This is a genomic window from Ruegeria sp. ABD4_443, assembly GCF_056160865.1.
Genome location: NZ_JBSWYA010000002.1, coordinates 56,386 through 114,056, shown reverse-complemented (window position 1 = coordinate 114,056; position 57,671 = coordinate 56,386). Strand labels below are relative to the sequence as shown.

Below are 57,671 nucleotides of genomic sequence, written 5' to 3'. Positions count from 1 at the left end.
CGTCTTGCACATCCTGCGGCCAGCTTGTGTCCAGCGTGTTCATCGCGCTGAGCATCCGCGCCGAGGTGGCGGGAATGAACGGCGCGCTGAGAACCGCGTAGAGGCGGATCAGGTTCAGCCCCATGCGCACCTGTGCCGCGGCCTGGTCGGGGTCTTCCTTGAAGGTCGACCAGGGTGCGGCCGCTTGCAGGTACTCGTTGCCTGCAACCCAGATTGCCCGCAGCTCTTGCGCCGATTTGCGGACTTCCATCGCTTCCATATGGCCTTCATAGGCGCGGATGCGGCGGGTCAGATCGTCGATCAGGGCCTTTTCCCGCTCACCAAAGGCGCCGCCCTGGGGTACCGCTTCGCCGAATTTCGAGCGGCAGAACTTGGTGATGCGGCTGACGAAATTGCCCAGTACATCAGCCAGATCCTTGTTCACCGATTGCTGGAAGTTTTCCCAGGTAAACTCGCTGTCGCTGCTTTCGGGCGCATGGCTCAGCAGCCACCAGCGCCAATAATCGGCGGGCAGAATCTCAAGCGCCTGATCCATGAATACGCCGCGCCCCTGGCTGGTCGAAAACTGGCCGCCGTCATAGTTCAGGTAGTTGAAGGATTTCAGGTGGTCGACCATCTTCCACGGCTCGCCTGATCCCAGAATGGTGGCCGGGAAGGAAAGCGTGTGGAAGGGGACGTTGTCCTTGCCCATGAACTGAACATAGCGCACGTCATCGGCACCCTTGTCGGTGCGCCACCAGCGCTCCCATTCCGCATCGGGTTGGCCTGTGGCATCCGCCCATTCCTTTGCGCAGGCGATGTATTCGATCGGCGCATCGAACCAGACGTAAAAGACCTTACCTTCCATCCCCGGCCAGTCCTGATCGCCCTTCTTGACCGGAACGCCCCAGTCCAGATCGCGGGTAATGCCGCGATCCTGAAGGCCGTCGCCGTCATGCAGCCATTTCTTGGCGATGGATGTCGTCAGGATCGGCCAGTCTGTCTTGCTGTCGATCCAGGCATCCAGTTGATCCTTCATCGCCGACTGGCGCAGGTAAAGGTGCTTGGTCTCGCGCACCTCAAGGTCAGTGGAGCCACTGATCGCGCTGCGCGGTTCGATCAGGTCCGTCGGGTCCAATTGCTTGGTGCAGTTCTCGCACTGATCGCCACGCGCGCGGTCATAGCCGCAATTGGGGCAGGTGCCCTCGATATAGCGATCCGGCAGGAACCGGCCATCCGCGTTGGAATAGACCTGCTTTTCGCTGACCTCTCGGATCAGCCCCGCCTCATCCAACTTGCCCGCGAAATGCTGTGTCAGCGCCTTGTTCTGGTCGCTGGACGAGCGGCCAAAATGATCAAAGCTCAGGCCAAAACGATTGGCAATGTCGGCCTGAACGCCATGCATCTCGGCGCAGTATTCCGCGACGGGCTTGCCCGCCTTGGCCGCGGCCAGCTCGGCCGGGGTGCCGTGTTCGTCCGTGGCGCACAGGAACATGACCTCATTCCCCCGGCCGCGCTGGTAACGCGCATAAAGGTCGGCTGGCAATTGCGAGCCGATCAGGTTGCCGAGGTGCTTGATCCCGTTAATATAGGGGATCGCCGATGTGATGAGAATCCGAGCCATTTTCCGTATCCGCCTGTCAGTCTTGAGGCCCGTCTAACGCATGTAACCGGCCAGCAAAACCCCGGGTTTTCCGGTTGCGGGAATTTGGGCGCGGCCTATCGGTGTGAAACGGCAGGCCTAGCGTTCTTCGCGTGACCTTTTCAACAGCCGCCCGATGGTGAACGAGGTTCGGGGCGCATAGACGTAATTGGTACGCTCTTGCGGGGTTGGGCGGGATTGCATCCGTGCCAGCCCGAACACAATCAGCGCCGCATGCCCCGCAGCGACAAAGGCGAACAGGGCGCCGGGTCCGAAATTCTGGATCAGGGTCGATGTGACATAAGGCGACGCGATGGCGCCAAGTGCGTACCAAAACATCAGGGCGGCCGAAAGCTCGACCCGTTGTTCGGTGGTGGCAAAGTCGTTGGCATGCGCCGACGAAACCGAAAAGATCGGAAAGGTGGTCAATCCGAACAGGACCGCCGCCAGCATCACGCCAACGGTGCCGGTGCCACTGGCGGCCATTGTGACGCCGCAGCTCAGCACTGCCGCGCCGGAAAGCCAGATCAACACCCAGCGCCGGTCGTATTTGTCGGCCAGCCAGCCCAGCGGATATTGTGCCAGTGCGCCGCCCAATACGAACGAGGCCAGGAAAAAGGCGATCTGGTCTACGTCCAGCCCGACTTCTTGCCCGTAGACCGGACCGACCATCCTGAATGATGCCGAGCTGAGCGCCGCGACGATCACACCTGCCACGGCCAGTGGCGAGCAGCGCCACGCCAGCCCCGGGCGCAGGCGCGGGGCGTCGGGCGTCTGGGGCTGGCTGGCGCGTGACAGGGTCAGCGGCAAAAGCGACGCGCAGCACAGGATCGCCAGCAGGTTGTAGGACACGTACGAGGCGGGCGGCAGGATCGCGATGATCAGCTGCGCACAAAGTGACGCGCCCATATCCGCAATCCTGTAGGTGCCCATGGCACGGCCGCGGGTCTCGTTCGTGACCTTGGCGTTCAGCCAGGCCTCGATCACGGTATAGCACCCCGCGACGCATGTGCCCGACGCAACCCTTAGCGCCGCCCAGGCATAGGGGTTTTCGGTCAGCGTATGACCCAGCAACCCCATGGCCCCGAGCGCGGTGCAAACGGCGAAAGCGCGCGAATGGCCGACATTGCCCATCAGGCGCGGTGCCCACCAGCAGCCGACGAAGAATCCGATGAAATGGGCCGAGCCCAGCAGACCGATCTGCTCGGTGGTGAAGGAAAGCGTCAGCCCCGAAATGGCATCCAGCGGCCCGACGCCGCCGGTGGACAGCTGCAAAAGAATGACCGACAGGAAAAGGGCGGCAAAGGAAATGATCGTGCGCATGGTTCACTCAATTTGACAGCGCCTTGGCGCGGTGCCTGTATCTATTCGACGCGTCCAGGTCGTTTTTGGCCCTTTTGTTGCCCCCGGCGCGATATTGAAAGATCGGCCCCCCTGCGACGCGCGGGCATCAGGCCGGGGCGGTGGCTTTTCGCGGGCGCGACCGTTTCAGCAACAGGATGACAATGGCAATGTTCAGGCCGTTCCAGAGAATCCCGTTGACGAATGCCAGGTGATAGGCCCCGGTGACGTCATAAATCCATCCCGACATCCACCCGCCCAAGGCCATGCCCAGGATGGTCATCATCATGACAAACCCCACGCGGGCGCCGGCCTCTTGCGGGGGCATGTATTCGCGCACCACCAGCGCATAGCTTGGAACGATCCCCCCCTGGGCCAGGCCGAACAACAGGCTGATGACATAAAGCGGGACCATCCCGTCATAGGGCAGGAACAGGAACAATGCGATGCATTGCAGGACCGATCCGATCAACAATGTCCGCACGCCGCCCAGGCTGTCGGCGACAAGCCCCGAGATGACCCGGCTGACAACGCCGCCCAACAGCATCAGCGACAGCATCTCGGCCCCGACCGCTGGCCCGTAGCCCAGGCCGACGCAATAGGCAACGATGTGGACCTGCGGCATCGACATGGCGACGCAGCAGCCTATTCCGGCCAGCCCCAGAACATATTGCAGTATCCGGGGCGGAATTCCCGCGCTCTGCGCGTTGATGCTGGCGCTGGCGGCGGCGGTGGTGTGGGCCTCGACCGGAACCTGCCGCCGCAGCAGCAACGAAAGCGGAATGACCACGGCCAGGGTGATTGCGGCCAGGGTCAGATACACCTGTTGCCATCCGTCGCGCGCCAGAATGCCCGCCAGTAGGGTCGGCCAGATCGCCCCGGACAGATAGTTGCCGCTGGCGACCAGCGCCACGGCTATGCCGCGGCGGCGCATGAACCAATGCGAGATATCCGCAATCAGGGGGCCAAATCCGATTGATGTTCCCAGCCCCAGCAGCAGATGGGCGGCAGACAGCATGAGGATATTCGGGGCCAACGTCGCCAGCACATAACTGATCGCGCTCAGGATGGCGGCCCCGATCAGGGCCCTGGTTACGCCCAGACGGTCGACGAGCTGCCCCAGCCACATGTTGCCCAGGGCAAACCCGATCATGGCCAGGGTATAGGGCATCGAGGCCTCGGCCCGGCCTGCGCCGAACTGCGTCTCGACGGCGGGCATCACCACGATGACGGCCCACATCCCCACATTGGCCACGGCGGCGATGGCCAGTGTGACCAGCAGGCGAAGCCAGGAGTAGCGGCTGTCATGGATCGGGTGAGTCATGCCGGAACGCTAGGGTGTGGTGGGGGTTTTGACCAGCCACATAATCGTGCGGTCGGCCCGGTATCACGAGGGGGCACCCCCGGTTTCAAGCGGTTGCAGGTTCAGACCGGCGCGCGGTTTGGACTGGACAGCAAGCCAGCTGACCGGGGGCAGGGCGCGGGCGCGACGGCGGGTCAGGGTCCAGCGGCGGGTCTGGTCCCGATGGGCCGCCGCCATATGCCAGCGCGTTTCGACCCCCTGCGCACCGCCATCGCCCGGCGTCAGCAACAGCCCCAGCGGTGCCTGGCCCATCGAACCACCCTGTTCGGCGGCCAGGTGCATCCGGCGCACGGGCGTCAGACCCGGTGCGCCGGGCAAATCGGCGATGATCAGCGGAATGGCCCCGCTGCGCAGCGCCTCTTCCATGCACCACAGCAGGTCTTCGGCGCGGGTGGGGCGCACGAACAGAAACCGCGCGGGATCGGCAAAGGCCATCATGCCGTCGGGGTTCAGCTGGCCCGGTTCCCATGCGGGCGAGATCCACAGGACCGGCCCCTGCACCTGACCCGCCAGCCACATGGCAAAGCTGCGCCGCGCGGGGCCGCAGGCCTCGTGCACGCGGGCCAGTTTCAGCGATATCTGCGGGTGCAGTACCAGCCCCGGCGCCACGCGTGCGGGTTTGCGGCCAAGAAGATGCGTAGACATGCTGTCAGTCTAGCATGTTCTCACTTTGTTCTCAATCGTGGAATCGGTCTGCGACCCTTTAACGGGACAGGATCAGACGGCCATCCGCGAACTGGATATTCGAGAACCTGTGCAGGTAATCCATCCCCAGCAGGGATTGCTCAAGATCGGCCTCGTTGACCCAGGCCGAAACGCCGGTGTCGTTGATCGGACCCAGGGCAAGACTGTCCAGACGAACCGGCGCAGTCCGCACGACCCCGTTCGCCGTGGCCGCGCGCCCGTGATAATTCAGCTGGTTCAGGTCAATCCCGGCCCGTTTTGCATCCCGCGGGCTGAGAACGACCTGGCTGGCCCCGGTATCCACCAGAAATGTCACCGGCTTGCCGTTCACCAGCATGGGCAGGTAGTAATGCCCGTCAAAAGACCGCGGGACTTCGATCGTGTTGCCGGTGACGGCCATCTGCGGCGTGGTTCCCACCGTCGAGCGGATATCATCCCATAGCCCCACAAGGGCGATCACACCGACAAAGATGAACACCCAGGCCATGGCCTGCTGCACGGTTTTTCCCAGCGATTGCCGATTATGCGTAAAGAACCACATCAAGAGCGCCGCCCCCAGAAGAACCAGATAGCTCAGGCGCCCGATTTCATATCCATCCATACCGTCACCCGGTGACAATTGCCTTTGGGGAAATATGGTCATTCATGACGCAAATCCAAAGGCCTTGAGCCCGTCAAGAATGAACTGCACCGACAGGGCGGCCAACAGCATGCCCAACAGCCGCGTCAAGACGTTCAAGCCGGTTTTGCCCAGAATGCGCGCGATCAATCCGCCCGCCAGAAAGAACAGCAGCACGACCGCCATCACGGCCAGCATCACGGCAGAGGCTGCGGCGATGCCCTGAACCCCCGGGTATTCGCCCGCCAGAAGGATGATCGTCGCGATGGATCCCGGTCCGGCAACCAGCGGGATGGCCAGCGGGAAAACCGATGGGTCGGGGTGGTCTTCTTCCTCGGCGCGGTCTTCGCGCCGCTTGGTCCGGCGTTCAAACAACATGTCCAGCGCCGTCAGGAACAGCAGCGCGCCGCCCGCCACCTTGAATGCCTCCATCGAAATTCCGACAAAGCCCAGAACGGCCTCGCCAAAGGCCGCAAAGGCGATCAGGATAAGCGCGGCGGTCACACAGGTGCGATACGCGATCCGGCGGCGCGTACGCGGGTCCATTTCCTGTGTCAGGGCCACGAAAATCGGTGCGGTCCCAAACGGGTCGATCACGACGAACAGGGTCGTGAAGGCTGTTATGAAAAAGGCCGCGTCGATCATGCCGCGGTCTCGGCCTGTTCAAGCCGCTCTGCGGCGGCGACCCACAGGGCCTCGGCTTTTTGCATGGCTTCGACCACCTCGGCGAATTTGCGGTTCCACGTTTCCAGATCACTGACACGCTCGTCTTCGTAAAGGGCGGGGTCGGCCAGCTTGGTCGACAGCTTGTCATGCATCTCGGTCAGTTTTTCGATCCGGTCTTCGCATTTGCGCAGATCGGCCCGCAAGGCCAGGACAACATCGCGCGACGGGCGCTTGGGCCGCGAGGCCTGCGGTTTCTGCTTTACCGGTTTGTCACGCGACAGCAGCATGGTGCGATAGGCGTCCAGATCACCGTCATAGGGTTTGACGGTTCCGTCCGACACCAGCCACAGCCGGTCGGCCACCAGCGACAGCAGGTGCATGTCATGGCTGACCAGGACAACTGCACCCGAATAGGCGGTCAGCGCTTCGACCAGCGCCTCGCGGCTTTCGATGTCCAGGTGGTTGGTCGGTTCGTCAAGGATCAGCATATGCGGCGCGTCAATCGTAGCCAGCAACAACGAAAGGCGCGCCTTTTGCCCGCCGGACAGGCGACCGACCTCGGTTTCCGCCTGATCTGCGTTCAGACCGAACCCCGCAAGGCGCGTGCGCCATTTACCCGGCGCTTCGTCGGGGCGCAGGCGGCGCAGGTGGTCCAGAGGGGTCTCGTCCACATGCAGTTCATCGACCTGGTGTTGGGCAAAGTACCCGATGCGCAGCTTGGTGCTGCGGGTCATCCTGCCCGCCATCAGGGGCAGACGGTCGGATAACAGCTTGGACAGGGTGGATTTACCCTGACCGTTCTTGCCCAGCAGGGCAATCCGGTCGTCCTGATCGACCCGCAGGTTCAGCCGCCGAAGAACCTCGGTTTCGCCATAGCCTGTCACGCCGCCTTCGACCTGGATGATCGGAGGAGAAAGCTCTTCGGGTTCGGGGAAAGTAAAGGCGCGCAGGGCGGCCTCTTGCGGGGTCGAAACCAGCTGGATGCGTTCGATCATCTTCAGGCGCGATTGGGCCTGCACGGCCTTGGATGCCTTGTACCGGAACCGGTCCACAAAGCTCTGCAAATGGGCGATGCGGGCCTTGGCCTTGGCATTCTCGGATTCCGCCTGCGCCAGGCGCTCGGCGCGGCGTTCGGCAAACTTGTCATACGGTACGGCGTAATACGTCAGCTTGCGGTCTTCGAGATGCAGGATCGACCCCACCGCGCGATTCAGCAACCCGCGGTCGTGGCTGATGATGATGACCGTGTGCAGATATTTCGCCAGATAGCTTTCCAGCCACAATGCGCCCTCAAGGTCCAGATAGTTGGTCGGCTCGTCCAGCAGCAACAGGTCGGGTTGCGCAAACAGCACCGCCGCCAGCGCCACGCGCATGCGCCACCCGCCCGAAAAATCCGAACAGGGGCGCAGCTGGTCTTCGTCGTCGAAACCCAGCCCCTTGAGGATCGAGGCCGCGCGGGCCTCGGCTGACCATGCGTCGATATCGGCCAGGCGGGTCTGGATCTCGGCAATGCGGTCCGGGTCGGTGGCGGTGTCCGACTCGGCCATCAGCGCACTGCGTTCGGTATCGGCCGCCAGAACCGTGTCGATCAGCGAGACATCGGACGAGGGGACCTCTTGCGCGACCCCGCCAATCCGGGCGCGTTTCGGGACCGAGATATTGCCCGATTCCAGCGAAAGCTCGCCCCGGATCAGGCGGAACAGGGTTGTCTTGCCGGTGCCGTTGCGCCCCACAAGCCCGACCTTGTGGCCATCGGGGATTGTGGCGCTGGCCCCGTCGAAAAGGGGCCGACCTTCGACCGCATAGGTTATGTTCTCGATCCGTAGCATGCGCCGCTCTTAGCAGAGGCCGCAGGGGGCCGCCAGCGGCATGGCATGTTCTTCCCGGACGGGCCGTGATAGCAGTAGCCATATTCACGAGATTAGACGGAATTCACCATGCGCCGGGCGCAATCACCACCCCATCTGGGCACGTTGATCCTGATCACCGGAGTGTCGGTGATGTCGCTGACGATGTTGGTGCCGTCGATGGCCCATATCGGCCAGGATCTGCAGGCAGATTACGCGTTGGTCAATGTGGCGCTGGGCGGCTACCTGGCTGTTTCTGCGGTCCTGCAACTGATCATGGGGCCATTGTCCGATCGTTTTGGGCGGCGTCCGATTCTGTTGATCTGCATGCTGGTCTTTGCGGTTGCATCTCTGGGATGTGCGCTGTCGCCGTCAATCTGGAGCTTTCTGGCCTTTCGCCTGCTGCAGGGGGCGGTGGTGGCGGGGCCGGTGCTTGCCTATGCGTCAATCCGGGACTTGTATCCGCCCAACCAGGCGGCCAGCAAATTGGGATATGTCGCAATGACCATGGCCGTCGCGCCGATGTTGGGGCCGGCCCTTGGTGGCACGCTGGATGTTCTGTTTGGCTGGCGGTCGGGGTTCGTGCTTTATGCGGCGCTGGGGGCCGGGGTTCTGGCCTTGCTGTGGGTTGATCTGGGGGAAACCAATACCAACCCATCGCCGACCTTCCTGACCCAGATGGCGGAATATCCCGGCCTGTTCCGCGCCCGCCGGTTCTGGGGCTATGCCCTGTGCGCGGCATTTTCGATCGGCGGCTTTTTTGCCTTTATCGCCGGTGCGCCTCTGGTATCTGCTGCGTGGTTTGACCTCAGCCCGGCGGTGCTGGGCGTTGGCATCGGGATCATTACGGCAGGCTTCATGGTGGGGAACTTTGTCACCGGCCGCATCGCCGCGTATACCCGGCTGAGTTCGATGATCCTGGCCGGACGGGTCTTTGCCACGGCGGGGCCTTGCCTTGGGGTTATCCTGTTTGCCCTGGGCCAGGGTTCGGTCTGGGTGTTTTTCGGAGCGGCGATCCTGGTGGGGTTCGGCAATGGTCTTACCAACGCAAATGCCATGGCGGGTGTGATGTCGGTGCGGCCGCACCTGGCCGGCAGCGCCTCGGGGCTGTCGGGCGCGATGACCGTGGGTCTGGGCGCGGTCGTGACATCGGCCACCGGGGCGCTGGTGAGCGACGGGAACGCTCCGTTCATGGTGCTGACCATCATGGGCGTCTGCGGGTTCGCCGGGTTGCTGTCAATCCTCTATGTCCGACGGATCGACGCCCGCGACCCGCTTGCGGGCACGATCTGAACCGCACCGCATCATAGTCCTTTTCTTACCAGCGATACCGTGCTAGGCGGCGCGCGATGGATTTCGGCGCAGTGTCTGCGCCCTTTAATCAAGGAGAGTCCGACATGGCACTGGAACGCACTTTTTCGATCATCAAACCCGATGCAACCCGCCGCAACCTGACTGGCAAGATCAACGCCAAGTTCGAAGAGGCCGGCCTGCGCATCGTCGCGCAAAAGCGCATCCACATGACCAAGGCGCAAGCGGGCAAGTTCTATGACGTCCACGCGGAACGCCCGTTCTATGACGAACTGTGCGAATTCATGTCGTCGGCCCCGGTTGTTGTTCAGGTTCTGGAAGGCGAAGGCGCGATTGCCAAGAACCGCGAAGTGATGGGTGCAACCAACCCCGCAGACGCAGCCCCCGGCACCATCCGCGCCGAGTTCGCTGAATCGGTTGGCGAAAACTCGGTCCACGGTTCGGACGCCCCCGAAACCGCCGCGGTCGAGATTGCGTATTTCTTCTCGGGTATCGAACTGGTCGGCTAATCGCGATCAGATCACCGAAACGGGGCCGCGCCTTTCCAGGTGCGGCCTTTTTCGTTCAGACCGGCTTTAGATCCTGCGGGGTGACCTGAACCCCGATCCGGTCCAGGTCGGCGATCATCTTGCTTGCCGGTGCTGCCGAAGCGCCAGACTTGATCTGGTCAAACCGTTTGCGCAGGTCGGTTTTCTCTTGTCCCTTGCAGTCGTTCCAGGGGCGTCCCTGCAGCCCCATGACCAGAACGTAATACCCGATGAAATGGGGTTTTGTGCCTGATTGCAGCAGTTTGGCATAGGCCGCATCGGCCCCCAAGGGCGCGCAAGTCCTGTGCCGAATGGATACCGGCGCGGGCACAAGCCTGTTCGAAGGCCGGGCCAAGGTTGCGGATCGAGGATACAGGGTCGGTCATACCCCGTCTTAGCGCGCCACCGGTGACAAGTCACCCGCATGCGGCCGAAACCTCTGAGATCATCAAGACGCGGGAAAAGGGGTCGGCAAAACCCGCCAAACCGCCCGGCGGTGGCACGCAGTTCCAAACCGTTTCGACCCTTCCCAGCGCGCGGCCTCACCTGTTCAAAGGCGTAATTTCCGAAATGCAGCCCGCCCTGTTCAAAACACGATATCCCGGTTCCAGCAGTCCGACCGGCAAGATACGTGGGCAGGGTGGTTGATTTTCAAAAATACCATGTATTTCAGGTATATACCCGTTAACGCTAATGTTGAAAATAGGGCGACGACTGGATCGGCCCCTATGTGCCGTCGGACACGCAGGACAAGGACAACGGCCTGGCGATTGGCGGCACCCCGGCCTAGGGGCGTCGCGCAAGTTTCAGTGTGGTTTCCAATCCGGGCGCGCGGTTTGCGGCCTGCAACTCTCCGCCATGCATATGCGAAATGGCCGAGACCAGAGCCAGACCAAGCCCCGCATTGCGGTCGGTTCGCGCCGGGTCCAGGGTCACAAAGGGTTGTTTCAGCCGGTCAAGATCAGCCTCGGGGACGCCGGGGCCGCGATCCCGGACACCGAGCAGGGCAAATGGCCCGGTTTCGTGAACGCCAATCGTGATCTCGGTGCCCGTCGGTGCATAGCGCAGCGCGTTTTCCAGCAGGTTGGACAAGGCCTGCGACAACAGCGGGCGGTGGCCCTTGATTTGAACGGCATCCCCTTCGATGACAAGCCGGACGTCCCGGTCGGCGGCTACGGGGTCGTAAAGTTCGACGACATTGGCGGCCAGCGCCTTGAGGTCCACGGGTTCGAATTGTTCCCGGCCAAGCCCGGCCTCGGCGCGCGAAATCTCGGTCAGTTGCGACAGGACCCGCAGGACATGGTCGATTTCGTTGGTGGCACGGGCAATGTCGGCCTCGCGGTCCTGATCGCTTTGGCCGGGATAGGACAGGGCCTCGACCCTTTGGCGCAGCCGCGACAGCGGTGACCGCAGGTCATGGGCAATGGAATTGGACGTGGTGCGCAGGTTGCTGATCAGTTCTTCGATGCGGTCCAGCATGTTGTTCAGCGTACCAGCGACCTGATCGAACTCGTCGCCGGTTCCGCGCAGGGGCATGCGACCGGACAGGTCGCCCGACACGATATTTTCGGCCGTTGCGGCAATGTCCTTGAGGCGCGAAAAAACCAGGCGCGTCAGCAGCCATCCGGTCAGAATGCTCAGCGCCAGCGCCGTCGCCAGCGCAAAGCCCACGGAATGCAGCAGCACCCGGTCAAATTGCTGACGGGCCAGGGCGTCGCGGCCCACCAGCAACCGCTCGCCAGCGGGAAGCCGGATCGAGGCGGCCGAGATTGGCACCAGCTCATCACTGTCCGCCCGGCGCAGTTCAAGATCGACCCAGCCGCTGCCGGCGGTGATCTCTTCCGGCCATTGCCTGAGGTTTCCGGCCAGCTTGACGCCCAGCCGGTCGGTCAGCAGGTACAGCGCATCGCGTTCGGACGCGCTGGGCAGGCGCCTTTCTATCGCGGTCATCAGGCCGATCAGGCCGCGGCGTTCATATTCATCGGCAAGCCCTGTCAGTTCTGCCGACACTACCGATCGGGTTTCCCCTTCGATGGTCCGGTTCGCAGTGACATAGACCAGCACCAGAACGGTTGCCGTCAGCAGGGTGCTTAGCACCATGCTGGCCAGGACCAGACGCGTGCGCGCGTTCCTGAAAGACAGGCGCAGCCTATCCATCGGAAACCATGTATCCGGCCCCGCGTACGGTTTCGATCAGGGGCGGCGCGTCGCCCTCATCCAGTTGCCGGCGCAGCTTCGAGATATGGACATCAACGACATTGGTGTTCGGGTCGAAATGGTAATCCCAAACGCCTTCCAGCAGCATGGTCCGCGACACGACCCTGTTCTTGCGCCGCAGAAAAAACTCGAGGATCTGGAACTCTCTCGGGGTCAGCGTGATTTCGCGCCCGCCGCGAGTGACCTTGCGGGTCAACAGATCCATTTCCAGGTCGCGGCAGGTCAGGGTAGGGGTTTCCTCGGCCTCTTGCGGGCGCCGCAGCAGCGCTTCGATCCGGGCGTGAAGTTCCTGGAACGAGAACGGTTTGACCAGGTAATCGTCGGCACCGGCCCGCAATCCTTTGACGCGCTCGTCAACCGCGCTCATGGCGGTCAGCATCAGAACCGGCGTCTTCAGCCCCGCGGCCCGCATCGACTTGACCAGGGACAGCCCGTCCAGGCCCGGCAGCATCCGGTCCAGAACAACCAGGTCGAAACCGCCATCGGTGGCGTGGTACAGACCTTCGCGCCCGTCTGCGGCCGCTTCAACCACATATCCTTCCTCGCCAAGTCCCTTGGCAATAAAGTCGCGCGTATCTTCGTCATCTTCGACGATCAAGAGGCGTCGGCTCATGGTCGAAATTCCTTTCGCGTAGATATAACCACATATACCCATTAAAAAAAACCTGCCGGGTGCGGTTTCCGCACCCGGCCGTCCCGACTTCACGTGGACAATGCGTGACCGCCGGGAAATGCGCGCGCCGAAATCCCCATCGAAAGGCGCGCGCGTGTCTGTGGTCAGGCGATCTCGACCGCGACAAAGATCTGATTGCCGCCCCGGTTGATCAGGACAAGCGCCGGATTGGTCTTTTCGCTTTGCAGCGCGGCTTTCAGCGCCTCGGGGGTCGCGGTGTCCAGTGCGCCAAGCCGCACGATCACGTCGCCGCGTTGCAACCCGGCCCTGGCGGCGGGGCTTTCTGGCTCAAGCGAGGTCACGACCACACCGTCCAGCGTTTCCGGCGCGCCCATTTCAGCGCGCGCCGCGTCCGTCAGCGGGGCGACCGTCACGCCAAGCGCGGTGTCCGACACCGTTGCGTCGACCGGGTCCTGGGCGTCAGCCGATGCGGATTGGAATTGTCCGATCGTCAGCTCAAGCTGTTGGGTATTCCCGTCGCGCAGGACCGTCAGAACACTGTCGGACCCAACCCGCGTGGTGCCGACCAGAATGGGCAGGTCGCTGCTGTCATCAACCGACTGGTCGTTGAAGGACAGGATGACATCGCCTTGCCTCAGAACTCCGTCAGCCGGGCTGCCGGGCACCACGTCGGACACCAGCGCGCCCGTCGCGGCGTCGATGCCGATGGCCGAGGCAAGCTCGGGGCTGACATTCTGGATCGAAACACCCAGCCAACCCCGGCTGACCTGTCCGTCATCGCGCAGGTCGGCCGCGATATGTTCGACAATGTTCGAGGTGACGGCAAATCCAAGCCCGACCGATCCGCCGCTGGGCGAATAGATGGCCGAGTTCACACCGACGACTTCGCCTTCCATGTTGAACAGCGGGCCGCCCGAGTTGCCCTTGTTGATGGCGGCATCCGTCTGGATGAATTCGGCATAGGGACCTTCCGAGATGTTGCGGCCCTTGGCCGACACGATCCCGGTGGTGACCGTCGAGCTCAGGCCAAAGGGGTTGCCGATGGCGACAACGTCTTCGCCGACCCGGATGTGGTCGCTGTCGCCAAGGTCAACGGCCTGCAGGTCTTCGCCCGTATCGATCCTGAGCAGGGCGATATCGGTCAGCGGGTCCGTCCCCACAACTTCGGCGTCGAAGGACCGGTCGTCGGACAGGCGCACGGTCACCGTGCTGGCGTTTTCAACAACGTGGTGGTTGGTGACGATATAGCCGTCCGCGTCCAGCACAAACCCCGAGCCCAGCCCCTGGCTTGGCCCGCGTTCGGGCATTTTGAACCCTTCCGGTCCGCCGAAACGCTTGAAGAATTCACCAAACGGGTGGTTGTCCAGGTCAAAGTCCTGCCCCTGCGCAGGCATTGGCTGTGCGTCTTGCTTGGCGATGATGGTGACGACCGAGGGTGATACGTTTTCAACCAGATCGGCCAGCGCCTCGTCAGCCAGAGCGGGAATTGCCGTGCCGGCCAACAGGGCCGCGCCAAGGGCGCTGGCGCCGGCCCAGCTTGTCGTGCGGGGAAAGAGAAGGGATGATTTACGAATGCTCATTCTAAGTTGGTCTCCTGTCAAAGGCGCGGTTTCATCTGCGCTTTGAAGGGACAAATGGGACACCCTTCTGTGAATATCCTGAGTGGAACATTAAGAAATCTTAATTTCGCCATATTCGACCGGCTTCATCGCAATTGGCGGTGTCGGAACGGCGCCTGACGCAGGCGGAATCAGGCGGATCGTTTTGCGGCGAATCGGTGAATTGTTGCCGAAATGGGTCGCAATGGACGAAAAGCGTTGAATTGAATCAATTTCGTTAACAGCGAGGGGTCGGAAATCGAAGCTTCGGAGTAACTCTCCCTATGGTAGAATATCACTGCGGGGAGGGCTTTAGGTTTGCGCCTTAGGTATTTGCAAAACTATCAAAATGACCTTTGGGTGCGCGATGAACCAAACAACATGCGCAATACCGGGAAATAATCAGCAACTTTGGGTAGAGTTGCGCCAGGCGCGATGTTGCGGAAAAGCCATTCCAAATTCTGTAAAATTGGCTGTGTCGGTCAGTTTTACGTTGTTTGACGCTGCGTGATCGGTGACGATGTTCATGTCCAAGTGAGGGGGAGCCCGAAGGCACTAGGGGGTGCTTGACGGCAAAACTCGATCATCGGAAGCGCTGAGCGGCATGTTAACGAGGGGGTCTGTTTCGGTTCAGCAGCGTATTTGTCCGACGTCTGTTCGACGTTGTGACCGCGCTTTCGGGGTTGGTGAAAGTGGTAGTCCTGTACTTGGCAGCCGGCCCGGTCGTTCGCGACCGGGCCGTGTTACTTTTGGGCAGGATTTTTTGGCGTAGCAGGCTGTCGTGCGGGGGTCCGCCGGTCACGGTCTGATTGCCAAGCGGCCCAATCCTCGGGCGTGTCCAGGTCCCGAACGGCGTGATGACCCGGCAGCGGGTGCAGGTGAACCTGGTTTGCATGTCTGCGGATAACGGCCTGTGCCCCGCTATCCCCGGAAAGCTGTCCCAGTTCCGCGAATAGGGCGCGGTCGAAAATGACCGGGTGGCCGGGCTGTCCTTGGGCGCTGGTGCCGCGCCATATACGCATGTCCGGGTATGAGCGGGTGGCCTGAACAAGTGCGTGCAGATCGTCCGCCGTCAGGTCGGGCAGGTCGGCAAGCAGGACCATGACCGCCGGTGCGTCCGGCGGAACATGTGCCAGGGCGCCGCGCAGGCTGGCATTCATCCCCTCATCGGCATCCGGAATTTCAACGCCCTGAACCGGCAAACCGTCCAAGGCATCGTGGCGCGGGTGCGGGGCCGGGGGCAGGGCAACGATCACAGGCCCCACGGCGGCGGCGGTCTGGGCTGACCGGCGCAGCAACGGCACGCCGTCAACCTGTCGCATCAGCTTATCCGAACCGCCCATACGGCTGGACCGGCCCGCGGCCAGAAGAATGACGGGAATTTCGCTCATGCGCGTATTTAGCAGCCGTATCGGCCCGATGTCATCCCCGCAGGCGCGTACCGTCGGGGTCGAACAAGGGGCGGGAAATGACCCGTGCATCCCGCAATTGGCCAAGGATTTCGATCCTGACCTTCACCCCGTCCCTGGCGTGCTGAACCGGCAGGAAACCCAGGGCGATGGATTTCGCGGCATGGTGGGAATAGCCGCCCGATGTACAGAACCCGACAACGGAATTGTCCAGCCAGATCGGCTCATAGGCGTTTACATCCGCGTCCTCGGCATCGACCTCAAAGGCGACCAATCTGCGCGCGCACCCTGTGTCCCGCTCACGCTCGGCTGCGGTGCGGCCTATGAAATCGGCAGGCTTGGAAAAGGCGACAAAGCGGTCCAACCCGGTTTCGGCCGGGGTATAGTCGGGCGAGAACTCGCGCGTCCACGACCCAAAGAACCGGTCCAGCCGCAGGCTCATCATCGCGCGCATGCCAAAGGGGGTGATGCCATGGGGTTGCCCGGCCTGCCAAAGCGTCCACCACAATTGCCGTTGCGCCATCGGGTCACAGTAGATTTCATACCCCAGATCACCGGTATAGCTGACGCGCTGTACGATGCAGTCGGTCATGCCAACGGTCATGCGGCGTGCGTCCAGAAACCCAAGGTCGACCGGATCGCCATGTGTGCAGGCTGCCAATACATCCCGGGCCAGCGGCCCCGCGATCTGGAAACCGTTCAGCCGATCACTGATGTTTTCGACGGATACGCCGTCCTGCCCGTTTTGTTCAAACCAGCGCATGTGAAACGCCTGGCTGCCGTATGAGGCGGTCAGCTGGAACTCTTCCGGGCCAAGGCAAGAGATCGTGAAATCGCCGAACAACCGGCCCTTGTGCGACAGCATTGGCGTCAGGGACACGCGCCCCGGTTGCGGAATGCGGCCTGCCATGATCCGGTCAAGCCAGGCCCGTGCCTCAGGCCCAGTGACGCGGTATTTTCCGAAATTATGCACCTCGTTGATTCCGACGCCATCGCGGACGGCGCGCACTTCGCGGCCTGTGGCCTGAAACGCATCCGAGCGCCGGAACGAAGGTGTTTCAAATCCGGGCTCGTCGCCTTGCGCAAAATAGTTGGCAACCTCAAGCCCGTATTGCTGCCCCCAAACAGCCCCGAGATCGCTAAAGATATCATACATCGGGGTCGTACGGTTTGGCCGGGCGGCGGGCAGTTCTTCGTTGGGATAGGCAACGCTGAACCGTTTTTGATAGTTTTCGATGACCTTCGGCCGGGTATAGCCGGGGGTGATCCAGTCTCCGAACCGGGCGACATCCATGGCTGTGACATCGCGTTCGGGTTCGCCATCAATCATCCACTGCGCCAGGGTCAGGCCGACACCGCCGCCCTGGCTGAAACCGGCCATGACACCGCAGGCCGACCAATAGTTTCGCATGCCCGGAACCGGGCCGACCAGCGGGTTGCCGTCGGGCGCAAAGGTGAAGGGGCCGTGGATCACCGATTTCACCCCGGCCTCGGCCAGAACGGGAAACCGACGATAGGCGAATTCGATACTGTCGGTGATCTTGTCGAAATCATCCGGCAACAGTTCGTGACCGAAATCCCATGGCGTTCCGTTTACGGCCCAGGGCTTGCAGGGCTGTTCATAGAACCCGATGCACAGGCCGCGCCCCTCTTGCCGCAGATAGCTTTCTCCGGCGGGGTCCATGACATGGGGATGTTCATGCCCGGCGTCGATGATCGCCTCGATTTCGGGAATTGCGTCCGTCACCAGGTACTGATGTTCCATCGGATGCAGCGGCAGATAGACCCCGGCCATCGCGCCGACCTCGCGCGCCCACAGCCCGCCTGCGTTGACGACATGTTCCGCGTGAATCGTGCCCTTGTCGGTGACGACATCCCAGGTTCCGTCGGGGCGCTGGATCGTTTCGCGCACCATGCAATGCGTTTCAATCGTGGCGCCGCCCATGCGTGCGGCCTTGGCATAAGCATGGGTTGTCCCGGACGGATCAAGATGCCCGTCCAGCGGATCGTAAAGGGCCCCAATTATCCCGTCGGTATTGGTTATCGGGGCGATCTTGGCGATATCTTCGGGCCCCACGATTTCTGTTTCCAGCCCCATGAACCGGTGCTTGGCGCGTTCCGCCAGCAGCATGTCGAACCGGTCCTGGTTGTCGGCCAGCGTCACACCGCCCACATGGTGCAGGCCGCAAGACATGCCGGTGATCTCCTCCAGCTCTTTGTACAGCCGGATCGTATAGCCCTGCAGCGCCGCCATGTTGGTGTCACCGTTGAGGGTGTGGAACCCGCCCGCCGCGTGCCAGGTTGACCCGGATGTCAGCTCGGACCGTTCCAGCAGCATCACATCTGACCAGCCCAGCTTGGTCAGGTGGTACAGAACCGAACACCCGACGACACCGCCACCGATTACCACGACCTGGCTGACGTTTTTCATGATCACCTCCATCCGATGCAGCGAAGGTGCCCGCCGGGATCTGGTCCATCTGACCTGTAAGCGACCGAAGGTGTCGTTTTTACCGCACGCCCGGCGATGTCACAGGGGCCGGACTTTCAACGCGGTGACCCGGTTGCCCTCGCGTGCCATCACCTCGAACCGAAAGCCGTGAAACGAGAAAACCTGCCCCACGGTCGGGATCATCTGCGCCTCGTGGATGACAAGCCCCGCAAGGGTGTTGGCCTCGTCGTCGGGCAGGGACCAATCCATTGCGCGGTTGATGTCGCGAATGGTCATGGCCCCTTCGACCAGGAATTGGCCGTCTTCGGTGCGCGTCACGGGCACGTCTTCGTCAATGTCGAACTCATCCGCGATTTCGCCGACGATTTCTTCAAGGATGTCTTCAAGCGTGATCAGCCCGCGCAACGAGCCGTATTCATCCACGACCAGCGCGAAATGGCTGTGCATCCGCAGGAACTCGCGCATCTGGTCATCCAGCGTCGTGGTCTCAGGGACAAAATACGGATCGTTGGCCACCTTGGCCACGTCGAACGCCTTAAGCCGATCCGTGTCGCCATCAGCACCGCCCACTTGGGCATACATAGCCCGGAACAGGTCTTTTGCGTGGACAACCCCGACGATGTTTTCCGGTTCGTCCCGATATACCGGCAGGCGCGTATGCGGACTTTGCAGACATTGTTTCAGGATGGCTTCGGCATCGTCATTTGCGTCGATCATCTCGATGTTCGAGCGATGCAGCATGATTTCCTCGACAACCCTGTCCCCAAGATCCAGGGCGCCCAGAATGCGGTCGCGGTCCTCTTTTTCGACCACACCTTCGGAATGGCCCAGCTGCAGCGCACCGGCGATTTCTTCGCGCACGGCCAGAATGTTGCTGTCCGGGTCGATCCGCACGCCAAAGATGCGCAGAACGCCCCGCACCAACAGGCGAACCGCGGCGACGATGGGCGAAAACACCGTCACGATGACGCCGATGACCGGCGCCACGGCAGCGGCTGCTTTTTCCGCATTGGTGATGGCATAGGTCTTGGGCAGCACCTCGGCAAAGATCAGGACGAGAAACGTCATGACAAGCGTTGCCAGGGCCACGCCGCTTTCCCCGAACAGCCGGGTGAACAGGGCCGTCGCCAGCGATGCGGCCAGGATATTGACCAGGTTGTTCCCCAACAGGACCGAGCCGATCAGCCGCTCGTTATCGTCGGTGATGTCCAGCGCCTTTTTCGCGCCGCGAGACCCCTTGTCAGCCTGCGCCCGAAGCTTGCCCCGCGACGATGCGGTCAGGGCGGTTTCCGAGCCAGAGAAAAAGCCCGAAAGGACGAGCAGAAACAATATGGCGCCGCCAGTGATCCAAAAGGCGCCGTCGATCAGCGAAGCAGTGGGTTCCATCGTTCCTTAGGTTTTCTTGTTGCACACCCGTTATGGGGCCGGACCCCCAGGCGATCAAGGGCTTACCCCTGATCGTCGTCGTCCCGGGCCAGCGGATGATGTTCCAGCACCAGTTCGGCCAGCCGTTCGTCCAGAACATGGGTATAGATCTCGGTCGTGGCCACATCGGCGTGCCCCAGCAGGGTCTGGATCGACCGCAAATCGGCACCATTGGCCAACAGGTGCGTCGCAAAGGCGTGGCGCAGGGTGTGGGGCGTAACCTTGTCCGGTGAAACCCCGCCCTGAACGGCCAGTTCCTTGACCAAAAGAAAAAACCTGTGCCGGGTCAGGTGGCCCGATTTTCCACGCGACGGAAACAGAAACTTGGACCGCTGCCCGCCTTCGGCCACGCTTTTGGCCTCGGCCTCGTCGCGCAGGGTCAGCCAGGCGGCCAGTGCGTCGCGCGCAGGCGGGGACAGGGGGACCATCCGTTCCTTGCCGCCCTTGCCAAGCACCAGCAACATACGCGGATCGCCTCGGGCCGAGGATACCGGCAGCGAGACAAGCTCGGTCACCCGCATCCCCGTCGCGTAAAGGACCTCCATCAGGCAGGTGTTGCGCACCTTGTCGGCCCGGGTGCGGCCGGTTTGCCGGGCGGCGGCCAACAGCCGGTCCACTTCGGGGACATCCAGCGTTTTCGGCAGCCGTTTTTGGCGGCCTGGCCCCTTGATCTGGATCGCAGGGTTGGTTTCGCGCCATCCTTCGTCGAACGCAAAGCGGTAAAGCTGTTTGATCGCGGACAGCCGCCGGGCCCGCGTGGACCGCGACAAACCCTGTGCATCGCAGTCGATCAGGTACCGTTCGATCCTGTCGCGGTCTGCGTCGGCGAAACCGCTTTTGCGATGGGTCAGCCAGGCCGAAAAGTCCTTGAGATCGCGGCCATAGGCCAGCAACGTGTTTGTCGCGGCGCCCAATTCGGCCGCCTGGGCCTCGAGAAATGTGGAAATCCACTGATCCTGAGCCGCAGGTGCTGACATGGTCAGGTTCCTTGCAAGATCATCAGCTGCAGCGCCGCGCGGCGGGCCGTGTCCTCAAGCCCGACCTTGCGAAACGCCGCGATTGCCGCCGTCAGGTCCACAAGGTTTCCGCGGGCGCCATGGGCAAACAATTGCATCGATTCCAGGATCGCCTCGCCCAGCTGGCCGTTTTCAAGCAGCGCATTGATATCCGACGGGATCGGGGCGGCCCAGGCAAAGCCCTGACTGATGGCATCGGCCAGGGGCGAAGGAGAGGTCGCCCGGCTTGGGTCGCCCTGGGCCAGGGCCGCCAGAAACTGGTTTGCGCGCGACCCATCGGGCGTTTCCAGCGCGGCGGTCTCGTAATACTCGGACAAAAGCATGATCCGCCACCGCAGGTTTTCGGCCTTGGGAACGGGCAGGGATTGCGCGGACAGGCGGGCTGCAAAAAGCTCGGCAAACGGAACCTCCAGCCCGACCTTTTTCATCTGTTGCCAGACCGGGGGCAGGGTTTTCGCGATGGCCTCGGGATTTCCGGTGTTCAACGCGGTTTCAAAGCGCTGAACGGCGGCCACCCGGTCCCAGACCGCACCAGACGCGGCGGGTGAGCGTTCGGTATAAAGGCCAAGCAACTGGTTCGGCGTCAGCGCACCGATACGGGTCAGGCGTTCGGCGGCTTCGATCTGGGCCTTCCAGCCAGCCACATCGCGCAGATCGGCATTGGCAAACGCATAAGGAAGCGGCGCGCTGGGCAGCCGTTCGCCAATGGCCTCGAACAGGCGAAAGGTCAGCGGGTCGGGGTCGTCGGGCTGGGGCAGATAGGCCGCGCCCTCGTACAGCTCGGGGCTCAGGAACCGGTCCAGAAGGTCTAGCTTGGCCTGGGGCAATTCCGCCAATGCGTGCGCGGCCTCAAGCGTCAGCGCCGCCGAGGCCCAGTCGCCACGCCGTGCCTTGCAGAATATCTGCGCGGCATAGTCACGCGACAGGTGAGGCTGCGCAATCAGCGCGGTACAGCTGCGATCTTCGTCCCCGGTCAGCAGGGTCGCATCGAACCACCGCTGAAACCGGTCCTGGCTGTCTGTGGGTCCGGCCAGTTGCACCAGCGACTGCACCGGGTCCGATGCACCCAGGGCCATCAGGCGGTCAAGACGGGCCAGCAACAGCGTATCTTGGGTGTCTGATCCGGCCGGTGCGCGGGCTTCGGACAAAAGCAGGGTGAACAGCAGGCGCTGCATGGCCGGGTTGGACCGGACGGGAACGCGGTCGATCAATTCGGCCAGGCGCGCCGGGTCGCTGCCCTGCCACAGGTCGACCGGCAACCCGGTCACCGAGGATGACACAAGCCCCAACGGCGGCGAAAGCGCTTCGAGCGGGGTAACGTGGACATCGGGCTGCAGGCCGGTCTGCGTGACAGGCGGCTCCAGCAGGACAGTGCCCGGCAGGTTCTGCGGCGGGTCCGTCAGCCAATCGATCGCGGACAGAGGTTCCTGCGTTTGCGCCTGTGCCACTCCGGTCGTGACCACAAGCGCAAGCAGCGCGGTCCTAGTCGACATCCAATGTTACCGGTTCGCGGATTTCACTTTGGGGTGCGGAAAAATCCGCGCCAAAGTACGGCCCGACATAGGCGTAGGCAACCAGCCCAATAAACGCCAGGCAAATGATGTATAACAGGAACTTGATCAGACGGCCCATGGCTCAACGCTGCCTCAATTTTCGATTTTGGCCAAGTTATAACTGGCATTTTTGCCAAGATCACGTCATTCACGGTGAAATGAGCGAAATTAAGCATAACGGGCCGGTCGCGGATGATGTGCTGGGCTTTGACTTGCACAAAACCGTTGTAATGGTGGGTATGATGGGCGCCGGGAAAACGGCGGTTGGCCGGGCTTTGGCCGCGCGCCTGTCCGTTCCGTTCCTCGACAGCGACGCCGAGATCGAATCGGCCGCGAACATGACCATCCCCGAGATATTCGAACGCGACGGCGAGGCGTTTTTCCGGGCCAAGGAAAGCCAGGTCATCGCCCGGCTTCTTGATGAACAAAAAGGCGTTCTTTCCACGGGGGGCGGGGCGTTTCTGAACGCGGCAAACCGGCAGATGATTTCGGACCGGGGGGTCTCGGTTTGGCTCAGGGCCGACCTTGAGGTGCTGTGGAACAGGGTGCGCCACAAGGATACCCGCCCGCTGTTGCGGACGGCCGACCCGCACGCAACGCTGCGGAATCTGTACCGGGATCGTGTGCCGGTCTATGCGCAGGCAAATCTGGTGGTGGAGTCCGACGGCGACTCTGCAATCGAAGAAATGGTGGACAGGGTGGTTGCCGCGTTGGTGACGCGCCCGGATGTATTGGAACGAAAGTAAATGCAGCAGACCGTGAATGTGGACCTGGGCGAACGCGCGTACCGGGTCGAGATTGGCCCCGACCTTTTGGCGCAGTCCGGGCATTACATCGCCCCGCTTCTGCATCGCCCGCGTGTTGCCGTATTGACTGATGAAACCGTATCGGGGCTGCATCTTGAGGGGTTGCGGGCAGGATTGTCCGCCGCGGGCATCGAGTTGAGCGCCCTGGCCCTTCCTGCGGGTGAGGCGACGAAAGGCTGGCCCCAGTTCGAGCGCGCGGTCGAATGGCTGTTGTCCGAAAAGGTCGAACGCCGGGACGTCGTTGTGGCCCTGGGCGGCGGCGTGATCGGCGACCTTGCCGGTTTTGCCGCAGCAGTGCTGCGCCGGGGCGTGCGGTTCGTGCAGATCCCCACATCGCTTTTGGCGCAGGTCGACAGTTCGGTCGGGGGCAAGACCGGGATCAACGCACCGCAGGGCAAAAACCTGATCGGCGCGTTTCACCAGCCCTCGCTGGTTCTGGCCGATACGTCGGTCCTGGGGACGCTTACCGCCAGGGATTTTCTGGCCGGGTATGGCGAGGTGGTCAAATACGGCCTTCTGGGCGATGCCGCCTTTTTCGAATGGCTGGAAGTCAACGGCACGGCATTGGCATCCGGCGATATGGCGGCGCGGGTTCAGGCCGTTACCCGGTCGGTTCAGATGAAGGCCGATATCGTTGCACGCGACGAGACCGAGCAGGGCGACCGCGCCTTGCTGAACCTTGGCCATACCTTCTGTCACGCGCTTGAGGCGGCGACCGGGTATTCCGATCGCCTGCTTCACGGTGAAGGGGTTGCCATAGGATGCGCGATGGCGTTCGAGCTGTCGGCCCGCCTAGGCCTGTGTTCGCAGGAAAGCCCCAGCCGGGTGCGTGCGCATCTGCGCGCGATGGGAATGAAAACCGACCTGGCGGACATCCCCGGAGATCTGCCGGGCGCCGAGGCGTTGATCGACCTGATGGCCCAGGACAAAAAAGTCGTGGACGGGCAGCTCAGGTTCATTCTGGCACGCGGCATCGGCGAGGCGTTCGTGACCTCGGATGTGCCGCGCGACGCGGTCATGTCGGTGTTGACGGATGCCCTGGCGGCGCGGTGATCCGAACCGCCTTCAGCGCCCTCGGATCACCATCAGTTCACCGATGTTTTCGCGGGTGATATAGCCGACCATCACGCCGGCGCGTGTACAGACGGCAACGGCCGGTGCCCCGTTCCCCAGCGCGTTCAAAACCGCCTCGAGGCCGGTTGTCAGTGCCACCTGCGGAATGTCCCTGTCCATGATTTCGGTGACCGGCTCGGACCTGGGATGGTCGCTGGCAAGGGTCGCAAACAGCTTGTTCCGCGTGACAAACCCCAACAGCACGCCATCGGGGTCCAGCACCGGAAACTCGTGCTGGGTGGTCTGGATCACGGCCCTTGCCGTGGTGTTGAGCGTATCGACCTGTGTCAGCGCATGGAACTCGGTGATCATCGCATCGCGGGCCAAAACGCTGCGGGCGACCGACCGCAGGGCGACATCCTGGCTTTCGGCATTTGCGGCGACAAAGACGAACACGGCGATCAGAACCAGTATGGGATTTGCCATGGTCAGCCCCAGGAACCCCAGGGCCACCGCCACGATCTGCCCGCCAATGGCCGCGATCCTGGTTGCCCTGACCCTGTCCATTTTCATGCAAAGCAGCGCGCGGAACACCCGACCGCCATCCATCGGGAATGCGGGAATCAGGTTGAACACCGCCAGGAACAGGTTCACATAGGCCAGCCTGCCCAAAAGATCCGCATTTGATTGATCGACCCGGGCCAGTGCCTCGGCGTTCATTCCGGCGCCCAGTGCAACAAGCAGCAGCCAGATGGCGATATTGACCGCAGGCCCGGCAAGCGCGACTAGAACCTCTTGCATCGGGTTTTCCGGCATGCGTTCCAGGCGCGCCAGCCCGCCGATGGGCAACAACGTGATGTCCGGGGTCCTGATGCCGTATCGACGGGCCATCAGCGCATGGCCGAATTCATGCGCGACCACGCAGCCAAACAAGGCCAGTACGAAAATCAGATTATCAACCGCCGCAGCCCAGCCGCCATCGGAATAGGCGGCAAACCCGACCCAGGCCAGCAGCAGGAAGAACGTGACATGGACCCTCAACTCCGAGCCGAATATCCGGCCGATCGAGAAGGACCATGTCATCACATTTCTCCGGTTGCCTTAGAACGGGATCTCGTCGTCGTCGATCCCGCCCGATGCCGGTGCCGGTGCGCTTGACGGTGCCCCGTATGGATCGCCGCCGCCGTAACCGCCGCCCGCCTGGCCGCCGCCATATCCGCCGCCGCCACCACCGCCGCCTTCACCGCGGCTGTCCAACAGGGTCAACTCGCCCCGATACGGGCGCAGCACGACCTCGGTCGAATACCTGTCCTGTCCGCTCTGATCCTGCCATTTGCGGGTCTCAAGCTGGCCTTCGATATAGACCTTCGATCCCTTGCGCAGGTATTGTTCCGCGATGCGCGCCAGAGGTTCGGAAAAGATCGCGACCGAGTGCCACTCGGTCCGTTCGCGGCGTTCGCCCGTGTTCCGGTCTTTCCAGTTTTCCGAAGTGGCAATCCGCAGGTTGCAGACCTTGCCACCGTTCTGGAACGATCGCACCTCGGGGTCGCGTCCTAGATTGCCCACCAGAATGACCTTGTTGACTGAGCCCGCCATGTAATTCCTCGTTCTTTTCTGACTTGGTTGCGCCCGAATCTGACGCCTTGATCCTTGGTGACCCTATACGGCCTGTGCCATGGTTAAAACAGAGTTGATGACCACCGCGCCACGCAAGAAAACCTCCGCCAATCTTTACCATGTTTTCATTTCTGCCTGAAATACCTATACTCCGTCTGGTTGCTTAACGAGCGGGATTGGCTTGAATGCGATTTCTGGTTGGTTGTTTCAGTGCGATATGCCTTGCGGTAGTATCGAATGTGGTTGCGGCGGACGTCCTGTCCACCAAGAACCGAAAAGATATTTTCCTAAAACAAGCCAAGATTCTGGATACGCGCGCGGCCAGCCAATACCGCGATTCTGAACGGCTCAAGCCGAAGACCGAGCAGGGTCAGTTCAACAAGCGGTATGCAGGCAAGTATCGGGGTCAATACCTGACCCTGGCCCGGCAGGCCGCCCGCAAGCACAACGTCCCCGAAGAGCTGTTCCTGCGCCTTGTTCAGCAGGAAAGCGGCTGGAACCCAAGCGCCAAGTCTCACAAGGGGGCGCTGGGATTGGCCCAGCTCATGCCGCAAACGGCACAGCTGTTGGGGGTAAACCCGCATGACCCCAAACAAAACCTCGAAGGCGGCGCGCGCTACCTGTCTTGGCAGTATCGCAAGTTCAAGTCTTGGCGGCTTGCACTTGCCGCCTATAATGCGGGTCCGAAAGCCGTTGAAAAACACGGCGGCGTTCCGCCTTACGCGGAAACCCAAAACTATGTGAAGGTCATCTGGGGCGGTTGACCCACGTTTGACATCCCCGCGCGGCGCAACCCTGTTGGCCCACAGCTTGGGCCATTGGTAAAACCCTGCCGAGCCATGTCCCAGGATATCTGGTAACCCCAAACGCACCCGACCGGCCCGGCCTCAGCCAGGCACAAGGTGATGGGTGCCCGGTCTGCTACTCGGCCGCCACTTTGATGACGGGTTCCATACGCGCCAATATGTCTTCTGCCAGGTGGCATTTGACCTGATGGCCGTCTTTCAATGTCTGAACGGGCGGCACATGGGTTTCACAACGTGCCTCGGGCACTTCGGATTTCCACCGGCACCGCGTTTGGAACGGGCATCCCGGCGGCGGGTTCATCGCCGAAGGGATATCGCCTTCAAGCACGATATGCTGTTTCTCGACCGAGGTATCCGCGATGGGCACCGCGCTCAGCAGGGCCTCGGTATAGGGGTGATAGGGCGGGGCAAAGACCTGTTCGGTTGTTCCCAACTCGACCACATGGCCCAGATACATCACCATCACCCGGTCGCTGAGATAGCGCACAATCGACAGGTCGTGGCTGATGAACAACAGCGTCGTCTTCTGCTCGCGCTGGATTTCCATCAACAGGTCGGTGACAGCAGCCTGCACTGACACATCCAGGGCCGAGACAGGCTCGTCCGCCACAACGATACGGGCATCTCCGGCAAATGCGCGGGCAATGCCGACACGCTGCTTCTGACCGCCGGACAATTGCCGCGGCATGCGGTCCGCAAAGGCGCGGGGCAGCTTTACCAGATCCAGAAGCTCCAACATCCTTTGCTTGCGCGCAGCCTCCGAATCCCCGACGCCAAAGATTTCCAGCGCGCGGATGATCTGGCGACCCACGGTCATCGACGGGTTCAACGTATCAAACGGGTTCTGGAACACCATCTGAACCTCACCCACGGTCTTGGCGTCGCGCTCTTCAATCGGCACGTCTTCGATATTGCGGTTATCCAGCAGGATCTGCCCGTCCGTGGCCGTCTCAAGCCCCATCAAAACCTTGGCAAAGGTGGATTTGCCGCAGCCGGATTCACCCACGATGGCCAATGTCTCGGATTCATGCGCCTCGAAACTCAGCGTTTCGTTGGCCTTCACCACCTTCTTCTCGCCGCCGCCAAACAGGGCGTTGGCCGCGACCTCATAATATTTCTTGAGGTTGTCCATCTTCAGAACGGTCCGGCCAATCTCGGACTTTTCTTTCTGCTCACCCAGCGCGATCGGCGCGTTCCAGTCGATCTCCTGGAATTTCAAACAGCGCGTATGGTGCCGGTCATTGCCGGGCACGGCCTCCATCAGGATGTCCTGCGCGTCGCACCGGCCTTCTTCGAAATAATCGCAGCGCGGGCCAAAGTTGCACCCAGGTGGGCGCTCATGCGGCAAGGGAAAGTTGCCGGGAATGGCCACCAGGGGGCGCGCATTCTTGTCGGCCCCCGGCAGCGGGATCGAGCGGAACAGCGCCTGCGTATACGGATGCTGCATCTCGTCGAACACATCCTTGATCGAGCCCCGCTCGACCGCTTCGCCAGAATACATCACGCAAAGCCGGTCGCAGGTTTCCAGCACCAGCCCAAGATTGTGCGAGATAAACAGCATCGAGGTGCCGTATTTCTTGCCCAGATCCTTGACCAGCTCGACCACGGCGGCCTCAACCGTCACGTCCAAAGCCGTTGTCGGCTCATCCAGGATCAACAATGACGGTTTCGACATCAACGCCATCGCGATGACGATCCGTTGCTGCTGGCCACCCGACAATTGATGCGGAAACGAATTCAGCATCCGCTCGGGGTCGGGCAGCCGCACATCGGTGACGACCTCCAGCGCACGGGCATAAGCTTCGTCGGCACTCACGCCCTCGTGGATCATCGGCACTTCCATCAACTGCCTGCCGATCTTCATCGCCGGGTTCAACGAGGCCATCGGCTCCTGATAGATCATCGCGATCTCATTGCCGCGAATATCGCGCAGCTCGTCGGTGCTCATCTCGCTCAGGTCGCGGCCCTTGAACTTGATCGACCCGCCGACGATACGCCCGTTCTTGCCCAGATCCTGCATCACCCCCAACGCAACGGTGGACTTGCCGCACCCGGATTCGCCCACCAGCCCAACGGCTTCGCCGGGCCGCACGCTGACCGAGAAATCCATCACGGCGGGGATCTCCCTCAGGCGGGTAAAAAAGGAAATCGACAGCTTGTCGATCTCCAGAATAGGTCCGTCATGATCCGCCAGTTTGCTCATCTGTGTTTCTCCTCGCGAGAGTCCGGGGGATCCCCTTCATCTGGCTAAAAATATCCCGGGGGGTCCGGGGGGCTGGCCCCCCGGCCGCTGTCACGTCAGTCCTTCAGGCTTTCTTCCCGCAACCCATCCGCCAACAGGTTCAGACCCAGAACCAGCGACAACAGCGCCAGCGCCGGTGGCAGGGCAGGGTGCAGGTAAATCGACAAGAGCTTGCGCCCCTCGTTGATCGTGGACCCCCAATCGGGGCTTTCGGGCGGCAGGCCCAGGCCAAAGAACCCCAGGGTTCCCAACAGGATGGTGGTATAGCCGATGCGCAGGCAGAAATCGACGATCAGCGGGCCGCGCGCATTGGGCAGGATCTCCCACAGCATGATGTACCACGGGCCTTCGCCACGGGTCTGGGCCGCGGCCACATAATCGCGGGTCTTGATATCCAGCGCGAGGCCTCGGACGATCCGGAAAACCGTGGGCGAGTTCACGAAGACCACCGAGACAAACACCACCAGAATGCCGCCGGGAATGTCGAACAGGTCCAAATAGGTTGGCAGGCCCCAGATGCTGTAGCTGTCCGTGTTGATCACATACCCATCCGTCGAGATCAGCGACAAATACAGCCAGGCGGCAACTCCCAATACGCCAATCAGCAGCGGCGTCCGAAAGCTGGGCCGCGTATAGAAACGCGAATTCAGCAGGACGCACAGAAAGATGATCGGAAAGACAAAAAGGACCGCGGCCATGTAGTTGGGCACGCCGGTTGCGACGATCTCGGGTGTGACCAGAAGGTAGAACAGCAAGATCACCGGGAACGCCAGGATCAGGTTGGCCAGGAAAGACAACAGCGTATCCAGGCGTCCGCCGTAATACCCTGCGGGCAGGCCCAGCGTGATGCCCACCATAAAGGCGAACATCGTCGCCAGTGGTGCGATCTGAACAACGATCCACGCCCCTTTGACCATGCGGCTGAAAACGTCGCGGGCAAGATTGTCACCGCCCAGAAGATACCAGGAATAGGCACCTTCTTCAGAACCGGGCAGGGGGGTGCCCGGCACCTTGTTCTTCATCCCTGATATCTGATCCAGCGGATCATGGGTGATGATCAGATCCATCGCGCCAAAAATACCGGTGAAGACCCAGAACATCACAAGGCCAAAGCCGATCATGCCGATGGGGCTGTCAAACAGCTTGCCATAAAGGCCCAGCTTGCGCTTGAACGCGATCGACATGGCAAACAGGATCACCAGAGACAGCCAGACGGGCAGGAACTGCTGCGCCATGGCTCCGATGACGCCCGCGCCGCTGCCCAGGGCAACGCCAGCAAGGATATAAGCGACCACAAGCGCGATGCTGGCCAGAAAGCTCAGGCGCATGACCGATTGGATCATGTTGCGCAGCCCCGAAGACGAGCTGAGCGTGCCGTCCGCATTGACGGTCATCTGTGGTTCCGGCAGCACGATACTGGCCAGGATCCACACAAGGATGGACGCGGCCATCACGGCCAGCGCAATCAGAAGAAGCGGGTTCAGGAAGGCGACAGAGCCGGTCCAGGTCAATGGTTCCATATTCTCACCCTCCTTTAAGAAATGCGAATGCGCGGGTTGAGGTAAACATAGCCGATATCCGAGATCAGCTGCGTCACCAGCACCACAAAGACCGACACGACCGAGATCGCCAGCAACAGCTGGATGTCATTGTTGCCCGCCGCCTGCACCAGCGCCCATCCAAAGCCCTTGTAGTTGAACAGGGTCTCGACGATCACCACACCGTTCAGCAGCCATGGGAATTGCAGCATGATGACGGTGAAGGGCGCGATCAGCGCGTTGCGCAGGGCGTGTTTCATCACGATGTTGGGGAATGATACCCCCTTGAGGCGCGCGGTGCGGATATACTGCGCCGTCATCACCTCGGTCATCGAGGCGCGGGTCATCCGGGCGATATAGCCCATCCCATAAAGCGCAATGGTCAGCACCGGCAGAAAGAAATTCTCGAATGTCGGGTTTTCCATCGCCTGCGTGGCCGTACCCTTGAACCATTTCAGGCCAACTGCGGATGAGGTGAAGATGGCGATGAAGATCACGCCCGATACGTATTCAGGCGTCGCGGTGGTGGTGATTGCAAATGTCGAAAGCGTCCGGTCCGTGGCTGACCCTTCCTTCATGCCCGCAAGCACGCCCAGGATCAGCGCCGAAGGTACCATCAACAACATGACCCAGAACATCAGCCGCCCGGTCAGGGCCAGCCGGTTTCCCACCACTGTCGACACTTCGTCCTTGAAAACCGTGGAATACCCCCAGTACCCCTGCAGGATGCCACAGTAATTGGGGGCCTCGTCACCGGACTGCCCCGGCAGGATGCAGCGCCCCTGGACCGATCCATCCTCGTTGACATGCCTGTATGATGGCAGGACGCCCAACCATTCGCCGTATTTGACCGGAACGGGCTGCAGGTATCCGCCTTTTTCCAGAAAACTGGCGACCTGTTCGTCCGACATCCGAAAATTGCCCTGCGTCTTGGCGAGCTTTTCGAGGTTCGGGTAAAGATTGGTCAGGAAAAAGACCAGGAATGTCAGGCACAATGCCGTCACCAGCATGATGCCGACGCGCCTTAGAATGAAAAGTCCCATGTTTGCCCCTGTTGGTCGGCCGGCGCAGGGTTTCGGCGGTCCTGCGCATCGCTGTTCCTATGGTCGCCCTGTCCGGACGACAAAGCCGCGCCCCAAGGGGCGCGGCCTGTTCCCGAGGTCAGGAAATGACGCCGAACTTGTAAAGTTGCGGCAGGTCGGCAATGTGCTTTTCGACACCGACCAGGTTGTCCCGGTGATGGCGCATTGCGGTCCGCCAATAGGGCTGGATGACAACGCCTTCGTCGACCATGATCGCCTGCAGCTTGGCCATCACTTCGCGGCGCGCGTCTACATCGGCGATTGCATTTGCCTCGGCCAGAAGGGCGTCGAACTCTTCATTGGCAAATCCCGCCTCGTTCCAGGCGACGCCGGACTTGTAGGCCAGCGCCAGGATCTGCGTGCCCAGCGGACGGTGGTTCCAGTTGGTCGACGAGAACGGGTATTTCGTCCAGTCGTTCCAGAAGGTCGAGCCCGGCAGAACCGTGTGCGTAGCCTGAATCCCGGCATCGTTGAGCTGGGCAACGACCGCCGCGGTGGTGTTGCGGCGCCAGTCATCATCGATCGACTGAACTTCGTGCACGAAATCGCCCATTCCGGCTTCGTCCATCAGCGCCTTGGCGCCCGCCGGATCATAGGGGATGCGAGTGATGGCCGAGTCGTATTCGGGGTGCATCGGACCGACATGGCAGTTGTCGGCGGCAAGACCATAGCCCGACATGCCCAGTTCCAGGCAAACCTCGTTGTCGACGGCCATGGCCAGGGCCTGGCGCACGCGCTTGTCGCCATAGATCTTGTTTCCATCGGCGTCTTCGGCCAGTTGGTTGGGGCGAATGACGATGGTGAAACCCGACGCGATTTCCGAGCGCGTCAGACCGATGCTGTCGAAGATATCGACAAACTCGCCGACCGACTCCCAGTTCATGTCGATTTCTTCCGCCTCATAGGCGGCCAGGAACGCCGCCGGGTCGGTGCCATAGTCAATGAACTCGATCCGGTCGACATATCCGCCCTTGCCAGCGGCATAGCCCCACCATTCGTGGTCTTCGTTGCGGACCAGCACACCCTTGACGCCGACCTCGTGGCTTTCGGGAAGCATGAAACCGGTGCCGACCGGGTTGGCCAGCATGTTGTTGGGATCATGGCTGCCGTGAACAATTGCAGCCGGGTAATCGGCCATGCCCGGAATGATGGTAATGTCCGGTACGTTGCAGGTCAGCTTGACCGTGTGGTCATCGACCACGGTGATTGCCCCATCGGCGGCTTTTTGGGTGCCTTCGTCGATCAGGGACGCCATCCGGGACGCCATCGAGTTGCCCTCGACCGCCGCATCGCACCACATCTCGATATTGCGGGCCACGTCTGCGGCGGTGAAGTCGTCACCGTTGTTCCACTTGACGCCCTTGCGCACATTCAGCGTGTGTACGGTCGCATCGGCGTTGCTTTCCCAGCTTTCCAGAAGCATGGGCTTGAACGAGCCGTCATTGTTGTATTCGACAAGATATTCCAGCCAGCCGGCGGTAAAGGTCGCGATTTGGGTCCAGTCATAGGTCCTGGGGTCCTTGAGGGCGCGAACCTCCATCTGATAACGGATGGTGCCGCCGCGCGGAACTTCTTGCTGTGCCGCTGCAGGGGTCTGCAGGCCGATCAGGCCATAGGCCGCAGATGCGGTGACGCCAAGCGCGGTGGTGCGCGCCATGAACTCCCGCCGGCTCAGATTTCCGCTGCGATACTCGCGGGCATGCATCTCAGCCGCCCAGTGCATCGAGGTTCCGGTCAGTGTCTCGTTTTCCATTTATGTCTCCCTGTGACACGAATTTTCGTTGAAAGTGGTTCGAACCAACCCAGGCCAGTCGTTCCGGGCCGATCGGTTCGAGGGTGTTCGTTCTTTGATTTCGTTATGTCCCCATGGCGTTATTCGGCACCAGATTCGGCGAGAGGTCAATGTACGTTTTCGCCATTAAAGGTTCAAAAGCGACATCTCGGGACGTGATCGGACCTTGCGGTCCGGTCGGTTTGCCTTGCTTGCAAAGGGGTTTGCGCCGCCCGTGACCCCGACGAGGGGCCGGTTGCCAGCACAGGGCGACATCAGCCGCTGCGCGATATCCAGTTCCATGCGCGCATGCGGGCCCGGAACCAGGTGCGCTGACGTTTGGCATATTGCCTGGTGGACACTGTGGCCCGCGTGCGGGCCTGTTCCAGCGTCATCTCACCATCCAGGTATCCGGTCAGTTCGGGCACACCAATCGCCCGGCACGACGGCAATGACGGGTCAAACCGGGTGCGCATGTTCTTGACCTCTTCCAGTGCGCCGCCTTGCAGCATCTGGTCGAACCGGCGGTTGATCCGGTCCAGCAGCCAATCCCGATCCACATCGAAAACTATTGGGACGGCATCCCGCAGGTTCAGTTTCGGCGGTGCGGTTTCGGCCTGCCAATGGGCCAGCGGGCGGCCTGTGGCCTGTTGGACCTCCCACGCCCGTTGGACGCGGGCGCGGTTTTGCACATCCAGCCCGCCCAGGGTACGGGCGTCTATCCCCGACAGCAGATCGTCCAGCGTCATGCGATCGGCCCTGTCCCGAATATCCGGCGGAGTTGGCGGGATGTCTGCCATGCCTTCGGTCAGCGCGGTGAAATACAGCCCCGTGCCGCCGACAATGATCGGGCGCGTGCCGCCCGTTAGCATCGGCACCACCTCGCGCAGCCAGTGCCCGGTTGAATAGGTCTGGTCAAAGGCCACATGGCCATACAGCGCATGCGGCGCGCGCGCCTCTTCCTGGGCCGATGGCCTGGCGGTGATCACCCGCCAGCAGTCATAGACCTGGCTGGCGTCGGCATTGACGATCACACCGCCGAAACGATCCGCGATCTCAAGCGCCAGCGCGGATTTGCCGGATGCCGTGGGCCCGGCAATCAGGACCGGTTTCCCGTCGGGAACCGGAGGAAGCTGACCCAGGGCCGCGCTTAAGCTGTCATCGGCCATATATTGACGCCTTATCCTGACCATTCGCATTGAACATGCTGGGCTTTTGCTTCATTTTGCGCCGGAAAACAAACCCGTGCCAGCCCGGAGCGCAACATGAGCCTTTCATCCACCCCCGAGACCGTTACCCCTGCCAAAACCGCTTATAAACGGGTCATGCTGAAGATCTCGGGCGAGGCGCTGATGGGCGACCAGGGATTCGGGTTGCATCCGCCGACGGTTCAGCGCATCGCGCAGGAGGTCAAATCGGTCCATGAAATGGGCGTTGAAATCTGCATGGTGATCGGCGGCGGCAATATTTTTCGCGGTCTGTCCGGCTCGGCCCAGGGGATGGAACGGACCACGGCCGACTACATGGGAATGCTGGCCACGGTTATGAACGCGCTGGGGATGCAATCGGCACTTGAGGAGGTGGGCGTGTTTACACGGGTGATTTCGGCCATTCGCATGGACGAGGTCTGCGAGCCCTATATCCGCCGTCGCGCCGTGCGCCACCTGGAAAAAAAGCGTGTCTGCATCTTTGCCGCCGGAACCGGCAACCCGTATTTCACAACGGACACGGCCGCAACGCTGCGGGCCAACGAAATGGCCTGCGAGGCGATTTTCATGGGCAAGAACGGTGTCGACGGCGTTTACGACAAGGACCCAAAGGTGCATTCCGACGCGGTCCGTTATGACACGGTCACATATGACGATGTGCTGGCCAAGCGGCTGCGGGTGATGGATGCGTCAGCCATCGCGCTTGCGCGCGACAACAACCTGCCTCTGATCGTATTCGGCCTGGATGAACCCGGCGGGTTCCAGGGCATTCTGGCGGGCGAGGGGACCTATACCAAGGTTCAGGGCTGATCACCTGCGACCGAGCCTGAGGCCCGGTCACCCAACCAATTCCATTTCGGAATTCCCACGTGCATCTGCGGCAAGAAATCGCCGCAGATGTCGGTTTTGGCGTTCATTGGGTCTCGGTGGCGAAACGGTTGGCCCGTTCGTTCGCTGAAGACTGAAACACCACTTGAGAGAGGGAGAGAGTATGTCTGACAGTACAGAAAACTCAGAGACCGACTATGAGGTCGGTCAGGACAATGTTCAGATCCTGGGTCTGGACGTACATAACCCGGTCTTTGCCGTATCGGGTCTGACCATCATCGCATTCGTGTTCTTTTCGCTGGTTTTCCGGGAGCAGGCGGTAGAGTTCTTCGGATGGCTGCGCCCGGCGCTGACCAGCAAATTCGACTGGGTCTTCATGCTGGCGGCCAATATCTTTGTCGTGTTCTCGCTGTTGCTGATCGTGACCCCCTATGGCTCGATCCGGCTTGGCGGTGATGACGCCAAACCCGATTACAGCTATGCGGGCTGGTTCTCGATGCTGTTTGCCGCAGGCATGGGCATTGGCCTTGTCTTCTGGGGCGTGGCCGAGCCGATCTCGCACTATGGGGCGTCGCTTGGCGGTGTGGCCGTGGGCGAAGACGGGGTTCGTACGGACTGGGCACCGCTGGGCGCGGGTCTGGAAGACCCCGAAGCATCCAGGAAACTGGCCATGGCGGCCACGATATTTCACTGGGGTCTGCATCCTTGGGCCGTTTATGCCGTTGTGGCGCTGGCGCTGGCGTTTTTCAGCTTTAACCGGGGTTTGCCGCTGACCATGCGATCCGTGTTCTACCCCCTGTTCGGAGAGGCGACCTGGGGTCCGTTGGGGCATATCATTGACGTATTGGCCGTCTTCGCGACCATTTTCGGGCTCGCAACCTCGTTGGGGTTGGGGGCGACACAGGCGCTGGCCGGGTTGAACTATCTTTTCGATGTCCCGATCACCGACGGGATGAAGGTTCTGTTGATCGGCCTGATTACCGCCTTTGCGCTGGTGTCGGTCGTTGCCGGTCTGGACAAGGGCGTCAAACGCCTGTCCGAGGCCAACATGATTCTGGCGGCTGCTTTGCTTTTGCTGGTTCTCATCCTTGGCCCGACCATCGCGATACTGACAGGGTTCTTCGACAGCTTGATCGAATATGTCGTCGCTTTGCCTGCCTTGTCCAATTGGATCGGTCGCGAAGACACCAATTTCATGCAGGGCTGGACAACCTTCTACTGGGCTTGGTGGATTTCCTGGTCGCCTTTCGTGGGCATGTTCATCGCCCGGATTTCCCGTGGCCGGACCGTGCGCGAATTCGTAACCTGCGTCATCGTGATCCCGACCGTCGTCGGCGCCCTGTGGATGAGCGTTTTCGGTGGCGCGGCACTGGATCAGGTGCTGTCCGGGTCGGGGCAGGCGCTGTCGGACGCGGCGCTTGAGCTGAAGATGTTCAAGATGTTCGAGGCCTTTCCGATGACAGGGCTGCTGTCCTTTGTCGGTATCGTGCTGGTCGTCGTGTTCTTCGTGACCAGTTCGGACTCGGGCTCTCTGGTCATTGACACGATCACGGCAGGCGGCAAGATCGACGCGCCGACGGCGCAGCGCGTGTTCTGGTGCGTTCTGGAAGGCGCGATTGCCATTGTGCTGCTCTTGGGCGGCGGGCTTGGCGCGCTTCAGGCTGCGGCGATTGCGACCGGGTTTCCGTTTGCGATCGTCCTGGTCGTGATGTGCGTGTCGATTTTCATCGGACTGGCAAACGAACGCCGCCGCCGCTGAGCGTGAAAACAGACCGCAAGATGAAAGACCCCGGCGTCTGGCCGGGGTCTTTTTTGTTTACGGACCTTCGAAAAAACCGACCGAGTTTCCGTCGGGGTCAAGGGCATAGAAGAACCGGCCGGGCGGAACCTGGATCGGTTCGGACACCACCTGTCCACCAGCCGCCGTCACGCGGGTCATGACGTCCTCCAGCTGCCCTTGCGCCGACAGGTGCAGCGTGGGGCCCTGGCCTGTCTTGGCAGGCTTTCCGGGGTACAGGTGCAAGCCAACGCCGGTGCCCGGATTTTCCGGCCGAAACACCGCCATGGGGTTTGGCCCGGATGTATCAATGCTGAGATCCGCACCCGTCACCGCCGCATAGAAGGCGACCGCCTTGTCCATATCCGTTACGGGCAGTTCGCCCCAGACCAGAAAGTCCTTTGGTTGAAAGCTCATGGTAATCCTCTTGTCGCTTGTTGCAGCTTTATACTTGCATGGCCCAATGACAGTTTCTGTCATCAGTCAGGGTGCTTGACCATTTGGTTTGCAAAGGGCTTACTGCGCGTGTCCCTTGGGCCTGTCAGGGCACGAATGGGGCTGCCGGTGCCGCCGTCGCTGAATGTCGGTCTTGCCGGTTCGGCTGGAAGACCTGCCATGTTTTCGGAGAGGGTGGTCCGGGGTCATGCGTGGGCAATTCTCAAAAGCAGGGCGCATGACGACAAAGGGGCGTGTGATGAGCACTCTTGATATTGACTATGTCCGGGATCAGTTTCCCGCGTTTTCCCGGCCCGAGTTGCAGGGCCAGGCCTTTTTCGAGAATGCGGGCGGGTCTTATACCTGTAAGCCGGTGATCGATCGGCTGACGCGGTTTTATACGCAGCGCAAGGTTCAGCCCTATGCGCCTTACGAGGCAAGCCGGCTGGGCGGGGCTGAGATGGACGAGGCGCGGGCGCGCATGGCCGAGATCCTGGGCGTGGAAACCCATGAGCTGAGCTTTGGCCCATCGACCACGCAGAACACCTATGTTCTGGCGCAGGCGTTTCGGCAATGGATGCAGCCCGGCGAGGCGATCATCGTGACCAACCAGGATCATGAGGCAAATTCAGGCCCGTGGCGGAACCTGTCCGCTGACGGGATCGAGATACGCGAATGGCGGATCGACCCAGAGACAGGGTCATTGAACCCGCAACACCTCGAAGACCTGTTGGATGACAAGGTCAGGCTGGTCTGTTTCCCGCATTGCTCGAACGTTATTGGTGAGATCAACCCGGTGACACAGATAACGGCGATTGCGCACGCGGCCGGTGCCTTTGTCTGTGTCGACGGCGTGTCCTATGCGCCGCACGGGTTTCCCAATGTTGGAAACCTTGGCCCCGATATTTACCTGTTTTCGGCCTATAAGACCTATGGCCCGCATCAGGGTTGCATGGTGATCCGGCAGGCCTTGGGTGAATTGCTGCCCAACCAGGCGCATTATTTCAATGCGGATGTGCTGTATAAACGTTTTACCCCTGCCGGACCCGATCACGCCCAGATCGCGGCCAGCGCCGGTATGGCGGATTATGTCGATCTTTTGTGCCAACACCATGGCGGCCCGGATGGGCCAGGGGCGGACCGGGCGGCCTTTGTCCATGATCTGATGCGCGCACATGAAATCGCCCTGTTGCAGCCTGTTCTGGATGCGGTGCGCGACCGGAATGACATTCGCCTGATCGGTCCATCCGATGCGACCCGGCGCGCGCCGACCGTGGCATTGGCCTTGCACCAACCCGCAGCCGAGGTGGCCGCCGCCCTGTCGCAGCACGGCATCATGGCCAGTGGCGGTGACTTTTACGCTGTGCGCCCGTTGCAGGCGATGGGCGTTGACCTGGACAAGGGGGTCCTGCGCGTCAGCTTTACGCACTATACCTCGGCCGCCGAAACCGAGCAGTTGATCGACGCGTTGGACCGTGTCCTGTAACGGGGCCTTTGCAGCCCGGCGCGGCGGGGGCGGCCTGATACGCCGCCCTGCCGGACGCCGCCGGGCAGGGCGCTGAAGCTGGTGCGCGACACCGCCGGAAATGGCCGAAAACCATGCAAATAGGCGGTAAGGAACTGAAAACTTGCCAGAAACAGAATCCCGCCCTAGCCTGATCGCGATACCGCACAGGGGAAAAGCGGATGATCCTGACGACCACACACGGGCAGGAAAACCTGCCCAGGTACTTTGCGCAAGTCTTCAGAATGTTGGCGTCCATGAACGCTGGCCAGTTGGATATTTCCTTGCCCGATGGTCGGATTTTCCGGTCCAAGGGTGATAAGCCCGGCCCGGTCGCGCGCGTCGATATTCACGATCCCGACGTATTTGCCCGGCTTATCCGCGAAGGCGAACTGGGCTTTTCGGATGCCTATCTTGAAGGCGGGTGGAGCACGCCAGACCTGCGCGCGTTCATGGACCTGGTGCATCTGGGAACCGAAACGGTATATGACGATTTCACCGGGGCCTTTCTGGTTCGCGCCTATGAGCGGTTGCGTTTCTGGCTGCACCGGAACAACCGATCCCAGGCCAAAAAGAACATCTCGTACCACTATGATCTGGGCAATGCGTTCTATGCGCTGTGGCTCGATGAGACCATGACCTATTCCAGCGCCATCTTCGAGACCGGGCAGGAAAGCCTGGAAAAGGCCCAAACGGCCAAATATGCCAGCCTGGTGGATGAAATGGGCGCAAAACCCGGCGATCACATCCTGGAAATCGGCTGTGGCTGGGGTGGGTTCGCCGAATATGCCGCGCGCGAACGCGACCTGCGGGTGACGGGCCTTACAATCAGTCAGGAACAGTTGAGCTTTGCAAGGCAGCGTATTGATAATGCAGGTCTTTCTGATCGGGTGTCGTTCAAGCTGCAGGACTATCGCGATGAGCGGGGCCAGTATGATGGCATCGCGTCCATCGAGATGTTCGAGGCTGTGGGCGAGAAATACTGGCCGGTTTATTTCGAAACGGTTCGCGACCGGTTGAAGCCCGGTGCGCAAGCCACATTGCAGATCATTACCGTCGCTGATTTCCGGTGGGACGTATACCGGAATGGCGTTGATTTCATTCAGAAATACATCTTTCCGGGCGGCATGTTGCCAGCGCCTGCGGTGCTGCGGGAACAGATTGCCGCGGCAGGTCTGACTTTTGTGCGCTCGAAAGAGTTTGGCCAAAGCTATGACCTGACGCTGCGGCGCTGGTACGAGACATTCAATGCCAAATGGGACCAGATCGCCGATATGGGCTTTGACGAGCGTTTTCGCCGCATGTGGAATTATTATTTGACCGCTTGTGGCGCAGCCTTTGACACGGGCAATTGCGATGTGACACAGATCACCCTAGCGAAACCCAACTGACGAACGGAAACTACGAATGCCCACTGCCTCACGTCTTGTTGCCGCGGCCTGTCTGATGGTGGTGGCCTTTCTGGTTTCGGGGATGATCATCGACAACGGCGAAGAGGGCAAAGCCTATGGGTATTTCACCCATATCAACCTGATCCTGGGGTTCCTGTGTGGCTGGATCATCATGGGAAAACGGGCAGGCAAGGGATGGACGGCCGCCGTCAACAACGGGTTGACCGGTGTTGTCTCGCTGGTGTTCTGGGGCCTGTTCGTGCAGGGCACGTACGAGATGTTCCGCCTGGCGATGCGGCACCGTTATGATGGCCCGTTCGAGGCGCTGCTGGCCATCTTCCAGATCGGCGTCGCCTATGGGGAACAATTGCTGGCACCGGAAATCATTGCCACGCTGGCATTTGGCGCGCTGCTGTCGGGCATTCTGACGGAAATCGCGTGGCGGCGCTGGCGCTAGGAAATTTACGCAGAAGACGAGACCGGATTTGGCAGACCTGTTTTTCTACGGCACTTTGCGTCATGTGCCATTGCTTGAGCTTGTTTTGGGCCGGCCCGCAGCGGGGATTGCCGTTTTCGAGGCAACGCTTGCGGACCACGCGGTATATTGGGTTCAGGATCAGCCCTTTCCCATGATTGTTGCCGAAGCCGGGCAGACCGCATCCGGGTTGCTGGTGCGGGACCTGACCGAGGACGATCTCGCGCGGCTGGCCTTTTACGAAGGCGGGTTCGACTATGGCACAGAAACCCTGAGCGTGACCGTTCGGGACGAAACGCGGGCTCAGGCACAGGTGTTTTTCCCAAAGCCCGGTCGCTGGACCCCCGGCAAACCGTGGTCGTTGCCGGATTGGGTGGATGCGTGGGGCCCGGTCTCGGTCACGGCGGCGGCCGAGGTCATGGCCTATTACGGCAAGGTCGGCTGTGACCGGATTGCAGACAGTTTCAATGCCATCCGCACGCGCGCCTGGGCAAAACTTGCGGCCCGGGAACGCGGCTGCATTGCCGACAGCAGGTCGCCGGGGGATGTGATCGTGCATCGGCACACCCATGCCTATATCAACTATTTCGGCATGGAAGAGATTCAGGTCAGTCACCGCCAATATGACGGCACCATGGGGCCTGTCCTGGACCGCAGCGCGCTGATGCAGGGCAGTGCGGTTGTCGTGCTGCCCTATGATCCGCAGCGCGACACGGTTTTGCTGGTCGAACAGTTCCGCCCCCCGGTCTTTCTGAACGACGACCCGGACCCCTGGATGTGGGAACCGGTGGCGGGGATGATCGATCCGGGCGAAACTCCGGAAGCTGCCGCGCTTCGCGAAGCGCAGGAAGAGGCGCAGATCGCGCTTGCGCATCTGGAACCCGCCGGACGCGCCTATTCGTCCAGCGGATCGTCTACCGAGTTCTTGTATCTTTTCGTTGGTCTTGCGGAGCTGACGCATACGACACAAGCCGGGGGAAAGGACACCGAAGGCGAAGATATTCGCAGCCAGATCATACCGTTCGCCGATTTCATCGACCGGGTGGATCGGGGGTGTTTCAAGGACTTGCCGCTGCTGTCACTGGCGCATTGGCTGGCGCGTCACCGCGAACGCCTGCGGGGATGACTCCCGCCTTGTGGTTGCGGCATGGCACCTGTAAATCTGCATTGTTACCATTTGAAACGAGGGCGCCATGCGCATTGCACGAGATCTTGCCGACGCAGTAGGAAAAACACCGTTGATCCGGCTGCGCCGCGTCAGCGAGGAAACGGGATGTGAAATTCTGGGCAAGGCCGAATTCATGAACCCCGGCCAGTCGGTCAAGGACCGTGCGGCGCTGTATATCATCCGCGATGCCATTGCGCGCGGTGATCTCAAACCGGGCGGAACAATCGTCGAGGGCACGGCGGGAAACACCGGGATCGGGCTGGCGCTGGTGGGCGCGTCGATGGGTTTCAAAACCGTTATCGTCATCCCTGAAACCCAATCCGAAGAGAAAAAGGACATGCTGCGCCTTGCCGGGGCGCAACTGGTTCAGGTGCCCGCAGCGCCGTATCGCAACCCCAACAACTTTGTCCACTATTCGCGCCGCCTGGCCGAGGAACTGGCCCAATCCGAACCAAATGGTGCGATCTGGGCCAACCAGTTCGACAATGTCGCCAACCGTCAGTCGCATGTGGAAACCACCGGTCCGGAAATCTGGGAACAGACGGGCGGACGGGTCAACGGTTTTGTCTGCGCGGTCGGGTCGGGTGGAACCCTGGCCGGTGTCGCCGAGGCGTTGCAGCCCAAGGGCGTGACGATCGGTCTGGCCGATCCTATGGGAGCGGGGCTGTTTTCCTATTACACGACCGGCGAGATCGCGATGGAAGGCGGCTCGATCGCCGAGGGGATCGGGCAGGTGCGGGTCACCAAGAACCTGGAAGGGTTCACACCCGACCATTCCTACCAGATCACCGACAACGAGGCGCTGCCCTATATCTTTGATCTGTTGCGGGACGAAGGTTTGGTCATGGGCGGATCCACCGCGATCAACATTGCCGGCGCGGTTCGGCTGGCCAGGGAAATGGGGCCGGGGAACACGATCGTGACGGTTCTGTGCGACTATGGCACCCGGTACCAGTCCAAACTGTTCAACCCCGAATTCCTGCGTGAAAAGGAACTTCCGGTGCCTGAGTGGATGACAGAAGCCCCACGCAGCATACCCGGCGTTTTCGAGGACGTATAATGGGACGGCTGGTCCGCCTGTTTCTGGCTGTTGCAGCGGTCGCGACCATTGCAATGGCCGGAACCGCCTGGGCCCAGTTATCGGATCGCCAAAGCGAATATTACAAGGGCTGGATCAGCACCGCCGACCGTGCCGAATCCGTGATCGAGGCCAATCGCGCCTCGAACGCCTCGCTTGAGAATTTGCGTTCAGAAATAAACGATTACAGAGAAGACTTCAACACGGCCCGGCGGGCGAATACGGACCGGATCCAGACCCTGGAAAGCCAGATCAAGGCGCTTGGGCCCAAGCCCGATGACGGCACGGATGAACCCGAGGATATCGCCAAGCTGCGGTCTCATCTTGAGGCGCAGTTGAACAGCCTGCGCGTGCCCCGGATCATTTCCGAGGAAGCATACAGCCGCGCCAACGGGCTGATCAGCGAGATCGATCAGATCGTCCGTACGCGGCAGAAGAAAGAGCTGTTGAAGCGCGGGCCATCACCGATCAACCCGATCTATTGGGGCCCTGCCTGGAGCGACATAAAGGAAGCGGCCCGAGGGCTTATCAACGAAACCGCCGAGAACCTGCGATCTGATACCGTTCGAGAACAAGTGCGCGAGCGCGCGCTTGCGATTGTTGTCCTGGTCGTGGTCGCGGCGATCCTGTTGGTCTATGGAAAACGCTGGTCCGAACGGGCCGGGGATTATTTGCGGCGCATCGGTGGTCAGGGCAGCGGTGTCTGGACCTTTGTGGCGTCGCTGTTTCGGATTTTCCTGCCGTGGTTGGGGGTGACGCTGCTGGTCACCGCCGTGGTCCTGACGGGCGTTCTGGGCGTCCGTGGGACCTTGCTGTTTCAGGACATACCCTATTGGGCCGCGATCATCTTTTACTTTGACTGGATCGGCCGGCAGATATTCCTGTTCGGGGCCGCCCAAAATTTCCAGAAGATTTCGGCCAAGAAGATCACCGAACTGCGGGTTTATATCGACCTGTTGGCCTTCATGCTGATCTTTCATGAACTGGCGATACTGTTCGAGCAGATCGAGAACATTTCGGATGCCACGCGGGCGGTTGTCAGTTTTCCGATCATTGTCGGCACATCACTTCTGTTGCTTCGAATCCGGCAGATCCGCAGCAAGGAACAGGCACCCGGCCAGCCGGAACAGGCGTCGTCTTCGCGGGCGGCCGGGTTCAGCCAACTGGTCGAATTCTTGCGCCGCGCGCTTTTTGTCCTTGGGATCGTCAGCCCGATCCTTGCGGTCTTTGGCTATACCAACGCGGCCGAGGCTGTTGTGTTCCCGGCGGTCAAGACGCTTGTCCTGATCGCCGCGCTTGTGATCCTGCAGCGTTTTGTAAGCCAGCTTTACGGCTGGATTTCAGGGCAGGGGGACGCGGCGCGGGATTCGCTGTTTTCGGTTCTGGTCGGGTTCGTGCTGGCCATCTTGTCCCTTCCGATCCTGGCCATTTACTGGGGCGCGCGGGAAACCGACCTGAGCGAGGCATGGTCACGGCTTCTGCTTGGGTTTGACATCGGCGGCGTTACGATCTCGCCCAGCAATTTCCTGACCTTCGTGGCGGTTTTCGCCATCGGATACATGTTGACCCGGCTATTGCAGAGCGGTCTGCGCAACTCGTTGCTGCCGAAAACCAGCATCGACCCCGGCGGGCAGAATGCGATTGTCGCCGGAACAGGGTATGTTGGCATTTTCCTGGCCGCGCTTGCCGCGATCATGGTGGCCGGGTTCGATCTGTCGTCGCTTGCAATTGTTGCCGGTGCCCTCTCGGTCGGGATCGGTTTTGGCCTGCAGACCATCGTGTCAAACTTCGTGTCCGGGATCATCCTGCTTGTCGAACGTCCGATCTCGAAAGGGGACTGGATCGATGTGAATGGCAAAATGGGATATGTCCGCGACATTTCGGTTCGTTCGACCCGGATCGAGACCTTTGACCGTACCGATCTGATCGTCCCCAATTCCGACCTGATCAGCGGCGTTGTCACCAACTACACCCGCGGCAACACGGTTGGCCGTGTGATCGTGCCGGTCGGCGTGGCCTATGGCACCGATACCCGCAGGGTCGAGAAAATCCTGGGCGAGATTGCAAACAGCCATCCGATGGTCCTGGCCAACCCGGCACCAAGCGTTGTGTTCCAGGGGTTTGGCGCAGACAGCCTGGATTTCGAGATCAGGGCGATCCTGAGGGATGTGAACTGGGTGCTGTCCGTCAAATCCGACATGAACCACGAGATCAACAAACGTTTTGTCGAAGAAGGGATCGAGATTCCGTTTGCCCAGCGTGATCTCTGGCTGCGGAACCCCGAAGTTCTGAAAGACAGGCCACAGCAGCCGTCCGACCCTGAACCGGCAGTATCGGCACCGGATAAGACGGGCCAGTCACACCCTGTGGACCTGACCGAGGCGGACCTGGATTCGGACGGCAGCGACGAGGTTTGACCCGCCCGGACCCGTTGTGTGATTGCATCTGCGGATCGGCTGCAAAATCCCGTCAAAGGGGCCTTGCAAAATCAATTTCGATGGTCCAAGTATCGCCGGCACGGAGAGGTGGCCGAGTGGTCGAAGGCGCACGCCTGGAAAGTGTGTAGGCGGGAAACCGTCTCCAGGGTTCGAATCCCTGTCTCTCCGCCACAGGCTTTTCGCGAAAAATCACTGTTCGGGCTGTGCTGTGCCCTGTATGGGCAAACGGGAACGGGTCCCGATGACGGTCACAGGATCATGTCGATCACGGATCGCGGGGCCTCGAACCGGGCGATGCAGTCGCGTACAAAGCTGTCGCGTATCCTGGGGTCTGCCGTCCGGTCCCGCAGACCCGCCGCGTCGGGATCATAGCGTTCCTGTTCGGCGGCGGCATCCAGAACGGCGCGGGTCAGGTCGATCTGGCGAAGCATGATCTGCTCGCTTTGGTACTGGGGAATGCGCCAGGCAAAAAACGGCTCTGTCCGGGTTCTCTGGGCGGTTCGGCGCCAAAGACGTGGCGGCACAAGTTCGGGCCGGTCGGCAGAGGCGTCCAACAGGTTTTTCCATCCATGCGACAGCATCGGCGGAAAGCGCAGGGTTTCCGTGCGGGCGTCTTTCCCGCGCAGCGCGGCGATGTCAGGATGATCCTCGCCAAACAAGGACGCGGTGTTTTCAAGAACTTCGTGGAACAGCCCGTCATCATAACCAACGGGCCGCTCGATACTGGCCGCGGACGCCTTTTGTTTCAGCAACAGCAGAAGATGCGCGCCGTATAGGCCCAGCATCGGGTTTTGAAACTTGCCGCGCACATAGTTCAGCAATTCGCTGGTCGCGCTGGACCGTTCGTCAGCCAGCGCAAACCTAGCCGCATCGGTCAGGCGCACGATGTCGTCAGATACGCTCAGGCCGCCGCGGGTGATGTGGACGGATATGTCCACCAGACGTTTGCGCGGCCCGGTCCAGACGTCGCCGCCTCCGCCTTGCGAGGGCTCGTAAAGGGCAAAGACATGGGTGCGCCATCCGGGCAGGATGGTTATGGGCTGTTCCGATTTTCCTTCGCCGTCGTAAAGCCCAAGGGTGTAAATTCCGGGATGCGCGCGCAGCGAAACACCAGAATAGCGGTCCTGGGCCAAATCGCCGGAAAACCAAGTGGCTACGGGGGCGATCTGTGATCCGGCCTCGGTCTGCGCCTCGTACCGCGCGCCTTCGCCGCGCGAGGCCAGTGACATCAGCCGCCGCCCGCCGCCGGTGGCCAGGCTTGCGCCCCAGGCCGGGTCGTTCAACTTTTGCGGGCCACTGTCGTGCCAAGGTGTCCACCAGCGCGCCATAAAGACCAGAGACCCCGAATGCGACGGCCTGCTGGCCGGTCCGGCAGAATGGACAAACGCGGCGTGCGTGTCCTCGTCCAGGTCGGGTGGGGCGGCTTGTTCTGCGGCGCTCATGTGGGTTTCATGGGTTCGGCTGGTATGGGCAAGCGGGGCCGCCGAGCCAAACTCGATCGTGGGGACGTCGATATTCATATTGTCCCGCAGAACGACAACGCGCTGCCATTCGCTGCGTCCCGACACGGCGCGGACCTTGTAAATGCCGGGCTCCAGGTCCTGTTTCAGCCGCCGTGCGCCACGGGCCCTAAGCGCGAAATCCGTCGCGACCACGAATATCTCGGTGGTTTCATCCTGGGCCTGCACTGTCAGTATCGGCATCGTCCTGATCCTGTCATCCAAGGTCAATAAGGGTTTCGGCGCCGGTGAATTCGAACGCGGCTTCCCAGCCATCATCATGCGAAAGACTGAAAAGCCCCGGCTCAAGCGTCAGGGTCACGCGCCCGCCGTTGGCGGAAACCGGGCCAAGATCGTCCAGCGCGGCATTGGCCAGATGCAGGGTTGCATTCGCAACCGGGGGCGGCAGCGAAACCTCGACAGGGCGTTGGAACACTGGTGCATTCCTGACCAGCGTCAGCGAGTCAAATGGCCCGAAATCCGGCTCGGTCGACACCATCGGGTGCTGGCGTTGGGCGTCGGTCATCAGTTTGTGCATGGTTGCAATCAAATAGTCCCGAAGGCTGTCGCTGGTGATCACCCTGTCGCCATTTGCGTCCACGACGGCCGCTGCGCCTTCCAGTGCCAGTTTCAGCGCATAGGAAAACGCGCCATGGGCCTTGCCATCGGCCATTGTGCCTTCGACCGCGCGCCCGGCGAACCGCGCGGCAAAGGCGCCGACGGCCTTTGTGTTGTGACCATGGGCGCGGATCTCTCGCCGCCAGTGAATCGGGGTAGGGGCGGCCAGGCGTCCCTGATCCATGCAGGCATCGTAGAACAGGACACATTCCTCGACATGCGCCGCGTCCAGAAACCAGTGGAAGTAATCCGTCACGAACAGGTTCGTCAGGCTGGTCTGCGTGGCATCGGCCAGGTACAGCCCGCCTTCGGTCCGGCGTCGCCCGTACCCGTGGCCACTGACATAGATGTAAAGCCTGCGCTTTTTCGGCGTCTTCTTAAGCTCGGACCTAAGCGCATCCAGTTCCTGTTTCAGATGAGCCTGCGCCGGGCCGATCTGGCCGCCCGCCGGAAAATCGGCCGAGGTCTTGCGAAAGATATGCGCCGCCGGAACGTCCCCGCCATTGGGGTCCGTCAGCCAGTCGTAAAAGGCCAAAGCGTCGTTTTCAGGGCCTTTCAGGTTTTGCGACCCCGAGGCGGCATTGCCGCCGAAACCGGGATACCGCTTTATCGCGATCAGCAGGGCCAGATCATTTTGCGCCATTGCCTGCCAACCCTCAAAGCGCAGGATAGGCGCGGCGGATAAGCTCTCGGTCCGATGGGCTGAAATCGGTGTTGAACCCGGTTTCAAAGTCCCCGACGGTCCATTTGTTGGGGATCGGATACATCATGATGGACAGCGGGTCGATCTGGGTCATCAACAGTTCGCCCGGTTCGTAATGTTTCAGAACGTTGTGCCGGACCGTTGCTTCGTCCCAAAAATTCGGGGCGCCGGACAGGTCTTCGATCACGGCGTCTTCGTCCCATTCGATCCCGCCATCGGGGTTTTGGTGTTCATGCACCAGGCCAAGCGCGTGGCCGAATTCGTGCAGCACGACCTCGCGGATTTCGACATCGTCCGATTGGTCCGTCAGCCAGCCATAATTCATCGTGGCTTTGGTCTGATCGGTTTCAAGCAGGCAGTCGGTGCCCAGCAGCGACCAGGACCCTGCGCCTTGCTGGAAGGCCACCCTGATTTCGGCGTCGCCTTCGGTGACGAACTCGAATGTCAGCGCTGCCATATCCTCGGCAACCCATTGCCGGGCAAAATGTTCGACCCGTTCGCGCAGATGGTCCGACCCGTCCAGGAAACGAACCCTGATTACGGAATTGAGCGGCCATTTCGCGCTGTCCAGCAAGGCGGCCTTTGCGCCTTGCAGCGTCTGCGCATCGTCCTCTGACGGGGCTTTCTTGAAGGCTATGCAGAACCGGTCGGCGTTGGGTTTGACCGCTTGAATTCCTTGCTGCGCCATGGTCAGGCTTGCATGGGCCGAGCCGCCGCCCTGCAGCTTTTCACCCCAAAGCGTACAGGTTTCCTCCCAGCTGGGTGCCAGGAACCGGCGCACGATGATGGCTGCGACGGGGGCGGCGACAAAGGCCGTCAGGCCCAACGGTCCGCTGGCCAACAGCCCCGCAATTGCGGCAGCCAGCGCCCCTTGGCCGATGTTGAAGGCGTCGCGCAGCGCCTCGCGGTCGGCCTTGTCGGCATCGTCCTTGCCGCACAACAGCGCGTGCAACTCGCGATGTGCGCGGGCCAGAATGCGGGCTCCTAGTTGTCGAAAGGCCGGATAGCCGCCCGTCAGGCTGGCCTCGGGGACGCTTTCGGACGCGCGTGCCATTGCCATCATCGCACCGGATGCGCCGGTCCGTTCCATCGATGCCCGGCGCCCGATTTCAGACAGCAAAATGGCCTCGTCAAAGTGATCGGCAAGATGGATAACGGTGTTTGCCAGCGCCGTTTCCTCGGCTGCGGGGCGGCGCAGGGTTCCAAGCGCACCAAGCGCCTGCGACGGTTGCGCCCCGCCGGTCACGCGCTGGATGGTGGTTTCGAATTTGCGGGCCGCCTTGCCGAATGAGGATGAGTTCGGGTGCAGCTCGTCCTCCCACCCGCTGTCGGGGATCGTGCCGCGGCAATTGACGACATGCAACTTGCCAGCCAATCCCGGTTCGCGGGCAAGCCTGCCCAAGGCATCCGCCCAGCGATCAATCAGGATTTGCACGATATCCCGTTGCAGACCGGTATCGACAATCCCGCGCGACCGCAGCGGGCGACCCAGCCAGCGGCCGTTGTCGGGAATCGCGTGGTCATAGGTGTGGATCAGGATCGGCGTGCCGGGAACCGCGGCGGCGATACCATTGGTAATGTTGCGGACATGCCGGATCACTGCATCCAGGGTTCGGTCAAAGGCTCGGGTGATATGCCCCTCGGCATCCAGGCCCGGCGTAAAGTTGCGCACCACTGCCGCAAGGTTGCCGCCGCCCAGCAGGTCGTTGCCGCCACCGCTGAGCAAGACAACATCGGGACGTTCGGCCAGACAGGCGGCGACGACCTCGTTCTGGGTGAATATGTCATCCAGCGTGTCACCTGCGGCCCCCAGGCTTAGGATCGCGTGTTTGCGGGACAGATGGTCGATCACATCCTGCAATAGGAACGGGTACTGAAACCAGCTGTCGCCTTCCGACACGATCTTGAGGCCGTTCCAACCCGCCGCAATTTTGGCCCGGTATTCCAGCCGCCTGCGTTCACGGGAAACGTCGTTCAGACCGCCCAGGGCGATTGCGCCCTGAAGCGCGCTGCCAAGTCCGCTGCCGGCAACCGGCGGCAGCAACAGGCCGGGGTTCACCCGGACAACGGGCGCAAAGGCGCGGCTTCCGCCGACATCCAGCATCATGTAGGCGGCCAGGTCCTCGTCCGGTACCGAGGGGTCAAACAGCATGCGGCGCAGTTCATCTGTGGGGATGGGATCGGGGCGGGTGTTGTCGGCCATATCGGTCTCCTTAAATGCGGGGCCGGTACGGCCCTGAGAAATTCAGTGAAACGTCGCCGGTCGCCCCGGCAGCGCGCCGGAGCCCGAATGCCGGATCGGGTCAAAATGGACCCGCAGGCCGGCTGCGACCGGGGAATTGCGCAACGCGCATCGCCATGAGCCAATGCAGCGCGCCATGTGACACCCGCGTGGCCATGTCGTCGTCGCGCTGGCCCCCCCAACAGTACATTGCGCTGCTGTCGCCGAAATCGTCCCGCCCGTCCTGTGCTGGTTATGCATCCCAAACCTGAAATGCAGGGATTGGGGATGACGTCGATCAGGCCGGGCAGCATGGCGGTTGGCGCATGCAAACGCGGGCCAAACTGTCCGGCCCGCCATGGGATCATACCAGAAAACAGCTTATTTCGAAAGGCGCGCTGCGGTCCTACAGAGCCAGCGGCGTGATGCCACCGGCAAAGGCCGCAAGGATCGGCGCGGCCAGAGCGAACCCGGCGCGCAGGATGTCGCTGGTGCCTTCTTTCAGCCCGTGCGCCGCGCGCCAGTCGTCGATGTCAATCGCCGGGGCCTCGGGCCCGCTTTGGTTGACGGCTTCGGCCAGGCGTTTGATCCGGCTGTCCAGGACAAGAGCGACGGGCAGGTAAAAGCTGAGCATCAACAGGCAGAAATAGGTTCCGGTAAACAGGGCCGATGCCGTCACCAAGGCGCTATAGGCGGCCTTGTCACCTTCGGCAATCAGGGGCAGGGGCCAGTACATCCAACTGGTCGCAAAGAACATGCCAAAGGTCAGGATCAGGCTGGCCAGGTACAGTTGCTGCCGCATCTGGCGCAGGTTTCGGCCGAGTTCCTGTGCCTGCCGTTCTGCGCCTGTTTCATGGGCCGATGCCAGGCACAGGATCATGCCGACAATCAGCGCGCCAACCGCCAGACCGGCCAGGGCGTTGATGATATCAAGAACCCGCCGGAACATGGAAAACACCGGGATCTCGCCACACCGCCCCAACAGCCACCTGTCATCCGCCGCCGCGCAGCCCGGCAGCACCCCCTGCGACAGCGCGGACTCGAACAGCTCTTTTCCGACCTGGTGATAAATGCGCGGGTCTTGTGACGACGCGATTTGCTGAATGGTCGGCGTGACTGCCAGTGCCAGGATGGCCAGCGTTGTCACTATGGCGGCGGCCCGTGTCCTGCCGCTCATGGGTCGCGATAGCGTGCGCACCAGGATAGCGACGGCAAGCACCGCAAGCGCGGCAAAGAACCATGACGCAGCCAGGAACCGGAACCGCCCGACCGACTCGAGCCAGGGGCGGTCCTGTTCAAGTATCCCGTGCGGCACGTCCAGTTCGACAGCAATCAGGTTGTGCTGGATCAATTCATGAATCCCGAAAATGCAGACGGGCAACAACGCGATTGCGAAATAACGCAGCTTTACCTCGGATTTCGCCACAACCGGCCTCGTGCGTTGAACAAATGCCTGGCGCCCAACCTATCACATTTCCCTTGCCGCGGCACGGGTTGTCGCAAAAGCGGCGCCTGAACGGAGGCCCGTTTCAGGGGCCTTGGGGGCCATGCGCCTTCGGGATTTGGCAAAAATGTGATAGATTTGGCTTGGTTCAAGGATCGCACAGACATTGTCAGGATGGCCGAGAACGTTTCACATACCCCGACGCAAAAGGGCTCTGAAAACTCGGAAGCTCTGTTTCTTTATGCGCGCAGCTCGGGGCAGGACAGGCCGGTCGAGGCCGCGAAGCCAGACAAAAAACCGAACGCGCTGGGCAAATGGTTTGCCGATCTTCTGACCGCGTTGATCAAGACGGGCGTGGCCTTTTTCCTTGGCTACCTGTTGATCCAGAGCGTCGAGCTGGACCTGAAACGCGCCCAGTTCAGCGCCGATGCGGCGGATAAGCTGAAAACCTATGTGATCGAGCTGAACAGTTTGGAATCTTCGGCCAACCCGGCCCGCTCCAAGGCCACCGCCCTGGCGTTGGGCGGGTTCGGCGGGGTCGCGGCCTATCCGCTGGTGCAGATTGTCGAGCACGGCAACGAATTGCAGGTTGGATGGGGGAAACTGGGGCTGGAACAGGCCGGTTTGATTGCCAATGACGCCACTTGCGAGGTCATCATCCGGGTGATCGACGACCCCACGCGAACCTTCAGGTGGCAGACCCGCAAGGTTGCGGTTGAAATTGCCGGGTCGGTCCCGTGCCGTGCAGCGGCAGGCCCGTTGCAGCGGTTGCAGCAAAACCCCGGCATTGCGGGCGTACCGGCGGGTGAACAGGCCGTGAATTTCCAAAAGGCCATTGAAAAGTCGTTGAAGCAGATCGCGCGGGCGCAACAAAGGAACAGACCATGGTGGAAGTTTTGATAACCGTCCGGGATGCAACGCGTGTCCGTTTGCGGACCGTCGGACCGCTGATGATTGCTGTGCTGTTTTGCGTGGTTCTGGGTCAGCCGGTCAGGGCGCAATTGCAGGGGTGTCCGAATGAGGCCCCCACGGTCAACAAGCTGATTATCGGATCCATGGACCTGGTCCGCTCGGTCAGTGAGCGGAAACGGCGGGCATTGCTGGCCGCGTTCGAGATGCATTTTGACACGGCGGATGCATCGCTCGGGTCATTGGCCAAGATCATCTACTGCCCGCAAAGGCAGATGCGCGAATCCAACAACTACGACGCCACCGTGACCGGTGTGCTGAACGACGAGCGCGTTCTGCTTGAAGTGGGCGCGCGGGTCAGCGATGGGGACATCATCGTTGCCTATGTTGTCGTCCCGCTCAGGCATTACGAATACCACAATGCACAGCCGCCCCGTATGCCGGGCTATCACGAGGCGCTGTATGAACAGGCCCAGATACAGGCCGGGCTGGCCGACCTGTTCCAGGGCAACGCAGAGCTGCGCCTTCTGGCTGCGCTGGCGCTGGGCTTGCGGCATGAAAAAGCGGCCGAAGCCAACCCGCAAGGGGATGAGCGCAAGACCCTGCTGCTGCGGTCGCGGGCATTTTATTGCGACGCGATCGGCACGCTGGATGCAGCCAAACCGCGGCCCGGTTTCCTGGGGTTGCAGCAGGCCGAGTGGGAAAAGCTCGGCGCCTTTTCGCGCGATGGCGCGACCCGCGTCTACGAGCGGTCGGTTGATGAATTCGGCGACCAAAGCGCGCTTGGCGTGTTGCAGCAAATCCGTGGTGACGATCCGGCGGGCAGGGCGGCGTGCGTTGATCCGTTGCCACAACAAACCGGCGGAGGGTCCGAGTGATGACTGGAACTGTTCCCGATAACGCAGCACGGCGCGGTGTTGCGCTTGGCTTTCTTGTGCTCTGCCTGTGCGTGCTGGCGGGTCGCCCTGCCTTGGCGGGCGGCATAACGGCTTGCGAGTCGCCGTTCATATTCGAAGGGGCCGCCGCCAATATCGTTCCGCTGGAATTTGCGGCCACGGCTGCGGATACCGAAAACGCCGATGCCGATCGGCTTGAGCGGCTGCAGGACACGGCCCAGCGGCTGGCATGGCTGTTCAAGTTGGACAGTTGGCACCAGCCGACCTATGGCAGCCTGGGCGTGGTTGCGCATATGTTTCTGGGCAATACCTGTGACCCGGACGTCGTGTTGGATCAGTTGCTGGTGGGCGGCGCCGCGCCTCCGGTGCGGCAGGGGCAGATCTTGATCGTGCTGCAGGGGCGCATCTTTCTGGAAGAGGAACAGATATTTGTTCAGTCCCGCGTCAGGGGGTTCCGACGGGGATCGGATCAGTTCGACTATCGCATGCCGGTCCAGATGAACTATGCGACCGAGACCCTGCCTGTGCGCCTTGGCGACACGCAGCAGGTGCTTCGGGCGTCGCTGCCGGTGCTCGATGTGACCTTTGCGCCGCGCATCGTGACCGAGACCCTGTTCAACCAGATCAACGCCGATTTCCAAGAGGCCAGCAAGGTCTTTGCGCAGCCAGACGTCAATGCACCAAGCGATGAACTGGTCTTTCATGCCGATCAGCCGCGCGCCTTCAGCGTACGGATCATCGACCGGCAGGGCTGGATCGAAATTGATGACATGTTCGGCGGGCAGCCAAGCCACGGGTTCATCCGCGTCAATCCCGAGGTGTCCCGCTCTTTGCATCAGGCCATGCCCGAACTGGATTTTCTGAACGGGATGCTGGGCTTTTTGCGGCTGCAACAAACGCGGCCACCTTCGGAATTCGCGCCAACGCCCCGCTGGGCACCGGACCTGGCCGAAGGCGCGCTGAACCGGTACCTTGAGAATGCGTTGACGGCGGCAGAACCCGGTATTCGGGCAATGGCCCATGGCATGGTGGCGATCATCCAGGCCGCGCAACGAAATGACTGGCCAGCCGCGCGCGCCGATTTTTTGCGTGCGGCAGAATTGGCGCCAACAGATACCCATTACCGCAACGCGCTGGGCGTGACGGATACGGTCCTGTGTTGCATGGGCGGTGATCTGGGGCCGTATCGGGACCCGGCCCGGTGGTTTGCCGATGCGGTCTCGGTCGATCCGCAAAACCCCGAGGCGATGGCCAATCTTCTAAGCTTTCTCGAATATCTCGCCACGGCCGACAGCGTGCCCCAAGGCATCGACACAACCGATCTGCCCGCCACGTTGGATGTCGTGCGCAAGGTCGCGGCGCAATTTCCGGGCCTGACGGTGGAAGAGTTTCAATAGGTCCTGCAAGTGGCTGTGACCGCTTGAAAATATTTGGTCTATTGCTTGGGCTTTTTCGCCGGGATTGGCGCGCTTTGAGGCGGCCCTTACGCGGCAATGGGTTCAGACTGTTTCGTAAATCGGCAAATTCTGGTATGTTATCCGTATATTGTTCGAATTTATTGGATGACGTTGGATGCGGGTTTACGAAGCGGTTGTCGCCGCGCTCGAAACTATTGGGGTCGATGCTGCCTATGGCGGAGCCGGCGAAAACGCCGCCGGTCTGATGCTTGCGCTGGATGCATCTGAACAGATCAGACCGGTTATCGCCAAGAACGAACAGGGGGCCTCGTTCATGGCCTGCGGGCATGCCATGTTCAGCGGCAAGCTGGGCGTGTGCTTTGCAACGGCTGGCCCCGGTGCATTCAACCTGATTTCCGGAATGTGCGTCGCGCTGACCGACAGTTACCCGCTGCTGGCGATCAGCGGTTATTCGACCGTGGCCTGGCAGGGGCGTGGCGGGCTGAACGAGACATCCGGGCTGGCCCGCACGCCGGACTCGCGCATGATGTTCCGGGCCGTCACCAAAAAGGACCCCGACACCGGCGAACCGGCCGATTTTCTGGTGACCGACCCCGACGACCTGATTGATATCCTGCAAAAGGCCATAGATATCGCGTTCGAAGGGCGACCCGGCCCGGTGCATGTCGCCGTGGCCGAAGACATCACCGACCCCAAGGTCGAAGTGACGAATTTTCGGCCGCTGCGAATGCCGCAATTGGGCGTGGTACCGGGTTCGGACGCGCTGGACCGTGTCGCGGGCACATTGCAGGCCGCGATCGAGGCGGACAAGTCCGTGGTCATGCTGGCCGGGTTCGGCGCGATCCTGGCCGGGGCCAATGATGTCACTAGGGCCTTTATCGAGCGGTTCCAGATACCGCTGCTGACGACGATGGACGGCAAGGGCATCGTGGCCGAGGAAAACCCGCTGGCCATCGGGCTTTATTGCGATTCCGGCCACAAGGCCGCGTGGGATCTGTTTGCCAGGGCGGATGTCGTACTGGCGGTCGGAAATTCATTCGCGCAGCACGCGACCTTTGATTTTCACGAGGGGCTGTTCGATGGCAAGACGCTGATACATATCAACGCCGACGCGGGCGAGTTCGACAAGTTCTACAAGGCCGACCACGTGATCCTGGGCGATGCCCGGCAGGCCCTGCAGGGTTTGTATGACCGGCTGGATGCGGCGGTCGGGCAGGTGGCGCGACGTGACTTTCGGCCCAAGGATTACGACGAACGGTTCATCATCGCACCGCAAAAGAAACTGCACCCCGGTGAGATGGTGCAGAAGATATCGCAGATGCTGCCACCGGGCGGGATCGTGCTTGCCGATGCCGGGGCCCATGCGGCCTGGGCCGGGTATTACCTGGAGCTTAAGGAAGGGCAGAATTTCCGCAAACCGGGCACCTATGGCCCGATGGGGATCGGTGTCTGCGGCGTGATCGGCGCCAAATACGCCCAGATGCACCGCCCGGTCGTGGCCGCCGTTGGCGACGGGTCCTATCTGATGAGCGGGTTCGAGCTGATGACTGCCGTTCAATATGACATCCCGGTGGTCTGGGTGATCTTCAACGATTGCGAATTCAAGCTGATCAAACTGTATCAGCTGTCGGCCTTTTTCAAGACCGGCCTGGCCGAGTTCGTCAACCCCGATTACGCGGCCTATGCCCGCGCTTGCGGGGCCGAGGGCTATGTCGCCGAAACACTGGACGAGTTCGAAGACGCCTTTGGCGCGGCGCTGGCCAGCGGCAAGCCTGCATTGATCGACGCACGGATCACGCGTCTGGCCTTGCCGAATTATTCACCCCATCCCGAAGGCGTGCTGGCCGCGATCTGGGACGGCGTTCGCGCTCGGTTTGGCCTATAGCAAAGGAGGGGCCACCATGGATGGCAGCCCAGAATCCCATACGAAGTGGCGCGAGATCTATGTCGGAGGCTCGCCCGAGGCCGAGTTGAAGGAAACCAAGGCGCTGGCCGAGATGATGATGGCCGCGCAGCAAAAGTCGATGGCCGCCGGAAAGGCGCGAACCGTTGACCGGGCCTTTCACAAAAAGGCCATCGCCGCGTTCAAGGGTGCCGAGTTGCGGTTTGTCGCGGACCTGCCCGACGATCTGCAAGTGGGCTTTGCCAAGCCCGGTGCGCGATACCCGGCAATGGTACGGTTTTCCAACGCCTCATCCCAGACCCAGTCGGACGAGGACAAGGACCTGCGCGGCCTGGCGGTGCGCGCCCACGAATCCGATGGCGTCGATCACGACCTGCTGGCGACGAATTTCCCGGTGCCCCATGCGCGCAATGCGCGCCAGTTCGTGGTCTTTGCCCATGCTCTTGCGGGCGGGCGCCTGTCCAAACTGGCCGGCTTGCTGCGCCTGTGTTTCGTGCTGGGGCTGTCTGAAACCCGACGAATGCTTGGCAATGTCCGCGAGGCCTTGCGTGTCTGCGACA

General features: G+C 61.5%; 46 protein-coding genes, 1 tRNA gene and 1 pseudogene (2 of these 48 only partly in view). 19 read left to right on the top strand and 29 right to left on the bottom strand.

All coding sequences use genetic code 11. The features are described 5' to 3' along the window. The 7 genes from metG to ACXAG8_RS04605 form a co-directional block, all read right to left on the bottom strand. Positions 1 to 1,603, bottom strand: partial view of a methionine--tRNA ligase gene (metG, locus tag ACXAG8_RS04635; RefSeq protein ID WP_475222568.1) — the 5' portion only. It extends 116 nt beyond the left edge of the window; 1,603 of the gene's 1,719 nt are visible here — the first part of the coding sequence; it begins with the start codon at positions 1,601 to 1,603; its stop codon lies off the left edge, out of view. A 117-nt stretch (positions 1,604 to 1,720) separates the two neighbouring features. Continuing rightward, the gene (locus ACXAG8_RS04630; protein ID WP_475222567.1) at positions 1,721 to 2,944 is read right to left on the bottom strand and encodes an MFS transporter; all 1,224 of its coding nucleotides are present in this window, start codon (positions 2,942 to 2,944) and stop codon (positions 1,721 to 1,723) included. 127 nt (positions 2,945 to 3,071) lie between these two features. Then, complete coding sequence (locus ACXAG8_RS04625) at positions 3,072 to 4,286, bottom strand: MFS transporter (protein WP_475222566.1); 1,215 nt, start codon at positions 4,284 to 4,286, stop codon at positions 3,072 to 3,074. Between the two features lie 63 nt (positions 4,287 to 4,349). Beyond that, a complete protein-coding gene (locus tag ACXAG8_RS04620; RefSeq protein WP_475222565.1) occupies positions 4,350 to 4,970 on the bottom strand; it encodes an ImuA family protein in 621 nt (206 codons plus the stop codon). Between the two features lie 58 nt (positions 4,971 to 5,028). Continuing rightward, entirely contained in the window at positions 5,029 to 5,610 is a 582-nt protein-coding gene (locus tag ACXAG8_RS04615; protein ID WP_475223102.1) for a retropepsin-like aspartic protease family protein, read from the bottom strand. Between the two features lie 42 nt (positions 5,611 to 5,652). Further along, positions 5,653 to 6,273 (bottom strand): MarC family protein, encoded by a 621-nt coding sequence (locus tag ACXAG8_RS04610; protein ID WP_475222564.1) that lies wholly within the window; start codon positions 6,271 to 6,273, stop codon positions 5,653 to 5,655. Next, the gene (locus ACXAG8_RS04605; protein ID WP_475222562.1) at positions 6,270 to 8,123 is read right to left on the bottom strand and encodes an ABC-F family ATP-binding cassette domain-containing protein; all 1,854 of its coding nucleotides are present in this window, start codon (positions 8,121 to 8,123) and stop codon (positions 6,270 to 6,272) included. Before ACXAG8_RS04605 ends, ACXAG8_RS04610 begins: the two co-directional genes overlap by 4 nt. A gap of 108 nt (positions 8,124 to 8,231) precedes the next feature. On the opposite strand from ACXAG8_RS04605, the gene ACXAG8_RS04600 reads away from it, so the two are divergent. Then, entirely contained in the window at positions 8,232 to 9,434 is a 1,203-nt protein-coding gene (locus ACXAG8_RS04600; RefSeq protein ID WP_475222561.1) for a multidrug effflux MFS transporter, read from the top strand. Between the two features lie 104 nt (positions 9,435 to 9,538). Further along, a complete protein-coding gene (gene ndk, locus ACXAG8_RS04595; protein ID WP_008757405.1) occupies positions 9,539 to 9,961 on the top strand; it encodes a nucleoside-diphosphate kinase in 423 nt (140 codons plus the stop codon). A 55-nt stretch (positions 9,962 to 10,016) separates the two neighbouring features. Here ndk and ACXAG8_RS04590 read toward each other — a convergent pair. The 10 genes and pseudogenes from ACXAG8_RS04590 to ACXAG8_RS04545 form a co-directional block, all read right to left on the bottom strand. Next, positions 10,017 to 10,365 (bottom strand): annotated as a pseudogene (locus ACXAG8_RS04590) (TfoX/Sxy family protein). A 400-nt stretch (positions 10,366 to 10,765) separates the two neighbouring features. Beyond that, positions 10,766 to 12,136 (bottom strand): ATP-binding protein, encoded by a 1,371-nt coding sequence (locus ACXAG8_RS04585; protein ID WP_475222560.1) that lies wholly within the window; start codon positions 12,134 to 12,136, stop codon positions 10,766 to 10,768. Beyond that, positions 12,129 to 12,809: a response regulator transcription factor gene (locus tag ACXAG8_RS04580; RefSeq protein WP_475222558.1), complete on the bottom strand. Its 681-nt coding sequence runs from the start codon at positions 12,807 to 12,809 to the stop codon at positions 12,129 to 12,131. Before ACXAG8_RS04580 ends, ACXAG8_RS04585 begins: the two co-directional genes overlap by 8 nt. Before the next feature lie 164 nt (positions 12,810 to 12,973). After that, complete coding sequence (locus tag ACXAG8_RS04575) at positions 12,974 to 14,410, bottom strand: Do family serine endopeptidase (RefSeq protein ID WP_475222557.1); 1,437 nt, start codon at positions 14,408 to 14,410, stop codon at positions 12,974 to 12,976. Positions 14,411 to 15,171: 761 nt separating this feature from the next. After that, positions 15,172 to 15,819, bottom strand: a complete 648-nt coding sequence (locus ACXAG8_RS04570; protein ID WP_475222555.1) for a nucleotidyltransferase family protein — start codon at positions 15,817 to 15,819, stop codon at positions 15,172 to 15,174. A 31-nt stretch (positions 15,820 to 15,850) separates the two neighbouring features. Beyond that, positions 15,851 to 18,268, bottom strand: coding sequence for a GcvT family protein (locus ACXAG8_RS04565; protein ID WP_475222554.1), 2,418 nt, complete (start codon positions 18,266 to 18,268; stop codon positions 15,851 to 15,853). A gap of 99 nt (positions 18,269 to 18,367) precedes the next feature. Then, entirely contained in the window at positions 18,368 to 19,675 is a 1,308-nt protein-coding gene (locus ACXAG8_RS04560) for an HlyC/CorC family transporter (RefSeq protein ID WP_475222553.1), read from the bottom strand. A gap of 62 nt (positions 19,676 to 19,737) precedes the next feature. Then, entirely contained in the window at positions 19,738 to 20,691 is a 954-nt protein-coding gene (locus ACXAG8_RS04555; RefSeq protein ID WP_475222551.1) for a tyrosine recombinase, read from the bottom strand. A gap of 2 nt (positions 20,692 to 20,693) precedes the next feature. Beyond that, positions 20,694 to 22,223, bottom strand: coding sequence for a hypothetical protein (locus ACXAG8_RS04550; protein ID WP_475222550.1), 1,530 nt, complete (start codon positions 22,221 to 22,223; stop codon positions 20,694 to 20,696). Further along, positions 22,213 to 22,362 (bottom strand): hypothetical protein, encoded by a 150-nt coding sequence (locus ACXAG8_RS04545; protein WP_475222549.1) that lies wholly within the window; start codon positions 22,360 to 22,362, stop codon positions 22,213 to 22,215. Before ACXAG8_RS04545 ends, ACXAG8_RS04550 begins: the two co-directional genes overlap by 11 nt. 79 nt (positions 22,363 to 22,441) lie before the next feature. On the opposite strand from ACXAG8_RS04545, the gene ACXAG8_RS04540 reads away from it, so the two are divergent. Together ACXAG8_RS04540 and aroB are read left to right on the top strand one after the other, a co-directional pair. Continuing rightward, a complete protein-coding gene (locus ACXAG8_RS04540) occupies positions 22,442 to 23,029 on the top strand; it encodes a shikimate kinase (protein ID WP_475222547.1) in 588 nt (195 codons plus the stop codon). Beyond that, a complete protein-coding gene (aroB, locus tag ACXAG8_RS04535) occupies positions 23,030 to 24,142 on the top strand; it encodes a 3-dehydroquinate synthase (RefSeq protein WP_475222546.1) in 1,113 nt (370 codons plus the stop codon). It abuts the gene before it with no gap. A gap of 12 nt (positions 24,143 to 24,154) precedes the next feature. On the opposite strand, the gene ACXAG8_RS04530 is transcribed toward aroB, so the two are convergent. Next, a complete protein-coding gene (locus ACXAG8_RS04530) occupies positions 24,155 to 25,225 on the bottom strand; it encodes a site-2 protease family protein (protein ID WP_475222545.1) in 1,071 nt (356 codons plus the stop codon). Between the two features lie 18 nt (positions 25,226 to 25,243). Further along, a complete protein-coding gene (ssb, locus tag ACXAG8_RS04525; protein ID WP_475222544.1) occupies positions 25,244 to 25,738 on the bottom strand; it encodes a single-stranded DNA-binding protein in 495 nt (164 codons plus the stop codon). Between the two features lie 206 nt (positions 25,739 to 25,944). Here ssb and ACXAG8_RS04520 point away from each other — a divergent pair, with 206 nt between their 5' ends. After that, positions 25,945 to 26,523, top strand: coding sequence for a lytic transglycosylase domain-containing protein (locus ACXAG8_RS04520; RefSeq protein ID WP_475222543.1), 579 nt, complete (start codon positions 25,945 to 25,947; stop codon positions 26,521 to 26,523). A gap of 157 nt (positions 26,524 to 26,680) precedes the next feature. Here the strand turns inward: ACXAG8_RS04520 and ACXAG8_RS04515 are convergent, their stop codons facing one another. The 5 genes from ACXAG8_RS04515 to miaA form a co-directional block, all read right to left on the bottom strand. Continuing rightward, positions 26,681 to 28,768: a dipeptide ABC transporter ATP-binding protein gene (locus ACXAG8_RS04515; protein ID WP_475222541.1), complete on the bottom strand. Its 2,088-nt coding sequence runs from the start codon at positions 28,766 to 28,768 to the stop codon at positions 26,681 to 26,683. 95 nt (positions 28,769 to 28,863) lie between these two features. Further along, positions 28,864 to 30,327: an ABC transporter permease gene (locus tag ACXAG8_RS04510; RefSeq protein WP_475222540.1), complete on the bottom strand. Its 1,464-nt coding sequence runs from the start codon at positions 30,325 to 30,327 to the stop codon at positions 28,864 to 28,866. 14 nt (positions 30,328 to 30,341) lie between these two features. Then, positions 30,342 to 31,388 (bottom strand): ABC transporter permease, encoded by a 1,047-nt coding sequence (locus tag ACXAG8_RS04505; RefSeq protein WP_475222539.1) that lies wholly within the window; start codon positions 31,386 to 31,388, stop codon positions 30,342 to 30,344. A gap of 118 nt (positions 31,389 to 31,506) precedes the next feature. Beyond that, positions 31,507 to 33,180 (bottom strand): ABC transporter substrate-binding protein, encoded by a 1,674-nt coding sequence (locus ACXAG8_RS04500; RefSeq protein WP_475222538.1) that lies wholly within the window; start codon positions 33,178 to 33,180, stop codon positions 31,507 to 31,509. Between the two features lie 293 nt (positions 33,181 to 33,473). Continuing rightward, positions 33,474 to 34,367, bottom strand: coding sequence for a tRNA (adenosine(37)-N6)-dimethylallyltransferase MiaA (gene miaA, locus ACXAG8_RS04495; RefSeq protein ID WP_475222537.1), 894 nt, complete (start codon positions 34,365 to 34,367; stop codon positions 33,474 to 33,476). A gap of 96 nt (positions 34,368 to 34,463) precedes the next feature. Between miaA and pyrH the strand changes: the two genes are divergently transcribed. Next, complete coding sequence (pyrH, locus tag ACXAG8_RS04490) at positions 34,464 to 35,216, top strand: UMP kinase (protein ID WP_475222536.1); 753 nt, start codon at positions 34,464 to 34,466, stop codon at positions 35,214 to 35,216. A gap of 181 nt (positions 35,217 to 35,397) precedes the next feature. Further along, complete coding sequence (locus ACXAG8_RS04485; protein WP_475222535.1) at positions 35,398 to 36,993, top strand: BCCT family transporter; 1,596 nt, start codon at positions 35,398 to 35,400, stop codon at positions 36,991 to 36,993. A 57-nt stretch (positions 36,994 to 37,050) separates the two neighbouring features. Here the strand turns inward: ACXAG8_RS04485 and ACXAG8_RS04480 are convergent, their stop codons facing one another. Further along, a complete protein-coding gene (locus ACXAG8_RS04480; protein WP_475222534.1) occupies positions 37,051 to 37,428 on the bottom strand; it encodes a VOC family protein in 378 nt (125 codons plus the stop codon). A 277-nt stretch (positions 37,429 to 37,705) separates the two neighbouring features. Here ACXAG8_RS04480 and ACXAG8_RS04475 point away from each other — a divergent pair, with 277 nt between their 5' ends. The 7 genes from ACXAG8_RS04475 to ACXAG8_RS04445 all read left to right on the top strand — a co-directional run bounded on the left by ACXAG8_RS04475 (position 37,706) and on the right by ACXAG8_RS04445 (position 45,671). Next, entirely contained in the window at positions 37,706 to 38,932 is a 1,227-nt protein-coding gene (locus ACXAG8_RS04475) for an aminotransferase class V-fold PLP-dependent enzyme (RefSeq protein WP_475222533.1), read from the top strand. Positions 38,933 to 39,132: 200 nt separating this feature from the next. Then, positions 39,133 to 40,341, top strand: coding sequence for a class I SAM-dependent methyltransferase (locus ACXAG8_RS04470; RefSeq protein ID WP_475222531.1), 1,209 nt, complete (start codon positions 39,133 to 39,135; stop codon positions 40,339 to 40,341). A 16-nt stretch (positions 40,342 to 40,357) separates the two neighbouring features. Then, positions 40,358 to 40,798, top strand: coding sequence for a TrgA family protein (locus tag ACXAG8_RS04465; protein WP_475222528.1), 441 nt, complete (start codon positions 40,358 to 40,360; stop codon positions 40,796 to 40,798). 28 nt (positions 40,799 to 40,826) lie between these two features. Continuing rightward, the gene (locus tag ACXAG8_RS04460) at positions 40,827 to 41,942 is read left to right on the top strand and encodes an NUDIX domain-containing protein (protein WP_475222527.1); all 1,116 of its coding nucleotides are present in this window, start codon (positions 40,827 to 40,829) and stop codon (positions 41,940 to 41,942) included. 67 nt (positions 41,943 to 42,009) lie between these two features. Beyond that, positions 42,010 to 43,044, top strand: coding sequence for a cysteine synthase A (locus ACXAG8_RS04455; protein ID WP_475222526.1), 1,035 nt, complete (start codon positions 42,010 to 42,012; stop codon positions 43,042 to 43,044). Further along, entirely contained in the window at positions 43,044 to 45,479 is a 2,436-nt protein-coding gene (locus tag ACXAG8_RS04450) for a DUF3772 domain-containing protein (protein ID WP_475222525.1), read from the top strand. Before ACXAG8_RS04455 ends, ACXAG8_RS04450 begins: the two co-directional genes overlap by 1 nt. Before the next feature lie 102 nt (positions 45,480 to 45,581). After that, positions 45,582 to 45,671: transfer RNA gene (locus ACXAG8_RS04445), tRNA-Ser, on the top strand. A gap of 77 nt (positions 45,672 to 45,748) precedes the next feature. Here the strand turns inward: ACXAG8_RS04445 and ACXAG8_RS04440 are convergent. From ACXAG8_RS04440 to ACXAG8_RS04425, 4 genes are all read right to left on the bottom strand, one after another. Continuing rightward, positions 45,749 to 47,203, bottom strand: coding sequence for a hypothetical protein (locus ACXAG8_RS04440; RefSeq protein ID WP_475222523.1), 1,455 nt, complete (start codon positions 47,201 to 47,203; stop codon positions 45,749 to 45,751). Positions 47,204 to 47,216: 13 nt separating this feature from the next. After that, positions 47,217 to 48,260 (bottom strand): caspase family protein, encoded by a 1,044-nt coding sequence (locus ACXAG8_RS04435; protein ID WP_475222522.1) that lies wholly within the window; start codon positions 48,258 to 48,260, stop codon positions 47,217 to 47,219. 13 nt (positions 48,261 to 48,273) lie between these two features. Then, positions 48,274 to 50,523 carry a GDSL-type esterase/lipase family protein gene (locus ACXAG8_RS04430; protein WP_475222521.1) on the bottom strand — a complete coding sequence of 750 codons (2,250 nt, stop codon included), beginning with the start codon at positions 50,521 to 50,523 and terminating at the stop codon, positions 48,274 to 48,276. Between the two features lie 424 nt (positions 50,524 to 50,947). After that, the gene (locus ACXAG8_RS04425; RefSeq protein WP_475222519.1) at positions 50,948 to 51,967 is read right to left on the bottom strand and encodes a hypothetical protein; all 1,020 of its coding nucleotides are present in this window, start codon (positions 51,965 to 51,967) and stop codon (positions 50,948 to 50,950) included. A 192-nt stretch (positions 51,968 to 52,159) separates the two neighbouring features. Between ACXAG8_RS04425 and ACXAG8_RS04420 the strand changes: the two genes are divergently transcribed. The 5 genes from ACXAG8_RS04420 to ACXAG8_RS04400 form a co-directional block, all read left to right on the top strand. Continuing rightward, positions 52,160 to 52,885, top strand: a complete 726-nt coding sequence (locus ACXAG8_RS04420; protein ID WP_475222518.1) for a hypothetical protein — start codon at positions 52,160 to 52,162, stop codon at positions 52,883 to 52,885. Continuing rightward, a complete protein-coding gene (locus ACXAG8_RS04415) occupies positions 52,870 to 53,772 on the top strand; it encodes a hypothetical protein (RefSeq protein WP_475222517.1) in 903 nt (300 codons plus the stop codon). The genes ACXAG8_RS04420 and ACXAG8_RS04415 overlap by 16 nt, the downstream gene beginning before the upstream one ends. Further along, a complete protein-coding gene (locus ACXAG8_RS04410) occupies positions 53,772 to 55,187 on the top strand; it encodes a tetratricopeptide repeat protein (RefSeq protein WP_475222516.1) in 1,416 nt (471 codons plus the stop codon). Before ACXAG8_RS04415 ends, ACXAG8_RS04410 begins: the two co-directional genes overlap by 1 nt. Before the next feature lie 175 nt (positions 55,188 to 55,362). Continuing rightward, positions 55,363 to 57,093, top strand: coding sequence for a thiamine pyrophosphate-binding protein (locus ACXAG8_RS04405; protein ID WP_475222515.1), 1,731 nt, complete (start codon positions 55,363 to 55,365; stop codon positions 57,091 to 57,093). Between the two features lie 16 nt (positions 57,094 to 57,109). Continuing rightward, a protein-coding gene (locus ACXAG8_RS04400; RefSeq protein WP_475222513.1) for a peroxidase family protein crosses the window boundary here: on the top strand, positions 57,110 to 57,671 show its 5' portion. It continues 2,282 nt past the right edge of the window; the window shows 562 of its 2,844 coding nt (coding positions 1-562); its start codon is at positions 57,110 to 57,112; the stop codon falls past the right edge of the window.

Excerpts from the sequence above, each read along its gene's own strand:
- ACXAG8_RS04620 (WP_475222565.1), bottom strand. The coding sequence starts at position 4,970 with ATGTCTACGCATCTTCTTGGCCGCAAACCCGCACGCGTGGCGCCGGGG.
- ACXAG8_RS04450 (WP_475222525.1), top strand. The coding sequence starts at position 43,044 with ATGGGACGGCTGGTCCGCCTGTTTCTGGCTGTTGCAGCGGTCGCGACC.
- ACXAG8_RS04580 (WP_475222558.1), bottom strand. The coding sequence starts at position 12,809 with ATGAGCCGACGCCTCTTGATCGTCGAAGATGACGAAGATACGCGCGAC.
- ACXAG8_RS04585 (WP_475222560.1), bottom strand. The coding sequence starts at position 12,136 with ATGGATAGGCTGCGCCTGTCTTTCAGGAACGCGCGCACGCGTCTGGTC.
- ACXAG8_RS04545 (WP_475222549.1), bottom strand. The coding sequence starts at position 22,362 with ATGGGCCGTCTGATCAAGTTCCTGTTATACATCATTTGCCTGGCGTTT.
- ACXAG8_RS04570 (WP_475222555.1), bottom strand. The coding sequence starts at position 15,819 with ATGAGCGAAATTCCCGTCATTCTTCTGGCCGCGGGCCGGTCCAGCCGT.
- ACXAG8_RS04510 (WP_475222540.1), bottom strand. The coding sequence starts at position 30,327 with ATGGAACCATTGACCTGGACCGGCTCTGTCGCCTTCCTGAACCCGCTT.
- ACXAG8_RS04500 (WP_475222538.1), bottom strand. The coding sequence starts at position 33,180 with ATGGAAAACGAGACACTGACCGGAACCTCGATGCACTGGGCGGCTGAG.
- ACXAG8_RS04485 (WP_475222535.1), top strand. The coding sequence starts at position 35,398 with ATGTCTGACAGTACAGAAAACTCAGAGACCGACTATGAGGTCGGTCAG.
- ACXAG8_RS04610 (WP_475222564.1), bottom strand. The coding sequence starts at position 6,273 with ATGATCGACGCGGCCTTTTTCATAACAGCCTTCACGACCCTGTTCGTC.
- ACXAG8_RS04405 (WP_475222515.1), top strand. The coding sequence starts at position 55,363 with ATGCGGGTTTACGAAGCGGTTGTCGCCGCGCTCGAAACTATTGGGGTC.
- ACXAG8_RS04470 (WP_475222531.1), top strand. The coding sequence starts at position 39,133 with ATGATCCTGACGACCACACACGGGCAGGAAAACCTGCCCAGGTACTTT.
- ACXAG8_RS04615 (WP_475223102.1), bottom strand. The coding sequence starts at position 5,610 with ATGGATGGATATGAAATCGGGCGCCTGAGCTATCTGGTTCTTCTGGGG.
- ACXAG8_RS04600 (WP_475222561.1), top strand. The coding sequence starts at position 8,232 with ATGCGCCGGGCGCAATCACCACCCCATCTGGGCACGTTGATCCTGATC.
- ndk (WP_008757405.1), top strand. The coding sequence starts at position 9,539 with ATGGCACTGGAACGCACTTTTTCGATCATCAAACCCGATGCAACCCGC.
- ACXAG8_RS04520 (WP_475222543.1), top strand. The coding sequence starts at position 25,945 with ATGCGATTTCTGGTTGGTTGTTTCAGTGCGATATGCCTTGCGGTAGTA.
- ACXAG8_RS04410 (WP_475222516.1), top strand. The coding sequence starts at position 53,772 with ATGACTGGAACTGTTCCCGATAACGCAGCACGGCGCGGTGTTGCGCTT.
- ACXAG8_RS04625 (WP_475222566.1), bottom strand. The coding sequence starts at position 4,286 with ATGACTCACCCGATCCATGACAGCCGCTACTCCTGGCTTCGCCTGCTG.
- ACXAG8_RS04435 (WP_475222522.1), bottom strand. The coding sequence starts at position 48,260 with ATGGCGCAAAATGATCTGGCCCTGCTGATCGCGATAAAGCGGTATCCC.
- ACXAG8_RS04515 (WP_475222541.1), bottom strand. The coding sequence starts at position 28,768 with ATGAGCAAACTGGCGGATCATGACGGACCTATTCTGGAGATCGACAAG.
- pyrH (WP_475222536.1), top strand. The coding sequence starts at position 34,464 with ATGAGCCTTTCATCCACCCCCGAGACCGTTACCCCTGCCAAAACCGCT.
- ssb (WP_475222544.1), bottom strand. The coding sequence starts at position 25,738 with ATGGCGGGCTCAGTCAACAAGGTCATTCTGGTGGGCAATCTAGGACGC.
- ACXAG8_RS04475 (WP_475222533.1), top strand. The coding sequence starts at position 37,706 with ATGAGCACTCTTGATATTGACTATGTCCGGGATCAGTTTCCCGCGTTT.
- ACXAG8_RS04505 (WP_475222539.1), bottom strand. The coding sequence starts at position 31,388 with ATGGGACTTTTCATTCTAAGGCGCGTCGGCATCATGCTGGTGACGGCA.
- ACXAG8_RS04565 (WP_475222554.1), bottom strand. The coding sequence starts at position 18,268 with ATGAAAAACGTCAGCCAGGTCGTGGTAATCGGTGGCGGTGTCGTCGGG.
- ACXAG8_RS04560 (WP_475222553.1), bottom strand. The coding sequence starts at position 19,675 with ATGGAACCCACTGCTTCGCTGATCGACGGCGCCTTTTGGATCACTGGC.
- ACXAG8_RS04440 (WP_475222523.1), bottom strand. The coding sequence starts at position 47,203 with ATGCCGATACTGACAGTGCAGGCCCAGGATGAAACCACCGAGATATTC.
- ACXAG8_RS04420 (WP_475222518.1), top strand. The coding sequence starts at position 52,160 with ATGGCCGAGAACGTTTCACATACCCCGACGCAAAAGGGCTCTGAAAAC.
- aroB (WP_475222546.1), top strand. The coding sequence starts at position 23,030 with ATGCAGCAGACCGTGAATGTGGACCTGGGCGAACGCGCGTACCGGGTC.
- ACXAG8_RS04530 (WP_475222545.1), bottom strand. The coding sequence starts at position 25,225 with ATGACATGGTCCTTCTCGATCGGCCGGATATTCGGCTCGGAGTTGAGG.
- ACXAG8_RS04415 (WP_475222517.1), top strand. The coding sequence starts at position 52,870 with ATGGTGGAAGTTTTGATAACCGTCCGGGATGCAACGCGTGTCCGTTTG.
- ACXAG8_RS04630 (WP_475222567.1), bottom strand. The coding sequence starts at position 2,944 with ATGCGCACGATCATTTCCTTTGCCGCCCTTTTCCTGTCGGTCATTCTT.
- ACXAG8_RS04540 (WP_475222547.1), top strand. The coding sequence starts at position 22,442 with ATGAGCGAAATTAAGCATAACGGGCCGGTCGCGGATGATGTGCTGGGC.
- ACXAG8_RS04430 (WP_475222521.1), bottom strand. The coding sequence starts at position 50,523 with ATGGCCGACAACACCCGCCCCGATCCCATCCCCACAGATGAACTGCGC.
- ACXAG8_RS04550 (WP_475222550.1), bottom strand. The coding sequence starts at position 22,223 with ATGTCGACTAGGACCGCGCTGCTTGCGCTTGTGGTCACGACCGGAGTG.
- miaA (WP_475222537.1), bottom strand. The coding sequence starts at position 34,367 with ATGGCCGATGACAGCTTAAGCGCGGCCCTGGGTCAGCTTCCTCCGGTT.
- ACXAG8_RS04605 (WP_475222562.1), bottom strand. The coding sequence starts at position 8,123 with ATGCTACGGATCGAGAACATAACCTATGCGGTCGAAGGTCGGCCCCTT.
- ACXAG8_RS04575 (WP_475222557.1), bottom strand. The coding sequence starts at position 14,410 with ATGAGCATTCGTAAATCATCCCTTCTCTTTCCCCGCACGACAAGCTGG.
- ACXAG8_RS04480 (WP_475222534.1), bottom strand. The coding sequence starts at position 37,428 with ATGAGCTTTCAACCAAAGGACTTTCTGGTCTGGGGCGAACTGCCCGTA.
- ACXAG8_RS04465 (WP_475222528.1), top strand. The coding sequence starts at position 40,358 with ATGCCCACTGCCTCACGTCTTGTTGCCGCGGCCTGTCTGATGGTGGTG.
- ACXAG8_RS04455 (WP_475222526.1), top strand. The coding sequence starts at position 42,010 with ATGCGCATTGCACGAGATCTTGCCGACGCAGTAGGAAAAACACCGTTG.
- ACXAG8_RS04555 (WP_475222551.1), bottom strand. The coding sequence starts at position 20,691 with ATGTCAGCACCTGCGGCTCAGGATCAGTGGATTTCCACATTTCTCGAG.